This window comes from Streptomyces sp. NPDC004031 (genome assembly GCF_053604375.1).
On the sequence record NZ_JBSGHL010000023.1, the window covers coordinates 50708 to 108378 of the forward strand.

General features: G+C 74.0%; 45 protein-coding genes and 1 tRNA gene (2 of these 46 running past the window's edge). 14 read left to right on the plus strand and 32 right to left on the minus strand.

The features are described 5' to 3' along the window. From ACWERV_RS17260 to ACWERV_RS17290, 7 genes are all read right to left on the minus strand, one after another. Positions 1-425 carry the 5' portion of a hypothetical protein gene (locus ACWERV_RS17260; protein WP_452933618.1) on the minus strand. Its footprint begins 1 nt before the window's first position, so only the first 425 of its 426 coding nucleotides appear in the window; its start codon is at positions 423-425; only part of the stop codon is in view: it crosses the left edge, with 2 bases visible at positions 1-2. Beyond that, a complete protein-coding gene (locus tag ACWERV_RS17265) occupies positions 422-724 on the minus strand; it encodes a hypothetical protein (RefSeq protein ID WP_452933620.1) in 303 nt (100 codons plus the stop codon). The genes ACWERV_RS17260 and ACWERV_RS17265 overlap by 4 nt, the downstream gene beginning before the upstream one ends. After that, positions 721-1071, minus strand: a complete 351-nt coding sequence (locus tag ACWERV_RS17270) for a hypothetical protein (RefSeq protein WP_452933622.1) — start codon at positions 1069-1071, stop codon at positions 721-723. Before ACWERV_RS17270 ends, ACWERV_RS17265 begins: the two co-directional genes overlap by 4 nt. Next, positions 1068-1370, minus strand: a complete 303-nt coding sequence (locus ACWERV_RS17275; protein WP_452933624.1) for a hypothetical protein — start codon at positions 1368-1370, stop codon at positions 1068-1070. Before ACWERV_RS17275 ends, ACWERV_RS17270 begins: the two co-directional genes overlap by 4 nt. Continuing rightward, the gene (locus tag ACWERV_RS17280; RefSeq protein ID WP_452933626.1) at positions 1367-1654 is read right to left on the minus strand and encodes a hypothetical protein; all 288 of its coding nucleotides are present in this window, start codon (positions 1652-1654) and stop codon (positions 1367-1369) included. The genes ACWERV_RS17275 and ACWERV_RS17280 overlap by 4 nt, the downstream gene beginning before the upstream one ends. Continuing rightward, positions 1651-2103: a DUF6197 family protein gene (locus ACWERV_RS17285; RefSeq protein ID WP_452933697.1), complete on the minus strand. Its 453-nt coding sequence runs from the start codon at positions 2101-2103 to the stop codon at positions 1651-1653. The genes ACWERV_RS17280 and ACWERV_RS17285 overlap by 4 nt, the downstream gene beginning before the upstream one ends. Before the next feature lie 118 nt (positions 2104-2221). Then, the gene (locus tag ACWERV_RS17290) at positions 2222-2488 is read right to left on the minus strand and encodes a hypothetical protein (RefSeq protein WP_452933628.1); all 267 of its coding nucleotides are present in this window, start codon (positions 2486-2488) and stop codon (positions 2222-2224) included. 528 nt (positions 2489-3016) lie between these two features. Between ACWERV_RS17290 and ACWERV_RS17295 the strand changes: the two genes are divergently transcribed. Together ACWERV_RS17295 and ACWERV_RS17300 are read left to right on the plus strand one after the other, a co-directional pair. Further along, positions 3017-3433, plus strand: coding sequence for a hypothetical protein (locus tag ACWERV_RS17295; RefSeq protein ID WP_452933630.1), 417 nt, complete (start codon positions 3017-3019; stop codon positions 3431-3433). 161 nt (positions 3434-3594) lie between these two features. After that, positions 3595-3819 carry a hypothetical protein gene (locus ACWERV_RS17300; RefSeq protein WP_452933632.1) on the plus strand — a complete coding sequence of 75 codons (225 nt, stop codon included), beginning with the start codon at positions 3595-3597 and terminating at the stop codon, positions 3817-3819. Positions 3820-3831: 12 nt separating this feature from the next. Here the strand turns inward: ACWERV_RS17300 and ACWERV_RS17305 are convergent, their stop codons facing one another. Beyond that, positions 3832-4797: a tyrosine-type recombinase/integrase gene (locus ACWERV_RS17305; protein ID WP_452933634.1), complete on the minus strand. Its 966-nt coding sequence runs from the start codon at positions 4795-4797 to the stop codon at positions 3832-3834. Between the two features lie 169 nt (positions 4798-4966). Then, positions 4967-5039, minus strand: a tRNA-Arg gene (locus tag ACWERV_RS17310). A gap of 443 nt (positions 5040-5482) precedes the next feature. Here ACWERV_RS17310 and ACWERV_RS17315 point away from each other — a divergent pair. From ACWERV_RS17315 to ACWERV_RS17340, 6 genes are all read left to right on the plus strand, one after another. Further along, positions 5483-7108, plus strand: a complete 1626-nt coding sequence (locus ACWERV_RS17315; protein ID WP_452933636.1) for a dynamin family protein — start codon at positions 5483-5485, stop codon at positions 7106-7108. A 5-nt stretch (positions 7109-7113) separates the two neighbouring features. After that, positions 7114-9168: an ATP-binding protein gene (locus tag ACWERV_RS17320; protein ID WP_452933638.1), complete on the plus strand. Its 2055-nt coding sequence runs from the start codon at positions 7114-7116 to the stop codon at positions 9166-9168. 125 nt (positions 9169-9293) lie between these two features. Continuing rightward, a complete protein-coding gene (locus ACWERV_RS17325; protein ID WP_398181441.1) occupies positions 9294-9722 on the plus strand; it encodes a single-stranded DNA-binding protein in 429 nt (142 codons plus the stop codon). Positions 9723-9914: 192 nt separating this feature from the next. Then, positions 9915-11579 carry an energy-dependent translational throttle protein EttA gene (ettA, locus tag ACWERV_RS17330; protein ID WP_398181443.1) on the plus strand — a complete coding sequence of 555 codons (1665 nt, stop codon included), beginning with the start codon at positions 9915-9917 and terminating at the stop codon, positions 11577-11579. Then, on the plus strand, positions 11579-12022 hold the full coding sequence (locus ACWERV_RS17335; RefSeq protein WP_452933640.1) for an acyl-CoA thioesterase: 444 nt from the start codon (positions 11579-11581) through the stop codon (positions 12020-12022). The genes ettA and ACWERV_RS17335 overlap by 1 nt, the downstream gene beginning before the upstream one ends. After that, complete coding sequence (locus ACWERV_RS17340; protein ID WP_452933642.1) at positions 12019-12732, plus strand: hypothetical protein; 714 nt, start codon at positions 12019-12021, stop codon at positions 12730-12732. Before ACWERV_RS17335 ends, ACWERV_RS17340 begins: the two co-directional genes overlap by 4 nt. Positions 12733-12863: 131 nt before the next feature. Here the strand turns inward: ACWERV_RS17340 and ACWERV_RS17345 are convergent, their stop codons facing one another. The 4 genes from ACWERV_RS17345 to ACWERV_RS17360 form a co-directional block, all read right to left on the minus strand. After that, positions 12864-13955 carry an ABC transporter ATP-binding protein gene (locus ACWERV_RS17345; protein ID WP_452933644.1) on the minus strand — a complete coding sequence of 364 codons (1092 nt, stop codon included), beginning with the start codon at positions 13953-13955 and terminating at the stop codon, positions 12864-12866. Next, positions 13952-16714 (minus strand): FtsX-like permease family protein, encoded by a 2763-nt coding sequence (locus tag ACWERV_RS17350; protein ID WP_452933646.1) that lies wholly within the window; start codon positions 16712-16714, stop codon positions 13952-13954. The genes ACWERV_RS17345 and ACWERV_RS17350 overlap by 4 nt, the downstream gene beginning before the upstream one ends. 339 nt (positions 16715-17053) lie before the next feature. Continuing rightward, on the minus strand, positions 17054-20353 hold the full coding sequence (locus ACWERV_RS17355; protein WP_452933648.1) for an FtsX-like permease family protein: 3300 nt from the start codon (positions 20351-20353) through the stop codon (positions 17054-17056). A 321-nt stretch (positions 20354-20674) separates the two neighbouring features. Continuing rightward, the gene (locus ACWERV_RS17360; RefSeq protein WP_452933650.1) at positions 20675-21079 is read right to left on the minus strand and encodes a globin; all 405 of its coding nucleotides are present in this window, start codon (positions 21077-21079) and stop codon (positions 20675-20677) included. Between the two features lie 73 nt (positions 21080-21152). Between ACWERV_RS17360 and ACWERV_RS17365 the strand changes: the two genes are divergently transcribed. Next, entirely contained in the window at positions 21153-22070 is a 918-nt protein-coding gene (locus ACWERV_RS17365) for a methyltransferase domain-containing protein (RefSeq protein WP_398181462.1), read from the plus strand. A 7-nt stretch (positions 22071-22077) separates the two neighbouring features. On the opposite strand, the gene ACWERV_RS17370 is transcribed toward ACWERV_RS17365, so the two are convergent. The 15 genes from ACWERV_RS17370 to ACWERV_RS17440 form a co-directional block, all read right to left on the minus strand. Continuing rightward, a complete protein-coding gene (locus ACWERV_RS17370; RefSeq protein ID WP_452933652.1) occupies positions 22078-23058 on the minus strand; it encodes an FHA domain-containing protein in 981 nt (326 codons plus the stop codon). 90 nt (positions 23059-23148) lie between these two features. Next, the gene (locus ACWERV_RS17375) at positions 23149-24495 is read right to left on the minus strand and encodes a vWA domain-containing protein (protein WP_452933654.1); all 1347 of its coding nucleotides are present in this window, start codon (positions 24493-24495) and stop codon (positions 23149-23151) included. Positions 24496-24553: 58 nt separating this feature from the next. Continuing rightward, positions 24554-25966: a PP2C family serine/threonine-protein phosphatase gene (locus tag ACWERV_RS17380; RefSeq protein WP_452933656.1), complete on the minus strand. Its 1413-nt coding sequence runs from the start codon at positions 25964-25966 to the stop codon at positions 24554-24556. Positions 25967-25970: 4 nt separating this feature from the next. After that, a complete protein-coding gene (locus tag ACWERV_RS17385; RefSeq protein ID WP_452933658.1) occupies positions 25971-28529 on the minus strand; it encodes a tetratricopeptide repeat protein in 2559 nt (852 codons plus the stop codon). 250 nt (positions 28530-28779) lie between these two features. Then, entirely contained in the window at positions 28780-30069 is a 1290-nt protein-coding gene (locus tag ACWERV_RS17390; protein WP_452933660.1) for a hypothetical protein, read from the minus strand. A gap of 28 nt (positions 30070-30097) precedes the next feature. Continuing rightward, the gene (locus tag ACWERV_RS17395; protein WP_452933662.1) at positions 30098-31093 is read right to left on the minus strand and encodes a glutamate ABC transporter substrate-binding protein; all 996 of its coding nucleotides are present in this window, start codon (positions 31091-31093) and stop codon (positions 30098-30100) included. 67 nt (positions 31094-31160) lie between these two features. After that, positions 31161-32609: a hypothetical protein gene (locus ACWERV_RS17400; protein WP_452933663.1), complete on the minus strand. Its 1449-nt coding sequence runs from the start codon at positions 32607-32609 to the stop codon at positions 31161-31163. A gap of 284 nt (positions 32610-32893) precedes the next feature. Then, on the minus strand, positions 32894-33904 hold the full coding sequence (locus ACWERV_RS17405; RefSeq protein ID WP_398182134.1) for an N-acetylglucosamine kinase: 1011 nt from the start codon (positions 33902-33904) through the stop codon (positions 32894-32896). A 2-nt stretch (positions 33905-33906) separates the two neighbouring features. Further along, complete coding sequence (locus tag ACWERV_RS17410) at positions 33907-35175, minus strand: 6-phospho-beta-glucosidase (protein ID WP_452933665.1); 1269 nt, start codon at positions 35173-35175, stop codon at positions 33907-33909. Then, positions 35172-36077 carry a carbohydrate ABC transporter permease gene (locus ACWERV_RS17415; RefSeq protein WP_452933667.1) on the minus strand — a complete coding sequence of 302 codons (906 nt, stop codon included), beginning with the start codon at positions 36075-36077 and terminating at the stop codon, positions 35172-35174. Before ACWERV_RS17415 ends, ACWERV_RS17410 begins: the two co-directional genes overlap by 4 nt. 90 nt (positions 36078-36167) lie before the next feature. Beyond that, the gene (locus ACWERV_RS17420; RefSeq protein WP_452933669.1) at positions 36168-37121 is read right to left on the minus strand and encodes a carbohydrate ABC transporter permease; all 954 of its coding nucleotides are present in this window, start codon (positions 37119-37121) and stop codon (positions 36168-36170) included. Beyond that, positions 37121-38452, minus strand: a complete 1332-nt coding sequence (locus ACWERV_RS17425) for an ABC transporter substrate-binding protein (RefSeq protein WP_452933671.1) — start codon at positions 38450-38452, stop codon at positions 37121-37123. The genes ACWERV_RS17420 and ACWERV_RS17425 overlap by 1 nt, the downstream gene beginning before the upstream one ends. A 125-nt stretch (positions 38453-38577) precedes the next feature. Next, complete coding sequence (locus ACWERV_RS17430; RefSeq protein WP_452933673.1) at positions 38578-39804, minus strand: ROK family transcriptional regulator; 1227 nt, start codon at positions 39802-39804, stop codon at positions 38578-38580. 332 nt (positions 39805-40136) lie between these two features. Then, on the minus strand, positions 40137-40820 hold the full coding sequence (locus tag ACWERV_RS17435) for a hypothetical protein (RefSeq protein ID WP_398181495.1): 684 nt from the start codon (positions 40818-40820) through the stop codon (positions 40137-40139). A gap of 121 nt (positions 40821-40941) precedes the next feature. Beyond that, positions 40942-41991 (minus strand): mechanosensitive ion channel family protein, encoded by a 1050-nt coding sequence (locus ACWERV_RS17440; RefSeq protein ID WP_452933675.1) that lies wholly within the window; start codon positions 41989-41991, stop codon positions 40942-40944. 281 nt (positions 41992-42272) lie between these two features. On the opposite strand from ACWERV_RS17440, the gene ACWERV_RS17445 reads away from it, so the two are divergent. Both ACWERV_RS17445 and pepN read left to right on the plus strand, forming a co-directional pair. Further along, a complete protein-coding gene (locus tag ACWERV_RS17445; RefSeq protein ID WP_031514630.1) occupies positions 42273-42809 on the plus strand; it encodes an HNH endonuclease in 537 nt (178 codons plus the stop codon). Positions 42810-43043: 234 nt separating this feature from the next. Further along, positions 43044-45620 carry an aminopeptidase N gene (gene pepN, locus ACWERV_RS17450; protein WP_452933677.1) on the plus strand — a complete coding sequence of 859 codons (2577 nt, stop codon included), beginning with the start codon at positions 43044-43046 and terminating at the stop codon, positions 45618-45620. A gap of 138 nt (positions 45621-45758) precedes the next feature. Here the strand turns inward: pepN and ACWERV_RS17455 are convergent, their stop codons facing one another. Next, positions 45759-47081, minus strand: a complete 1323-nt coding sequence (locus ACWERV_RS17455; RefSeq protein ID WP_452933679.1) for an MFS transporter — start codon at positions 47079-47081, stop codon at positions 45759-45761. 104 nt (positions 47082-47185) lie between these two features. Here ACWERV_RS17455 and ACWERV_RS17460 point away from each other — a divergent pair, with 104 nt between their 5' ends. Then, positions 47186-47743 carry a MarR family winged helix-turn-helix transcriptional regulator gene (locus ACWERV_RS17460; protein ID WP_452933681.1) on the plus strand — a complete coding sequence of 186 codons (558 nt, stop codon included), beginning with the start codon at positions 47186-47188 and terminating at the stop codon, positions 47741-47743. Between the two features lie 494 nt (positions 47744-48237). On the opposite strand, the gene ACWERV_RS17465 is transcribed toward ACWERV_RS17460, so the two are convergent. Then, entirely contained in the window at positions 48238-48441 is a 204-nt protein-coding gene (locus ACWERV_RS17465) for a hypothetical protein (RefSeq protein ID WP_031514622.1), read from the minus strand. Between the two features lie 74 nt (positions 48442-48515). Further along, the gene (gene malQ / locus ACWERV_RS17470) at positions 48516-50642 is read right to left on the minus strand and encodes a 4-alpha-glucanotransferase (RefSeq protein WP_452933700.1); all 2127 of its coding nucleotides are present in this window, start codon (positions 50640-50642) and stop codon (positions 48516-48518) included. 167 nt (positions 50643-50809) lie between these two features. On the opposite strand from malQ, the gene ACWERV_RS17475 reads away from it, so the two are divergent. Both ACWERV_RS17475 and ACWERV_RS17480 read left to right on the plus strand, forming a co-directional pair. Next, a complete protein-coding gene (locus ACWERV_RS17475) occupies positions 50810-51622 on the plus strand; it encodes an ABC transporter ATP-binding protein (RefSeq protein WP_452933683.1) in 813 nt (270 codons plus the stop codon). A 481-nt stretch (positions 51623-52103) separates the two neighbouring features. Continuing rightward, a complete protein-coding gene (locus tag ACWERV_RS17480; RefSeq protein WP_452933685.1) occupies positions 52104-54605 on the plus strand; it encodes an ABC transporter permease in 2502 nt (833 codons plus the stop codon). 431 nt (positions 54606-55036) lie between these two features. Here ACWERV_RS17480 and ACWERV_RS17485 read toward each other — a convergent pair whose 3' ends face one another. Then, positions 55037-57671, minus strand: partial view of a S8 family serine peptidase gene (locus tag ACWERV_RS17485; RefSeq protein WP_452933687.1) — the 3' portion only. Its footprint extends 716 nt past the window's final position; 2635 of the gene's 3351 nt are visible here — the last part of the coding sequence; its start codon lies beyond the right edge, outside the window; the stop codon is at positions 55037-55039.

The following is a 57671-nucleotide window of genomic DNA, read 5'->3' on the forward strand; positions in this document are numbered from 1 at the left end:
CACGAGCGCTCACCGCCCGCGGCCAGGCCGGTGGCCACGGCCAGCGCGGTCTCCGCGCAGTCGTACGCCCACAGCCCGTCCGGGCCCACGACCGGCAGCGCCTGCCACCGGCCGCCCACGTACGCCCGCCGCCGACCACCGGCACGACGGCGCGCGAGGATCGCCCACCGGACACCCAGCGGCTCACGGCGCACCAGCACCCGCTCCGTGTCCGACACCGGCACCTGGTACTCGGTGACCAGCGCGGCGGCCGTGTCCAACTCGACGAGGCGTTCGCGGAGCACCTTGTTCTCCGCGGCCAGCTCGGCGACCGCCTTCTCCTGGAGACCGCGGAGGATCTGCCGGGCGCCGGTCGTGTCGCCGACCGCCTGGGTGAGGTACGTGAGGGCCGCGGTCTCCACGTCCGGCCGGTGCCACGCGCTCACCGCGTCACCACCGGGCTGGAGTAGCCGGTCAGCTGCACCGTCGCGCCCGAGAACGAACCGAGCGCCGACAGGTACGCGTTCGACGCCCCGTTGTTGAACCGCACGTCCTTGATCGGGATGTGCAGGGCGACACGCCACGCCTCGAAGTCGCCGAACCCGCCGTGCACGGACACGTTGATCGTGTCGGGGCGCCGCGGGCTCACCTCGATGTACGGGGCGGGGAGATCGGAGCGCGCCTCGATGAGGTCGGATGCCGCATAGAGCGTGTGCACCATGACGGTGCGAGTCGCGGTGCTCACAGGGCACCCCCGTGGGTGCCGTAGCCGTCCAGCAGCTCGTGCAGCCAGCGGTACTCGTGGCTGACCGCGAACGCCCGGACATTGGCCACCTGGACCCGCAGCCGGTCGACCTCGGCCAGCAGCGCGGGCACGTCTTGCCGGGCGGCCGCCGCGAACTCGGCCTCCGGCGTCACATCCCGGTGCGCGTTCTCCACGCTCGTGAACGGACCGAACCCGACAGCGAGCCGGTCGGTGCAGCCCTCGTCGCAGTCGCACCCGTCGTAGTCGACCGCCCACGGACCGGGCGCGATGCCCTCTACACGGGCGCGGATCTCGGCGAGCTGCTGCTCGCCCAGCGGGGCGCTCACGCGTCCTCACCCGCCTTCGCGCGCAGGCGGGCGATCTCCTCGCGGGCCTCCGCCAGCTCGTCCTGCGCCGTGCGCTGGTGCTCGGCGTAGGCGACCAGGTCGTCCCGCCACCGCTGGACGCCGAGCAGCATCGACTCGGCGACCTTCACCTGGTCGGCCAGGGGCGTGCTGTTCGGGAAGAGGAAGCTGACGGACGTGCTCTGCTCGGCGTCGGAGTAGAAGTACAGCGACCCGTTGATGGCGGCGGTGCCGCGGGAGGTCGCGTGCTTGTCGAGGAAGATCGTGATCTGGGCGCTCACAGCGCGCCCCCGGTCTCCACGGTGGCCGTGGTGGGCATCGGGGCGGAGCCCCAGTCCGGCTGCTGCACGTACCCCGCCGCCACGGACGCCGCGAAGTCGACCGGCGAGCACGAGTCCGGACCCGCGTGCGGCGGCACCCAACCCGGGTAATCCGCGGCCGTCGACACCGGCGCACCCTTCACCAGCGCCGCGAACCGCCGGTCCGCGTCACCATCCAGATCATGCCGATCCGGGTCATCCACCGGCAGACCCACACGCAGGGCCTCAAAGTCGTCGGCGGTCATGCCGTCACCTCGGTGGCGTCCGCAGCCGCGTACAGCACCGCGCTCACCGACTCGGTCGTCCGGCCCTCCACGTCACCCCACGCCGCCACGTGCAACTCGCACTCGAACGGCCGGTCCAGATGCACGACCGGGTCGTCCTCGCTGATCTCCAGCCGCCCGGCCAGCACGCTCACCGCGCGCTCCGACAGCTCCGTCTCCACGTGCCGACCGGACACCGCGAAGCGGATCGCCGCGACGATGCTCAGCGGGCGGGAGACGTGCGCCGTGGTCAGCACACGGTCGAACGGGTCGGGCAGGTAGTCGCCCTGCCAGTGCCCGTTCGCCGCGATCAGCCGCGCGGCCGCCCGGTAGACACCGGCCAGACTCGTCGGGTGCGGCACGGTCACGGTCGTCAGAACCGGCCTGCGCCCGTAGGCGGGGACGGACGTCGCGCTGACGTCCGGCATCATGGTGGTCAAGGCTCTCGCCTCTCCTTCGGTTGGTTGAGCAGGGGCGTGATGCCAGCGGGGTCGTCCGGTCGGGCAAAGAGCGGACGGCCCTGCATCACGCAGGGGGAAGTGCAGGAAGTCAGGCGGCCTCGGCGGCGGCCTTGCGACGCCGGCGCTTCGCCGCGGACGCCAGGCCCATGCGGGCGAAGTGCGCCTTCCGCAGGGACTCCGCGGCCTGCGCGATCACCTCGGGCGAGGCGCCCGGGTGCAGCTCCTCGGCCTGCTTCGTGAACTTCGCGGTGGCGGCCTTACGCGCCTTCGCGGTGCGCTCCGCGCGGTCAGCGGTGTTGGCCCACTGCGTGTGTGCGCCGAGCCGGGCGCGCAGCGTGCGGTCAGAGGGGTCCATCAGTCGTCTCCTTCTCGTTATCCCCATCCTCGTACGGGGATGAGATTGGCAAAAAAAGAGCCTTGCGCGGCAGGTCGAAGGCACTTGCGACGCTCGTCGCATCCTCCGCCTCGCACGTCGGGCGAGTCCCTTTCAGCAACTTGTGCACCTTGCTGTACGACAGCCCCGTGGCTGCCGCGAGGGACCGCACGGTGTACACCCTCTCGCCCGGCCTCGGGCACTCCATCAGTCGCCTGAGCAGCGCTTTGTCGTGCAACCGGTACCGATCGGGCATGTGGAGTCCTCCGTTCATCCCCATCCTCGAACGGGGATGAGCACAGCTTAAGCGTAGCGTTAGGGGGCGCGTCAAGCGGCGCGCGCGAATCCGGTCGTGCGTCCACACGCCGCCGCGTTTTCAGGACCTTTACGCAGGCCCGATGGTCATCCCCGTACTGGGATGTGGACAATGGACACCGCGAGCACGTGATCCCCTCCCCAGGGTGACGCCGACACACCCGGACCACGTGCCGCAGACCAGGAGACCGAGAGATGGCACCGCAGGGCAGCGAGACCCTGACGCAGCTCATCGCTGCGGCCGCCGGCGACCGCGGCAGAGGCATGACGTACGCCGAGCTGGCCAAGAAGTCGATCGACCCGGTGACGAAGTACCAGCCGTCGCCGAACCTCCTGAACAAGATCGGACGCGGGGAGTACGTCAAGCTCAACCCGCCCCTCGTCGGTGCCATCATCGCCGGGCTTGGCCTGCCCCCCGCGCGCGTCCATGCAGCCGCGCACCGGCAGTACATCGGCGAGTGGGAGGCCGTTGACCCAGGCCTCGGTGGCGGCGGCGAGGACGACGAGGTGATTCGTGTGGCCCAGCGTGGCGACGCAACGCCCGGCGGCGGTACGGGAGTTGAGGAGTTCGTGCGGCGGTCGCGTGAAGATGATGTGCGCGATGACTCCTGAGCAGGGCGAATCGAACGTGGCGTGAAGGTCTGTTCGAGTTTGAACTTCCCCCGATCGGGTGACGACATGATTGCACCCACACGCGTAGAGTGAGCCCACCTCGCGCGATCGAACGGGCGTGCGAATCAATGATGCTGCGCGCGCCCGGGAATGGGGGCCGGGTGATCGAGGTACGAGTAAGCGATGTGCGGCTGGGTGAGGGACGGGCCGTCGCACTTCGAGACACACTGTCCGTCGTCGATCTCGGGATCGACTTCACCCAGCCGCCCGAGGACATCGTTGCAGGCCTCGCGGCCCTGATTCGCGAGAGCATCCAGACGGGCCGCTGGACCCGGAACCGGCCACCGTACGGCGGAAACGGTGAGGGCAGCCCCGGGCCCAACTGACCAGCGGGGCGCCTACTTGAAGCGGTCGCCCGGGGAAATCTCCCCGTGGCGCCGCCGGGCCCGCTCCTCGCCCGCGCTCTTCCCGTACCGGTTGAGCATCTCCCGGCTGCTCCACCCCATGATCCGCATCAGCGCGTCGTCACCGCCACCCTCCACCTGCCACAGATGCGCGAACGTGTGCCGGAACCGGTGCGGGTTGATGGCGCCGATGCCGGCCTCTGCGCACCGCCGCTTGAGCATGTGCTCCATGCCCCACACCCCGAGCGCGTCCCTGCGCTTGTACGAGATCCACAGCGGGTCGGACGGCTCCAAGGCTCGCTTGAGGTACTTCGCCGCAGCCCGCTGGTAGCGGTCCATCGCGAGCGCCGTCGTCCGGCCGAACGGGAGCGGCCGCTCGCGGTCGCCCTTCCCGAGAACGTGCAACACGTTGATGTCGAGGTCGAGCTTCTCCTGTGTGCGGAGCATGATCTCCGACAGGCGGCCGCCCGTGTCGACGAACATCAACAGCAGCGCGCGGTCGCGCCGGTCGAGGAACGACGTGCCCTTGCAGGTGGCGAGCAGCTTCTTGATCGCGTCGTCGCCGACGATGGGCACCTCCCTCTCCGTGCCCTGCGGCGGCTTCATCTTCCGCATCGGGCTCCGGTCCATCTCCTCTTCCTCGACGAGCCAGTTGAAGAAGGTCCGGTTGCTGCGGAAATACTGCGCCGCGGTCACCGCGCTGGTCGTCTCGGTCATGTGCGTGATGAACGCCTCAACGTGCTCGCGGTGGATCCCGTCGTCGCCCTCCAGTCCGGTCGGCGCCGGCCGCATCGCGTCGCCCTCAGCGGACGGTTCGTAGCTGACGAGGAACGCGGCGAGCGCGCCGGCTGCACGGAGGTATACGCGCTCGGTGTTCGCCGAGACGTTGCGGGAGCGCAGCGAGCGCGCCCACGACGCGACGAGGGGGGACAGGTCGTACCCGGTCACGGTCATCTCCATCCTGGGACGGGTATGGCCGCCGCGTGCGGGGTGGTGGTGCACGTGGCGGGGGGTGATGCGACGACCGTACGCCGGATCGGCGGAGAGGGGGAGCACTTGGCCGGTATGCGCTGCGCTTACGCGGGCCTCACCTGCGGTGTGCAACGCTTCGCAGGTGAGGCCATGTTTGCGCCCCCGGCAGGACTCGAACCTGCGGCCAAGTGCTTAGAAGGCACCTGCTCTATCCGCTGAGCTACGGGGGCCGGACAGCGGCCGCGGCTGTCTACGCCCCTGGCTGGTTCCGTGACCTGTGCCGAGGTCAAGGATAGGGCGCCGCGTCCGTGCTGCTGTCTGCTTCACCCGCGTGGCACGTTGTGGAGGTTCGGTGAAGCGGTCCGATAATCGCAGGCAGGCGCGCGAGCCGCATCGCTTTTGACGGGTCGCAACGCTGCTGTTGTGCACTCGTTATGCCGGTGGCTCATTCTGGCTCCCACGCCCCACTGGGCACCGTCCACCAGGGCTTCCGCGCCGTTCGCCGCCCTTTCGTACGGCCATTGCCCGGCCTTTCCGCGGTTGCTGCCCTGTGTCCTGCCGGGTGTCGGCGCCGTCCCGGCTGCCGCCGCCGGTTGGGCGTTATCCCGGCTGAATGGGGCCAATTGCCCGAAATACGCTTCATAAACAGTCCAATATCGGGCATTCTGCCGATGTGGCGATCTTGGATGTACGGCCCGAGCTGCTCGACGCGTTGTCCGCGCTGCGTGATCGCGTCGGCACCGCCTGCTTCCCCTTCCCGCTGCCAGGAGCCGCCCGCGCCCGCCGCACCCGCCAGGAACTGCTGGCGCAACTGGACGACTACCTCACACCCCGGCTCACCGCCCCCGAGGCGCCACTGCTCGCCGTGGTCGGCGGCTCGACCGGGGCGGGCAAATCCACCCTTGTCAACTCACTTATCAGCCGACGTGTGAGCGAATCCGGCGTTCTGCGCCCGACCACCCGCACCCCCGTTCTCGTCTGCCACCCCGAAGACCGCGCCTGGTTCGCCGACCCCCGGGTGCTGCCCCGGCTGTCCCGCGTCTGGGCCGTGCGCCAGCGGGTCCGCGGGGACGACGACGCGCCCGACCGCAGCGAACCGGCCCGCGCCGAACTGCGCCTGGAGTGCGACGACTCCCTGCCGCGCGGGCTCGCCCTGCTCGACGCGCCCGACATCGACTCCCTCGTCACCCGCAACCGCGAACTGGCCGCCGAGCTCATCTGCGCCGCCGACATCTGGATCCTGGTCACCACCGCCTCCCGCTACGCCGACGCGCTGCCCTGGCACCTGCTGCGCACCGCGAGGGAGTACGACGTCACGCTGGCCACCGTCCTGGACCGGGTGCCGCACCAGATCGCCGACGACGTGAGCAGGCACTACGCGGCGCTGCTGGCCAAGGCGGGGCTCGGCGACGTACCCCGCTTCACCGTGCCCGAGCTGCCCGAATCCGCGGGCGGCGGCGGGCTGCTGCCGCTCACCGCGGTCGCCGGCCTGCGTGAATGGCTCACGCACTGCGCCCAGGACCCCGCCGCGCGGCAGCACGCCGCCCGCCGCACCGCCGAGGGCGTGCTCGACTCGCTGCGCAGCAGGCTGCCCGAGCTGGCCGCCGCCTCCGCCGCGCAGCACGCCGCCGCACTGCGGCTGGCCCGCGCCGCCGAGGAGTCGTACGAACTGGCCGCCCGGCACATCGACGCCGCCGTGGCCGCCGGTGCCCCGCTCGCCGGGGAGGCGCTCGCCCACTGGCGCGGCTATCCGGCCTGCGGGCCCGACGCCCTGCAGGGCGCCCTCGCCGAGGAAGTGGCCGCGCTGCTGCGTGCCGAGACCGACGCCGCCGACGAGCGCATCGCCGAGGCCTGGCAGAACGACCCGGCCGGGGCCGCGCTGCTCGACGACCCCGCCACACGCCCGGACCGCGACCAGGTGGCCGTCGCCGCACGGATCGACAAGGGCGTACGGCGCTGGCGCCGCGCCGTCATCGACCTTTCGTACGCGCACGTGCGGTCCGGACGGGACGGCGAGCGGCAGGCGGCCGACCCCGAGGACCTCGCCGCGCTGCTGTGCACCGCGCTGCTCGGCGGCCGTCGCGGGCGAGCGGCCGGCGAGCGGCTCGCGGAGACCGTCGGGGCCCAGGCGGCGCTGCGGATGCGCGACGCGGCCCGGGACCGGCTCGCCGACGCGGTCGCGGGTCTGCTGGACGCCGAGCGCGACCGCCGGCTGGCGCCCGTCGACGGCTACGACGTCACGGCGGGACAGCAGGCCGCACTGATCTCCGCGCTGTCCCTACTGCAGAAGGAAAGGTGACCCCGGTGCGCCCGACCACCACCGACCAGTCGTCCGCGGTGCCGGAGCCGGAGACCGGACGCGCGCTCCCCGGCACCCCGCTCCCCGGCACCCCGGGCCCCGGCTCGGCGGCCCCCGCGGGCACGGAGACCGGCGGCGGAGCGGCCGATCCGCTCGGCGCGCGGGTGGACGCCCTCGGCGAACTGCTCGGGCTGTCCCGCGCGCGGATCAGCCCCGACGCGCTCGCCGAGACCGGCGAGCTGCTGGAGCGCATCGGGGAGCGGCGCAGGCTCTCGCACGAGCACACCGTGGTGGCGCTCGCCGGGGCGACCGGAAGCGGCAAGTCGTCGCTCTTCAACGCCCTCGCCGGGCTGCCGCTGTCCGCGACCGGACTGCGCAGGCCGACCACCGCGCGGCCCGTCTCCTGCGCCTGGCACCCCGAGCGGGCCGCCGGGCTGCTGGACCGGCTGGGCATCGCACCCCAGGACCGCTACGCCCGGCGCCCCCGCATCCCCGCACCGGCCGACGCCCCCGACCGTGCCGCGGCGCCTGCGGGCGATGCGGAACCCGGAACGGACGCGCCCGCCGGGCCCGGCGCCGACGGTGCGGTGCCTGCCGTCGCCGTCGAACCCGAGGGCGGCGACGGCGGACACGGCGGGGCCGACGGCATCCCGGTCGGCGACGGAGGCTTCCCCGCCGGTTCCGGCGAGGTGGCCGCCCGCCCCGGCGGCGAACGGTCCCCGGGCCGGGGAGGCGACACCGTGGGGGGCGGCACGAGCCTGGGCGGCCTGATCCTGATCGACCTGCCCGACCACGACTCCGCGGCGCCCGGCCACCGCGCGCAGGTGGACCGGCTGCTGGGGCTGGTGGACGTCGTGGTGTGGGTGCTGGATCCGGAGAAGTACGCCGACGCCGCGCTGCACGAACGCTATCTGCGCCCTCTCTCCGGCCATGCCGATGTGACGGTGCTGGTGCTCAACCAGGTCGACCGGCTGCCGGGCGACTCCGCCGACCTCGTCCTCGACGACCTGCGCAGGCTGCTCGACGAGGACGGCCTCGCGGTGGGTGAGCACGGCGAGGCCGGCGCGGTGGTGCTGGCCACCTCCGCGCTCACCGGGCAGGGGGTGGCCGACCTGCGGGGCGTGCTGGCGCAGATGGTCGCCGAGCGCGCCGCCGCCGGCCGCCGGCTGGCGGCCGACCTGGACCGGACGGCGGACCGGCTGCGCCCGCTGTACGTGGCCGAAGGCGGCGCCGGGCTCACCGACCCGGCCCGGGAGGAATTCGTCGACCGGCTGGCGGACGCGGTGGGGGCAGCCGCGGCCGGTCAGTCGGCGGAACGGGACTGGGCTGCCGCCGCCCGTGCGGCGTGCGGGACACCGTGGGGGCGGCTGAGAGGAGAACGGACGACGGCGGACGCCGGATCCCGGGAGGCCCCGGCTTCACCCGACCGGCCGAAGGGACCGGTCGGCAGGGCCGGTGCGGCGCCGCTCACCGCCTCCCGCCCGCTGGTCGGCGAGGCGGTGCGGGGACTGGCCGCCGACGCCGCGCGGGGGCTTCCCGCGCCCTGGGGGCAGGCCGTACGCGACGCGGCGCGGCGCGGGGGCGAAGGACTGCCCGCGGCGCTGGACGCGGCGGCGGCCCGCGCCGAGCCGGGGCCGCCGGAGCACCCCGGGTGGTGGTCGGTCGCGCGCGGGGTGCAGTGGCTGCTGATGGCGCTCGCGGTCGCCGGGGCGGTGTGCCTGATCACCCTCTCCGTCGGCTCGCTGGAACTGGCGTGGTGGCCGCCCGTGGTGATGGTCGCGACCGGCGGGGCGGGCGGGCCGCTGGTCTCCGCGGTCTGCCGGATCGCGGCCCGCGGTCCCGCCCGGCGGCACGGCCAGGCCGCCGAGCGGCGGCTGCGGGACGCGGCCGCCGACTGCGGGCGGGCCCGGGTGCTGGAACCGGTCGCCGCCGAGCTGATGCGCTACCGCGAGGTGCGTGAGCAGTTCGCCGTCGTGGCCGCCGCCTCGCCCGTCTCCCCGCGCGTCGCGCACGCACGTGATTCCCAGGCCGTGGTGTCCCACACCCGCTCGTCCGAGTGACCTGGTTGTCCACAGAAGAGAGTTATCCACAGGCTTAGGACGATCTCTCCTCGACTGTCCTGGATTCAGGGCACGATGTTCTCAGCGCGTTCCACCCGGGACGCCGGAGGAGAGAGGCCCCTGTGATGAACGAGACCCTGGTGACCGTCGTCGGAAACGTGGCGACGGAGCCCGAGATGCACACGACGGCAACGGGCGTGGGCGTGACGCGCTTCCGGCTGGCCTCGACCAGCCGGCGGTGGGACGCGACGCGCGGGGCATGGGCGGACGGGCCGACGAGCTTCTACACGGTGCGCGCGTGGCGGACGCTCGCCGGGCACGTCAAGGAGTCGGTCGGGCTCGGCGAACCGCTCCTGGTCCAGGGCCGCTTGAAGATTCGTGACGACGAGCGGGACGGTCGCCGCTACGTCGACGCCGAGATCGAGGCGGTGGCCGTGGGCCACGACCTGTCACGGGGCGTCGCGCGGTTCAGCCGGACGCTGCTGCCGCCCACGGCCCGGCCCGAGCCCGTGGCACCCCCGCCGGCCGCCCCGGAACCGGTGCCGGTGAGCTGAGCACCGGCGCATGGGAGGGTCGCAGGGCGTCCGGGGCCCGCGCCCTCCGTGCCGCCGCCGGTCCCGGCGCGCCCGCACCCGGCGCCGGTACCCGTTCGCCCCGTGGGGTGGACGTACGGCAAGATGGGGTGTATCTGCCCTCACGCGGCGGAGCCGCACATTGGCCCTTCTCGATCTGCCGGACGGTTTCTCTTGGCTGAGTACATCTACACGATGCGCAAGGCGCGCAAGGCGCACGGCGACAAGGTCATCCTCGATGACGTGACGCTGAGCTTCCTGCCGGGCGCGAAGATCGGTGTGGTCGGTCCGAACGGCGCCGGAAAGTCCACCGTTCTCAAGATCATGGCGGGCCTGGAGCAGCCGTCGAACGGCGACGCGTTCCTGTCGCCCGGGTTCAGCGTCGGCATGCTGCTCCAGGAGCCGCCGCTGGACGAGACCAAGACCGTGCTGGAGAACGTCCAGGACGGTGTGGCCGAGGTCAAGGCGCAGCTGGACCGCTTCAACGAGATCGCCGAGCTGATGGCGACGGACTACTCCGACGCGCTGCTCGACGAGATGGGCAAGCTCCAGGAGAAGCTCGACCACGCCGACGCCTGGGACCTGGACGCGCAGCTCGAGCAGGCCATGGACGCGCTCGGCTGCCCGCCCGGGGACTGGGCGGTGACCAACCTGTCCGGTGGCGAGAAGCGCCGGGTGGCGCTGTGCAAGCTGCTGCTGGAGGCCCCCGACCTGCTGCTGCTGGACGAGCCCACCAACCACCTGGACGCCGAGTCCGTGCAGTGGCTGGAGCAGCACCTGGCCAAGTACGCGGGCACGGTCGTGGCCGTCACCCACGACCGGTACTTCCTGGACAACGTGGCCCAGTGGATCCTGGAGCTGGACCGCGGACGCGCCATCCCCTACGAGGGCAACTACTCCACCTACCTGGAGAACAAGGCCTCCCGGCTCAAGGTCGAGGGCCAGAAGGACGCCAAGCGGCAGAAGCGCCTCAAGGAAGAGCTGGAGTGGGTGCGCTCCAACGCCAAGGGGCGGCAGGCCAAGTCCAAGGCGCGCCTGGCGCGTTACGAGGAGATGGCGGCCGAGGCCGACAAGGTGCGCAAGCTGGACTTCGAGGAGATCCAGATCCCGCCGGGCCCGCGGCTGGGCGGCGTCGTGGTCGAGGTCGAGCACCTGTCGAAGGCCTTCGGTGACAAGGTGCTGATCGACGACCTGTCGTTCACGCTGCCGCGCAACGGCATCGTGGGCGTCATCGGCCCCAACGGCGCGGGCAAGACCACGCTGTTCAAGATGATCCAGGGGCTGGAGGAGGCCGACTCCGGCAGCATCAAGGTCGGCGACACGGTGCGGATCTCCTACGTCGACCAGGGGCGGTCCAACATCGACCCCAAGAAGACGCTGTGGGAGGTCGTGTCCGACGGCCTGGACTACATCAACGTCGGCCAGGTCGAGATGCCGTCGCGGGCCTACGTGTCGGCGTTCGGCTTCAAGGGCCCGGACCAGCAGAAGCCGTCCGGGGTGCTCTCCGGCGGTGAGCGCAACCGGCTGAACCTGGCGCTGACTCTCAAGCAGGGCGGCAACTTGCTGCTGCTGGACGAGCCGACCAACGACCTCGACGTCGAGACGCTGTCGTCGCTGGAGAACGCGCTGCTGGAATTCCCCGGTGCGGCCGTGGTCGTCTCCCACGACCGGTGGTTCCTGGACCGGGTGGCGACGCACATCCTGGCCTACGAGGGCAACTCGAAGTGGTTCTGGTTCGAGGGCAACTTCGAGTCGTACGAGAAGAACAAGGTGGAGCGGCTGGGAGCGGACGCCGCACGGCCGCACCGCGCCACCTACAAGAAGCTGACACGCGGCTGATGGCTCGGCACATCTTCCGCTGCCCCCTGCGCTGGGGGGACATGGACGCCTACGGGCACGTCAACAACGTCGTCTTCCTGCGGTATCTGGAAGAGGCGCGGATCGACTTCATGTTCCGCCTGGCGCCGGGGGAGGGGAGCGCGTCCTTCACGGGAGGCTCCGTGGTGGCGCGGCACGAGATCGACTACCTCCGGCCGCTGGTGCACCGGCACGAGCCGGTGGTCGTCGAGACGTGGGTGACGCACATATCGGCGGCGTCCATGACCGTCGCGTACGAGGTCAAGGACGAGGAGACGGTCTACGCGCGGGCCACAACGGTCGTGGTGCCGTACAACCTGGCCGCGGGGCGTCCGCGGCGGATCACGCCGGAGGAGCGGGCCTTCCTGGAGAAGTACCGCGACGACGACCGTGACGCGGACGGCGACGGGGCCGTCGCCGTATGACCGAGGTCCGGCTGGTGCTCGGCCATGACGGCGGCTCCGCCGGGGCGGACGGCGAGCGGGAGGCGGCGGACCTGGCCGCTTTCCTCGGGCGGCTGGTCCGCTGGGACAAGGCTGCGGTGGTCCGGCTGCGGTCCGCCGAGGGCGAGCCGGCGCTGGGCGTCTTCGGGCACCCGCCGTTCGGCGGCGTGCTGGCCGTGCGCAGTGCCGCGCTGCGCGGGGCCGGGCCGGTGGGCGCTGCGGTGGACGCCACGGTGTCCGCCGGGCAGCTGCTGGAGGAGGTGACGGCGGCGGAGGCGGGTTTCGGGCTGCCGCCGTCCGTCACCGGGCCCGCCTGGGCGGGGGTGCTGCCGCCCCGCACCGGCTGGCAGCGGGTCGCCGAGCTGGACGCCGGGCAGGTGCGCCGGGCCGCCGCCGGGGCGGTCGCGGAATTCCGGGCCCGCAGCGAGGGGCTGCCCCGGGAGGAGCGGACGCGGGCGGTGCTGGACGCGCTCGCGGAGGAGCTGTGGACCCGCCCGTGGCAGGGCACCACGCTGCGGGTGGTGCACGCCGCCCACGCGCTGGGCTTCCTGCGCGGCGGCGAGAGCGCGACCGGCGGAGCCCCCCTGGCGCTGCTGGCGGCCGGCCCGTGGGCGCGGCTGCGCACCGAGTACGGCTCGGTGGCGGTCCGCCGTGAGACCCCGGGCGCCGGGCTGAGCTTCACTCCGGCGTAGCGCTTCCGGCGGTGTGCGGGACGCTGCGGTGCCGCGGCGCGGGTGAGGGCCCTCCGCACCCAGGCCCTACGCCTCGGCTCCCGTGGCCCCGGGCTGGGTTCCACCCCGGCGTGGGGTCCCGCGGGGCGGGGTCACTCCTCGGCGGCGGGGTGGTCGTCGGGGCGGACGGTGATGTGGTCGGGCTGGAGCTCCAGCAGGACGCGGCGGCGGATGGCCAGGGCCTCGGTGTAGTCGTGGGGGAGCTGGAGGCGTCCGGCGCGGTCGACGGTGGCGTACTCGCGGGCGACGACCGACTCGCGGCCGTGCTCGTCGATCTCCGTGCGGCGCACGACCTCCGAGGCGGTGCGGCCGTCGCGGATGGCGACCGTGCGGTGGACGGCGTCGGCGACGGACTGGTCGTGGGTGACGACCACGACGGTGGTGCCGAGCTGCTCGTTGGCGGTGCGGAAGGACGCGAAGACCTGCTCGGCGGTCGTGGAGTCCAGCTCGCCGGTGGGCTCGTCGGCGAGCACGACGTCCGGGTCGTTGGCGAGGGCGACGGCGATGGCGGCGCGCTGCTGCTCGCCGCCGGACATCTGCGCGGGGTGCCGGTCCTGGCAGTGCGAGACGCCCAGCAGGCCGAGCAGATCGGCGGCCCGGGTGGCGCGGCGGCGGCGTCCGCGCAGGCCGGAGCCGCCGCCGGAGAGCTGCATGGGCAGCATGACGTTCTGCGCGGCGGTCAGGTAGGGCAGCAGGTTGCGCGAGGTCTGCTGCCAGATGAAGCCGACGACCTCCCGCCGGTAGCGCAGCCGGGACTTGGCGTCCATGGCGAGCAGGTCGTAGCCGCCGACCGAGGCCGCGCCCGCGGTGGGGACGTCGAGGCCTGCGAGGATGTTGAGCAGCGTCGACTTCCCGCTGCCCGAGGCCCCGACCAGGGCCATCAGCTCGCCCTTGGCGACCAGCAGGTCCAGGCCCTGGAGGGCCTGCACCTCCACGCCGTCCGCGGTGAAGATCCGTACCAGCCGGTCGCAGCTGATCAGCGCGTCCTTGCCGTACGCGGGGCGGTCACGGCGCTCGGCGGCCAGCCGTTCGAGCTCGGCGAGGCTCGCAGGCGCGGGCGCAGGCGCGGGCGCGGTTGCGGGTGCGGGCGGCGCACCGCCGTCCGGGGCCGGGGCGGTGGGGGGTTTGTGTTCGGGGCGGCGGGCGGCGTCCGCCGCGTCGGTCGTCACGTCGTCGGCGCTCATATGGTCCGGTCACCCGCTCTCAGCTCGGTGCTCTCGTGTCGTCGTGTGCTGGCCCACGCCTGGGCCAGCAGGACCGCGCAGGCCAGCAGGAGCAGCCCCGCGGAGGGTACGGCCAGCGACCAGGGGTCTGCGCGGAGGGTCACCGCGAGGGCGGGCGGCGGCACCACCGCGGCGTTGCCCGCCGTACTGCCGAAGGCCAGGGTGCCCAGGTCGATGCCGGGCCGGAGCAGCGGTATCGCGGCGAGGCCCACCAGCGCACCGCCGGCGGCGGCGAGCAGCACCTGCGGCAGCATCTCCAGCAGCACCAGCCACCGGGACTGCCGGCGGGTCAGCCCCATCGTGCGCAGCCGGGCCAGCAGCGCGGTGCGCCCGGGTGCCGCGGCCATCAGGGACAGCAGCAGCGCCAGCGCGCTGTAGCCGGCCCCGGCCGCGACGGCGGAAAGGTAGAGGGTGCGGGCGCCGTGCTGCAGCGGGGTGTCGGCCAGCGCGGCGCGCTGCTCGGAGCGCAGCAGCACCGCGGCGGCGTTGGGCCCGGTGTGCGCGGCGACGTCGCGCAGTGCGGCGGTGTCGATGTGCTGCCCCGGCGCCTGGGCGGCCAGCAGCATCGTCGGCCCGCCGTACTGCGGGAGCGCGCCGAGCTGCGGGTGCTGGGCGTGCAGCTGTGCCGCGGAGATGATGACGAACTCGCCGTCGGTGGCGGCCGGGGTCGAGGAGAGCGTCGCCACCGGGCGGATGTCGCAGAGGCCCACGTCGGTGGGGACGTGCGTGGTGCGGTCGCCGAGCAGATCGGCGATCTTCGGCGAGACGACGGCGGGCAGCGGCCCGTGCGCGCCCGCCGCGGTGCCCGGCCCGAACGCGTCCGGCGGGAGGTCCGGCAGGCCCGCGGAACGGGTGATACGGGCGTACGCGGCCGGGTCGTCGACCACGAGCAGCTCGTAGTTCTGCGGGATGTCCTGGTCGGCGGCGTGCGGCTCGACCCGTACGGCGGCCACGTCGCCCACGCCCGGCACCTTGCGGACCTTGGCCGGGAGCGCGGCGTCCAGCGGGAAGAGCGAGTCGACCCGGGCGTCGGCCCCCACGGCGACGGCCGCCGCGCGGTCCCGGCCGTGGGCGATCCCGGCGAGCACGGAGCCGCCGAAGGACGCGACCGTCAGCGCGACCAGCATGGCCACCAGCGGCAGCTGCCCCCCGCTGGGCGCACGCCCGGCCCGCGCGAGCCCCAGGTGGGTGACCGCCCCGCGCAGCCGGGCGGCGGGCCGGGCGAGCCGGCGCAGCGGCAGCGGGTAGATCCGCAGCAGCACCAGCGCCGCCGCCACCGCGACCAGCACGGGTGCGGCCGCCAGGTACGGGTCCGAGCCGTCCGCCGAGCCGCGGCGGCGCAGCGTCGCCACCGCTCCGGCCACCAGCAGCGCGACGGTCAGCTCCAGCACGAGCCGCCGCCGCGAGGGGCGGTGCGCCACGAGGTCGTCGCGCTCGGCCGGGCGCGGGCGGCGGACCGCCGAGGTGGCCCGCAGCGGCAGTGCGAGCACCCCGGCAGCCGTCACGAGCGCGCCGAGCGCGAGCGCGGCCCCGTACCGTCCGGTCGGCAGGAGCAGCAGGGCCAGGGCGGTGCCGAGGATTCCGGCGGGCAGCGCGGCCGCGGTCGTCTCGGCGGTCAGCCGGGCGAAGATGCCGCGCAGCGAGCCGCCCCGGGAGCGCAGCAGGGCGATCTCGCGCCGTCTGCGGTCGGCGGCGAGCCCCGCGGCCATCAGGAGGACGGCCAGCGCGGTGGTGCCGACGCCGACGGCCGCGATGAGCACCAGGGGGTGGGCGGCGCCGCGGTCGGCGTCGAAGGCGGTCAGCACCCCGCTGATCCCGGCGACCGCGTGCAGCGACGACGAGCCCGTGGCGGCCGCCAGGTCCGTGGCGAGCGGGCCGTTGCCGAAGGAGGCCAGTTCGTCGCGGAGCGCGGGCACGTCGTGCGCGGTGAGGTGCGCGGTGTCGAGCGGGTGGTGCCAGTAGAGGGAGGCGCCCGTGCCGAGCAGCGGGATGGAGTGTGCGGCGGTGCCGTCGATGAGGACGGTGAAGTGCCAGTACGTCTTCGGCGGGTCGATCATCGGGTGCGGCGGGAAGCTGACGAGCGGCGCGAGCAGATCGTCGTCCATCGTCCAGAAGCCGGACGTCGGGTCGCGCGGGGCGACGATGCCGCTGATGCGCACGGACAGCGGGGTCGCGCCGAACTTCATCAGGTGAATGGTCTGGCCGACCTTCAGATGCAGGACCCGCGCGGTCTTCTCGGTGACCGCGCCCTCCAGCGAGAGCCCCGACTCGCCCTTGCTCGGCGCGGGCAGCCGCCCGGCCACGACCCTGGAGTGCCCGGCGAGCCCGGCCTGGGCGACCAGGTCGGCGCCCGGGGCGTGCTCGGAGGTGCGCGGCAGTTCGGGGTCGGGGACCTCCGCCTCCGCGCCGGTGCGCACGCCCTGCACCACGCCGCCCGGCTGCAACCGCAACGGGGGGCGCAGCAGCGAGCGGAAGGCCTTCTCGACGGCGTCCAGCGAGGCGGGCGCCAGCGGATCGGCGCCGGGGTCCCCGGACGTGCCGTAGTCCTCGGCGAGCGAGATGCCGTGGTTGCGCGGCGCGGCGTCCGCGACGGCGTGCCGCAGCGCGGTGTCCTCGTAGCGGTCGACGGCCCGCGGCAGCGCGGCGGCCAGGAAGGACGTGACCAGGACGAGCGCGGCCAGCGCCAGCGCCCCGCCGGGCGCGGCACGCAGCCGCAGCACCAGCCACGACCCGCCCGACGGCAGCTCCCCGCCCCCGGCGGCGGCACCGGGGGAGTCCGGTGAGCCCTGCGGCCCGGACGAGGCGGGCGGCGCGGACGAACCGTGCGGCTCGGGCGCACCCGAAGCCCCGGACGCGCCCTGCTCCTCCGACGCGTCCCGCGGCTCGACGGATTCCGAAGGCTCCGACGCGCCCCGCCGCTCGACCGGACCCGCAGGCTCCGACGCGCCCTGGGGCTCGGGCGGCCCCGCAGGCCCCGACGCGCCACGCCGTTCCGGCGAGCCCGTGGGCTCCCGAGGGTCCTCGGGGTCGGGGAAGGGGGGAGGAGTGGGTGGCATGGGTCAGTCCTCCACCTGGTGTCGCAGGGCTGTCGCCGGGTCGGCGCGGCGTACCGCGGTGGCGGCCAGGACGACGACCGGGGCGGCCAGCAGCATGGCGAGCAGCTCGGCGAGCCGGCCCACCGGGAGTTCCACGATCAGCGGGGGCACGGGGCGCGCGGCCTGGCCGGTGAGCACGATCAGCGGGGTGATCAGCCGGGTCAGCAGCGCGCCCAGCACCACGCCCACGACGAGCGACACCAGCACCAGCAGCGCCTGTTCGGCGGCCAGCATGCGGGCCAGTTGGCGCCGCGGCGCGCCGAGTGCCCGCAGGACCGCGAATTCGCCGCGCCGTTCCCGCGCCGCCCCCGCCGCGCCGACGGCGAAGCCGACCGCGGCCAGTACGGCGGCGGCGATCACCGCGGCGGGCAGCGCGGACTGCGGACCGGCGCCGAGCGGATCGGACCGCAGCCCGGCGGCGGATTCGGTGCGGTCCAGGACGGTGTCGACGTCGTCGCGGGAGCGCAGCGCGGCCGCGACGTGCGAGGTGGCGCCGGGGCGGGTGGCCAGCCACCATTCGGTGGGCTGCACGGGCAGCGCGTCCTTCGCGGACAGCACGGCGTTGACGGCGCGCAGGTCGAGCAGCAGTCCGCTGGTGGCGCCGGTCTGGTCGGTGCCGGGCAGCGCGCGTACGGCGGCGGTGATCCTGACGGGCGTGGTCACGTTGCCGATCTGCACCTGGACGGTGTCGCCGGCCTTCGCGCCGACCGCCTTGAGGTAGGTGTCGGTGGCGATCCCCGACAGCGGTGGCGGTACGGGCGCGGGGGCGCGGACGCGGACGGTCGCGGCCGTCTGGAGGTAGGTGTTCCCGGCGAAGGAGCCGGTGCGGTAGGGGAGGGTCAGCAGGGCGGGGCCGCCCGTGCGCGGGGCGTCGGAGCTGGGGGCCGCGACGTCGGGGAGGGAGGCGATCGAGTCGTCGTCGAAGGCGGCCTCGGCCTTCCACGAGGTGCCCGCCAGGGTGGTCAGGGGCGCCTGTGTGCCGTCGGCGAGGGTGGTGCGGGCCGAGGCCAGGGTGAGGACGCGGTTCTCGGCCGCCTCCGGCACTGAGAAGGACACCTCGAAGCGCTCCAGCCGCAGCGGCCCCGCCGGGGCGCCCTTGCCCGCGGCGAGGCCGAGGTCGAGCGTGAGGGTGTGCGGGTGGCCGTCGGGCGGCAGGTCGCCGAGCGTGAAGTCGTACGGGACGCCCTCGGCGTCCACGAGCACCGCGCTGACGCGGTCGGGCTGGTCGGCGTCGGCGCCGCCCGCGGGGCCGCCGGAACCGCTGGTGGAGGCGAGGGTGGCCTGGAAGGCGACCTGCCGGACGGTGGCGCCGAGGGCCAGTCCCTGGGTCTGCGGGGTGGAGCGCAGCGGGGCGAGCAGCGCGGGCAGCGGGCGGCCGCCGGCGAGGTCGGAGCGCAGCCGTACGGTCTGTGCGGCCTTGCCGGTGTCCATCAGCAGCGCGCTGGTGGTCTTGCCGTCGGGCAGGATCAGGGTCTCGCGGGCGGCGGGCGTGGCGGCGGTGAGGCCGGGTACGCCGGAGAAGATGCCGGCCTGGCCGAACGGCGGCGTGGTCATGCCGGTCACCCGCAGGTCGGCGCCGACGGCGTAGTCGGCCTGGTCGCGCTGCGAGCGGTCCCAGCTGGCGCCCTGTCCGATCGCGAACATGCCCATCGCCACGGCCAGCACCAGCAGCAGCGCCACCCCGGCGCCGCGCTGCGGGCGGCGGGAGAGCTGCCAGCCGGCCAGCGCGAGCGACAGGCTGCGGCCGCGCGCGGCGCGCCGTTCGCCGAGCCGGGCGAGCAGCGGCAGCAGCCGCAGCACCAGCACGGTGCCGGCCAGCAGGCACAGCGCGGGGGCGGCGACCAGTACGGGGTCGATGCCGAGGCCGCCGGAGCGGTCGGCGCTCAGGGCCCCGCCGCCGGAGGCGCGGCGCTGGAGCTGCCAGTAGGCGACGCCCGCGACGGCGAGCAGCGCCACGTCCGCGCCCGCCTGGAGGATTCCCGGCACCCCGCCGCGGCGCCCGGCCCGCGCCCCGGGCGCGGTCCGCAGCGCGGGCAGGACGACGGCGAAGGCGCAGGCCAGCGCGGCGGCCCCGGCGACCAGCCAGGCGCTCGCCGGGTCGGTGCCGCCGAGGGTCACCCCGGTGCGGGACATCGCGCCCGTCCCGGCCAGCAGCCGGGTGAGGGGGCCCGCGAGCAGCGGGGCGGCCACCGCGGCGGGCACCGCGAGCAGCAGCGCCTCCCCGGCGGCGAGCCGGGCGACCCGGCCGCGTGAGCCGCCGCGGGCGCGCAGCAGCGCGGTCTCGCCCGCTCGCTCCTGGGCGAGCAGTTGGGCGACCAGCAGCAGCGAGAAGGCGGCGAGGATGACCAGCTGGAGGGCGCCGATGAGGAGGGTGGAGCGGGTGACGAGCAGGCTGCGGCGCAGCCCGTCGAGCAGGCCGGGCAGCGCGCTGGTGGTCTGGGCGCCGCCGGTGGCCCGGTCGGCGCCGAGCGCGGCGGTGGTGTCCTCGACGGAGGTCTCCAGCGCGTCGATGCGGCTCGTTCCGACGCTGCCGAAGTCCGCGGTGGCCTGCCAGGACATCTCGTCGGCGGCGACCCGCCCGGAGGCGAAGGTGCCCGGGTCGGCGAGCAGCGGGCCGTAGGTGGTGAAGGCGAGGGTGTGGATGCCGCGCCCGGCGAGCGGGTCGAGCTGCCAGTAGGGCGAGCCGGGGTCGGCGGGGCGGTAGACGCCGGTGACGGTGATGTGCAGCGGGGGGCCGCCGAGCCGGTCGGCGAGGGTGAGCTGCCGTCCCGCGGCCAGGTGCAGGGCGCGGGCGACCGCCTCCGGCACGGCGACCTCGACGCCGGTGGAGCCCTTGGCGGCGGGGGTCGGCCAGGCGCCGCCGACGAGGGCGAGCTTCGCGTGGTCGAAGGTGGCCAGCAGCGTCAGGTCGGGGTCGGTGCTCTTCGGGGTCCCGGCCGGGCGCAGGGCCGTGGGCAGCGCGTAGGGGCCGGAACGGGTGCTGGTCGCGACGTCCGTGGGGAGCCCGTCGAAGGCGCCGCGCAGCCGCTCGCGCACGGCGCGGTCGAGGGCTGCCGCGTCCTTGCCGGTCAGCGAGGCCTTGGCGTTGTAGGTGGAGCGGTCGGCGGCCTGGTGCTGGAGGGTGCGGCGGACGGCCGCGTCGCCTATCGCGCCTGTGTACGCGGCGAGCGCGGCCAGCACGCACGTGGTCAGCAGGACGGTCAGCAGGGCGGCGGACAGCAGCAACCGGTGCGCGCGGACGCGCAGCAGTACGAATCCGGTCACGCGAAAGCCCCCCGTCCTGTTGCTGACGGGATGTTCTCAATTGATGAGGGTCCGGCGAAACATGTCGCGGATTGTCGGAATGCGATCGTGACCGTCCGCTGAACGGGCGCGGAACCGCCGGCGCGGGCATCGCCGGACCCGTCCGCCGCCCTCGCCGGACCCGCCCCGAGCCCGGTCGCATCCAAACGGAACCCCCGGCGTACCGCGTCCGGACCGCCCTGAGCGGCCGGAAACCGCCCCTCCGCGGGGCGGCCCGGAGCGCCGGATCGGCCGCCGGTCAGCGACGGATGAGGCGGGGGTCGGCCACGAGCCGGGCGCGGGTCAGCCTGGGCTGTTCACCATCGAGGCCGCCGCGTACACCAGGTAGTCCCACAGCTGCTTCTCGTGCTCGGGCGCCAGCCCCAGATCGTCGACGGCCGCCCGCATGTGCCGCAGCCAGGCGTCGTGCGCGGCGCGGTCGACGCGGAAGGGGGAGTGGCGCATCCGCAGTCGCGGGTGGCCGCGCTCGTCGCTGTAGGTGCGCGGGCCGCCCCAGTACTGCATGAGGAACAGCCGCAGCCGCTCCTCGGCCGGGCCCAGGTCCTGTTCCGGGTACATCGCCCGCAGCTCGGGGTCGTCCGCGACGCCCTGGTAGAAGCGGTGGACCAGACGGCGGAAGGTGTCCTCGCCGCCGACCTGCTCGAAGAACGTCTGCTGCGCTGCGCTGCCCTGCGGGATGTCGGTCACACCACCATTTTCTCAGACCGCCCGGACCAGGACCCGGGTCGTAGGACCTGCGCCGGGGGAGCACGATGGAGGCATGGCCGGGTCGGGGCAGGACCAGCGGACGCGGGCCGCGGCGGCCGCGCTGCGGCACCGGATGGTGCGCCGCATCGTCGCCGGCGGCGGGCTCGCCGACCCCGCGTGGCGGGCCGCCTTCGACGAGGTGCCGCGCCATCTGTTCGTGCCCGAGTACCACCGCGGCGTCGGCGAGGACGCGCGCTTCGCCGCCGACGACCCCGACCCGCGGCGCCGGCTGAGCTGGCTGAGCGGCGCGTACGCGGACCAGCCGATCGCCACCCACGTCGCCCGCGGCGGCGAACTGGTCTCCTCCAGCAGCCAGCCGTCGCTGATGGCGCTGATGTGCGAGGCGCTGGACGTCCGCGAGGGCCACCGGGTGCTGGAGATCGGCGCGGGCACCGGCTACAACGCGGCGCTGATCGCGCACCGCCTCGGCGGTACGGGCGCGGTCACGACCGTGGACCTGGAGGAGGCGATCACCTCCGCGGCCCGCGCGCACCTGGCCGCGTACGGCACCCCCGAGGCGCTCGCCGTCACGGTGGTCACCGGGGACGGGACGTTCGGGTACGAGCCGGGCGCGCCCTACGACCGGGTCATGGCGACGTGCGAGCTGCCGTCCGTACCGCCCGCGTGGGTCGCGCAGTGCCGTACCGGCGGGCGCATCCTCGCGCCGCTCGCGTCGGGTCTGGTGCTGCTCACCGTGCTTGGGCCGGAGCGGGCCGAGGGGCGCTTCCTGCCGACGCCCGCCTACTTCGTACCGCTGCGCGGCGCGGGCGCGGGCATCGCGCCGGACGCGGTGGGCGGCGAGCCGTCGCTGCTGGACCGGCGGCCGTCCCGCACCCGCTTCGGGCTGAGCGTCGAGGGGAGCCGTCAGTGGATCTGGCTGGACGACCCGGACGGCCCCGACACCTGGCCCGTCCCGGCGGCCTCCTCCTAGAGCGCGGTCAGATCCGCCGGACGGTGATCGTCGTCCACGCGCCGACGTGCACCCGGTCGCCCTCGTTCAGCGGGATCGGGGTGTACGCGGGGATGGGGTCCTCCGCGAGGTTGACGGTCGTGCCGTTGGTCGAGTCCTGGTCGACCACCGACCACGAGCCGTCCGGCTGCTGGACCAGCACCGCGTGCTTGTGGGAGACGCCCGGGTCCTCCGGGGAGCGGGAGAGGTCGATGTCCGGGGCCTCGCCCGTGCTGTGCCGCTGCCGCCCGATCGTGACCTGGTGGCCGGTCAGCGGCAGTTGCACCTCGGGGGAGTACGCGGGGAAGTACAGGCCGCCGGCCTCCGGGCCGCTGCGGGCCATCATCGAGGTGAAGTACTCCCGGTCCGCGGCGATCACCGCCATCCACGCGGTGCCCGCGCCGCCCTGCGCGGGCACCACCGTTTTCGCGGCGGCAGCAGGGGCGGACTGCGCGGGCGCGACGGTGGGCGAGCTGGGCGGATCCAGCAGGAAGTCGCCGGAGCCGGACGTCACCGTGACGGACTCCGAAGGCAGCGGCTCCGCGGGCCGGTTGACCCGGGAGGGCTGCGACATCGCCGACTCGTAGCGCTGGTACGGCGGTTGCTCCGGGGCGGGCGGCCCCGGGCTCACGGGCGGCGGCGGGGTGGTGAGGACCGGACCGGCGGCCGCGTGGGGCGGGACGAAGGTCGTCGCGGAGTGCGTCTGGAAGTTGTAGCGGCACTCCTCGCAGAACAGCGCCTGCCCCTCGCGCGGGGTCCCGCACGCCGGGCAGAGCTGGACGGCGCCGCCCGCCCCGGCCACGTCGGGGCCGAAGGCGGGCTGCGGCGAGACCGGCGGCGTCGACGAGGACGACGCCGATGACGACGGGGGGCGCGAGCCGTACGACGCGGACGGCGGCGGGGCCATCCGCATGCCGCAGGAATCGCACCAGTCGTTGTCGGCGGACTCGTGGCCGTTGGGACAAAGCATCGTGCCGACTCCCCCTCCGCCTTCCGCGGCGGATCCACAGGTTGTGCGCGTCAGCGGCCCCCGGGGCGCCGTACCCCGGCGCCCCGTGCGCTATTTCTTCACCCGAACCGTCTTCGTCGACCGTGTGTCCAGGGTCATTTCGTCGGCCTCGGCGACGCGGGCCTTCAGCCGCACAGTACCGCTCGCGGCGTCCACGACGTCGACCACCTTCGCCAGCAGTTTGGCCGTGTCCTCGTTGCCGGAGGCGCTGGCCAGCTGCACCGCCCGGCCGAGCTTGGCCGTCGCGCCGTCCATGTCGCCCGCCTTGCGCGCCTCCAGGCCCTGCTGGATGACCTGCGCCAGCTCGGCCTGGCCGGTGTAGTGGGCGACCTGCGGGTTGATCCGGGTGGACATCGCCATGTCGTCGGTCCACACCGCGCGCACCAGGCCCTGGGCCAGCACCTGCGTGGTGCCGTCGGGCTGCGGGAGCACCAGCGACACCCGCGCGGCCAGCATCTCCTGGCCGAGCTGGGCGCCGGGCACCCGCACGCACACGTGGTAGTCGCGCGACTCGTCGCCCCACGAACCGGTCGGGTAGTCGCCCGCGCGCGGACCGGCCTCGGTGCGGCGCGCCGTCAGGTCCTCCACGGTGGGGGCGACCTGCTTGACGAAGGCGATCTCGGAGCCCAGCGGCGACCACAGCCGCAGCGCGACGTCCGCGACCTCCTTGCCCATCGCGTTCTCCATCATCGCCTGGAAGTCGGCGGCCAGGCCCGCCGGGTCGGCGACGATGTCGACGGAGCCGAGCAGCGCGGAGGCGATGCCGGTCAGCTCCTTGACCTCCCAGTCCGTTCCGACGCCGCGCGCGTCGCACGTGAAGCGGCCGGCGCACGCGTCGAGCGCGGACTGCAGCTCCTCGGGCTTCTCGTGCTCGTTGCGGCCGTCGGTCAGCAGGATGCCGTGCCGTATCGCCGAGTCGCCGGTGGACAGCAGCTTGTCGGCGAGCCGCAGCCAGGTGCCGATCGCGGTGCCGCCGCCCGCGCTGAGCCGCCGCAGCGCCTGCTTGGCCTGCTCGCGGGTGCCGGGACCGGCCACCGCAAGGCCGCCGTTGGCCGGGTAGACCTCGCGGGCCACGTGCGTGCCCGCGACGACGGCGAAGGCGGTGCCGTCGCGCAGGGTGTCGATCGCGGCGGCCGTCGCGTCGCGCGCGTTGCGCATCTTCGTCGGCGGGTACTCCATCGAGCCCGAGCAGTCGACCATGATCACCACGCCGGCGTTCGCCGTGGCCGGGCCGCCGGCCGGGGCCGATCCGGGCAGCGGGTGGCCGCCGGTCGTGCCGCCGCCGGTCGAGGTGACCGTCACCACGGCGTTGACCTCGCGACCGCCGTCCGGCAGGAACTCGTTCTGGTAGACGTCGACGGTGAACTGCGGCACGTTCGGTTTCGAAAGAATGGCCATCGTTTCCTCGTAACTCCTCAAAGCCCGTACACAGCCCCGCCCATCCCGTGGCGGGTGACTATGCGGATGGGAATCCTGCCCGCGGCGCGGCGGCCGGGAACGGCAGCACCGCGACCGTTACGTTGTCGTGGCCGCCCCCGTCGAGCGCCACGCCCACCAGGGCGCGGGCGCTGTGCAGCGGGCGGCTGCGCGCGTCCGCCGGGACGGCCTGCGCCATCTCCGCGGCCGACTCGGCGTAGTTCCACAGCCCGTCGGTGCACACGACGATCACCCCGGGGCCCTCCGGCTGGAAGGCCGCCACATGCGGATCGACCTCGACGGCGTCCGCGCCGAGCCAGCCGGTGATGGCGTGCGCGCGGTGGTCGGCGTAGGCCTCGGCCTCCGACATCAGGCCCGCCGAGACCATCCGGGCCGCCCACGAGTCGTCCTCGGTGAGCCGGGCGGGCGGCAGCGTGCGGTCGTCCGGGATCCAGTAAGCGCGGCTGTCGCCGATCCAGCCCACCGTGAACACCGGCCCGGTCACCACCGCGCTCACGCACGTGCAGGCGGGCGCGTTCTGGCGGGGCGGGGCGCCCGGCGGCTCCTCCTCGTCGGCGAGCGCGGTCACCGCCTCGAAGGCCGTCATCAGCGCCGTGCGCATCGCGTCCTCGGCCGGGCTGCCCTGCTCCAGCGCGCCGAGCAGCGCGTCCCGCCCGGCGGCGGAGGCGGCCGCCGAGGCGTCGTCGGGGCGGTGCGCGGTCGAGACGCCGTCGCACACCACGGCGGCCACGGCCTGGGAGCCGTCCGGCAGCGCGGTGGTGGCCAGGGCGAAGGCGTCCTCGTTGCGGTGGTGCCGCAGACCGCGGTCGCTGACCGCCGCGACACCCTCCAACTCCTGCTCCTGGTGGTCGCGCTGGCGCGGCTGGGCGTGGCCGCAGTGCTCGCAGTAGCCGTCGTCGTCGACCCCGCCGAGCCCGCAGGCCACGCACACCGGCCCGTCGGGGGCGGGCGGTTCCTCGCGCGGGTCGGAGATCCGCGCGGCGGGCACCGGGACGCCCAGCGCGAGGGTGTCATCGGCGTCTTCCGCCGATGCCGATGCCGATGCCGATGCCGATGCCGACGCCGGGGCGGCGCCCGCGGGCTTCGGCGGGGCCAGCACGAAGGAGTCGGTGGCCGGGTCGGAGGCGACCGCGGAGGGCGCGGACGACGCGGACGCCGGGGCCGCCGACGACACCGGCGCGACCGCGGGAGCCTGGCCCACCGGGGCCGCCGGGGACGCTGGAGAGGCCGCGACCGGCAGGCCCGCGGGCGCCGGTGCGGGCGGCGCGGGCGCGGCGGGCGGCGGCACGGGCGCGGGCGGCGGGGGCGGCGCGCTCAGGTCGAGACCGCAGCGGCCGCAGAAGCGGTCGTCGGAGTCCAGCGGGTCCGCGCAGTTGGGGCAGACCTCCGGTGCGGGCGTCTGGGCCCGCGCCGATTCGGGGAGTGGCGGCATCTGGTTACACCCACGTCCTGGGGCGGAAACGGTTGGCCCGCTCCACCAGTTCGATCCTCGTACTGCCCTGCCGGGCGAGCCTGGCAAGGACCCGGTACGAGCGCTCCAGGCCGAACCGCAGCCCCCGCTCGGTCAGTTCGGCGCCCAGCAGCCCGGCGGAGCCGGACACCGACGACGGTACGCCCGCGGGCGCTTCCGGGTGGTCGCCGACACGGCCGGCCAGCACCCAGTCCAGCGCGCTGCCGAGCACCTCGGTGGCCAGCTGCTCACGGCGGTCGGAGTCCAGTCCCTGCCGCTGCAGGGCGTCGACCTGCGATCCTGCCGCGTGCAGGTCCGGCAGCAGCGGCTCGTTGGGGGAACGGTCGCGCAAGCGTGCCCGTACCGCCGCGACCCGTGCCGCCGTGTAGTGGATGGACGCCTCGGGCACGGATTCGAGCGCGGCCACCGCGCCCGCCCGGTCGCCGGAGGCGAGCAGCACCCGCGCCAGGCCGAAGGCGGCGCTGACGTAGGAGTGGTCGGTCGTCCACACCAGGCGGTAGTACTCGGCGGCGTTGTCGAGCTGGCGCAGCACCTCCGCGCACACCCCGAGCGCGAGCTTGGGCGCGGACTCGCCGGGGAAGGCGTCGTAGACCGCGTCGAAGCTCAGCGCGGCCGTCTCCTGGTCGCTGGTGCACAGCGCGGTCAGGCCGCGGTGCCACACCACCCGCCAGTCGGCGTTGTCGTCCGGGTCGGCGAGGGTGCCGAGCACCTGCCGGGCGCCGCGCGCGTCGCCCAGTTCCAGCCGGGCCCGCACCTCGCGCAGCCGCCGCTCGACCGAGTCGACCGGCGCCGCCTGGAGGGCGGCGACCAGTTCGGCGGGCGCGGCGGCGGAAAGGCCCGCGAGGAAGCCCGCGTTGGGGTCCGACGGGTCCACCAGCGGTACGGGCAGGGCGAGTACGGCCGCGGTGGTGTCGAGCCGGGCCACGACCGGCAGCGGCGCCGCCGTCCAGGCCAGGGCCTGCCCGGTGCCGGCGACCGCCGGGCGGCCCGGCTGGCCGGGCAGCGCGGGGGCGCCGCCACCGCCCGCCCCGGCGGCCTTGTCCCTGCGTCTGGAGGCCTTCTCCAGCGCGCGGTCGGCGCCGAGCGCGGAGGTGTCGCCGGTCACCGCCCGCACCAGTTCGGTGTCGACGACGCGCAGTTCGGGGCCGAAGAGGGTGGACAGGGCGGGCCGCTGCACCCCGCTCTCCATCGCGACGATCTCCCGCAGGACGCCGAGCAGTTGCTCGGACATCTCCTCGGCGGTCGCGAAGCGCTTGTCCGGGTCGGGGTCGGTGGCCCGCACCAGCAGCCGGTAGAAGGACTCGTAGCGGGAGAAGACGTCGATGTTGGCCGGGTCGGGCAGGCTGTCGACGAAGACGTTGGTGTAGCCCTGGAAGTCGAAGGTCAGCACCGCGAGGGTGCGGGCGACGGTGTAGAGGTCGGAGGCGACCGACGGGCCGACCTCGCCGACCTCGGGCGCCTGGTAGCCGACCGTGCCGTAGATGGCCGACTCGTTGTCGTCCATCCGGCGGACCGCGCCCATGTCGATGAGCTCCAGCCGGTCCTCGGTCTGGATCGCGTTGTCGACCTTGAAGTCGCAGTAGAGCAGGTTGCGGCTGTGCAGGTGGCCGAGCGCCTCCAGCGCCTCGATCGCGAACGCGATGGCCTGCGTGACGGGCAGCGGCTCGCGCCGCCCGTCGGGTGTGCGGCGCTCGTTGGCGATCTCCTTGAGCGACTTGCCGCCCACGTAGGCCATCACGATGTAGCCGTCGAGGGTGCCGGTGCGCTGGTCGAGGTGCTCGACGAAGTTGTAGATGCGGACGATGTTGGGGTGCTCGATCTCGGCCAGGAAGCGCCGTTCGGACACCGCCGCGGCCAGCGCGTCCTCGTCGCCGGTGTCCAGCAGGCCCTTGAGGACGACCCAGCGGTCCGACACCGCGCGGTCGACGGCGAGGTAGATCCACCCCAGGCCGCCGTGCGCGAGGCAGCCCACCACGTGGTACTGCCCGTGCACGATGTCGCCGGGGCGCAGCTTGGGCGTGAAGGAGTACGGGTGGCCGCACTTGGTGCAGTAGCCCTCGGTACGGCCCGGCCGGTCGCCGCGGCTGCGGCCCACCGGAGCGCCGCAGTCGCCCTTGCTGCAGAAGCGCTTGCGCTCGGGCACCTCGGGGTTGTCCAGCACCGCGGCCGCCGGGTCGGGCCGCGGTACGGGCGGGACCGCGACCAGGCCCGCGCCGAGCTTGCCGCGAGTCGGTCCGGAGGGGCCGGAGCGGCTGCTGCGCACCGAAACCGAGCGGCCCGTCGCCGCCCCGGCCAGCGTCTGCGACAGCCGCCCGGACACCGAGCGGCGGGAGGCGCGCGAGGAGGACTTCGAGGAGCGCGAGGAGGTGGAGCCGGAGGTGCGCCCGGAGTCCGCGCCCGGGGCGTGCGCCGGGGGCGGCGGGAGCGCGGGGCCGCCGGACGCGGCGGAGGCGGCGGGCGGCGCGGCGGGCGCGGCGACCGGCGCGAGGCCGCAGGTGTCGCAGTACAGCTCGCCGCCGCCCATGTCCTCCAAGGTCCCGCCGCAGCCCGGCCGTTGGCACTTGGTCACTGTTTCCCCCTCAGCCTTTCCCCTGGTGTGCCGGCATCGCCGGAGCCGCTCCCGGTGCGCGCCGGACCCGGTGCTCCCGCGCCGCCGTCGGCCGCCCTGTCCGTAACGGCTACGACGGCCGTACGGTACGCCCCGGTTGCGAACCGCGCGGGAACTCCCGCCGACGTCCGGGCCCCGGCGGGGACCGCGGCCGGCCGCGGGGACGTCACCGGCGGTCCTGCGGCGGGCCCTGCGGCCGTTGGGCGCCCACCTCGGCGACGGCGTCCTGGTAGCGCCGCACGGTCCGCTCGGCCGCGGCCAGGTCGCACGGCGCGCTCCACAGCAGCCGCCGCGCCTGGTCGTACCGCTCGATGAGCAGCGGGTCCTCGGCCAGGCCCAGCCGTGCGACCTTCGCCCGGTAGGCGTCCAGCCGGCCGCGCAGCTCGGCGCGTACGGCCAGCGGCGCGGTCACCGCGGTCAGCGACTCGCGGGCCCGCAGCAGCTCGTCGTCGGCGTGCTGCTCCAGGCTGTCCAGCAGCGGTGAGAGGCGGTGCCACTGCGCGGTGCGGGCGAAGTCGGCGGCGGCCGCGAGCTGTTCGTGCAGCGCGGACGCCGGGCCGCTCACCGCCGGGACGTCGGAGGCGAGGATCTTCGAGAGCACCTCGACGCGCGCGCTGCGCGCCTCGGTCAGCGTGCGGTCGGCGCGCGAGAGGACGTCGCGCAGCCGGGCGAGCCGGTGCTCGGCGTCGTCGCGGACGTGCAGCACCGCCTCGACCTCGCGGCGGATGTCGTCGAGCCGCCGCCCGGCCTCCTCGTAGCGCGCGGTGTCCGGGCGGCCGGGCGGGGGCGCCGCGGACCAGAAGGACAGCGGGTCGGACACCGCCTGCGCGCGCAGCGCGGTGAGGTCGGCGACGAGCGCCTCCAGGTCGTCGCCCGCCGGGTGCGCGCCGGGGCGCACGCCCACCGAATGGGCGAGCGAGCGGACCCGCTGGGTCTCGGCGGCCAGTAAATCGATCCTGGCGGGCAGCGCGGACCACACGGAGTCGGCCGCGGCCACGGTCTCCATCGCCTGGTCGTACCAGGCGTTCATCCGCCCGACGACCTCCTCCAGGCTGAGCCGCTCGGTGAGCCGGGCCGGGCCGGTGAGGGAGCGCGCGTGGTCGGGCAGGTCGGCGCCGGTCACCGTCACCCCGTCGCCGCGCAGCAGGTCGGTCAGCTCGCGCAGCTCGGTCTGCGTCGGCCAGCGGCGCCGGGCGCGCAGGTCGCGGGCGGCCCGCAGGGCGTCGGTGTACGCGTCGAAGTGCGCCCACAGCGCGGTGATCGCCGCGTCGGTCGCCGCCCAGCGCTCCTTGGTGACGCCGGTCAGCTCGGCGCCCTCCAGCAGCCGGCGGCCCGAGTGGTCCTGGAGCGACAGCAGCGAGGACTCGACGGCCTCGTGCTCGGCGGCCAGCCGCGCGAGCGCGCGGTCGACGTCCTCCCGTCCCATCACCGGTCCGGAACGTCCCGCGACCGCCATCTGGCCCTTCCTCTCCGGCTGCCCGGGTCTACTTGTACAGCGGCGACGGCGGTGCCATGTTCGGCAGTTCGGACACCAGCCACTTGTGGTACGCGGCGGCCCAGCGGCCGTCCGCGATGTAGGCGGCGAGCACCTTGTTGACCCGCCGTACCAGGTCGTCGTCGCCCAGCTTCATGGCCACACCGTACGGCTCGACGGTGACGGGCCCGCCCTTGAGGCTCACGGTCGGGTCCTGGGCGGCCTGGCCGGCGGCGAGCGCGTTGTCGGTGAAGACCGCGTCGGCCTGGTGCAGTTGGAGCAGCACGAGGCAGTCCAGCTGGTTGGCGGGGGTGAGCACCGCCTTGGCCCCGTGCCGCGGGTCCGGCTGGGCCAGCGAGGCGGGGGAGGTGGCCATCTTCTTGTCGAGCACGTCCTCGCCGGTGGAGCCGGACGCGGTGCAGACCGTCTTGCCCTTCAGCGAGTCGTTGTAGCCGGTGATGTCCGGCTCGGCGCTGAGGATCTGCTGGCCGGCGGAGAAGTAGGGGGCGGAGAAGGCGACATCCTCCGCCCGCTCGCAGCTGATCGTCATGGTGCGGACGACCATGTCGACGTCGCCCTTCTGGATCTTCTCGATGCGCTTGTTGGTGGGCACGGTCAGGTACTGGACCGCGTTCTCGTTGCCGAGGATGTCCTTCGCGATGGCCTTGACGAGGTCGATGTCGAAACCGGCGAACTGGCCCGTGGCGGGGTCGCGGAAGCCCCACAGGTAGCTGTTCTGGTCGACGCCGACCCGCAGCCTGCCGCGCTTCTTGATCGCCTCCACGGTGGGGCCGTCGAGGCTGCCGCTCGCCGGGCTCAGGCTGGGGACCCGGGAGTCGGTGCAGTCCGCGGCGGACGCGTAGTCCGCCCGGACCGCCGGGCCGGAGCTGCGGGCCTGCACGGGCGCCGTGTCGTCCCGCAGCGGGACCAGGGTGCCGGCGACGGCGAGCGTGCACGCCAGTGCCATGCCCGCGACACCGCCCCAGCCGTGCCGATGTGCTCGCACCGTCAACCTCACCGCTGTCCCTCCCGTCCTTCGCGTCCGCCGCGCGGCCATCGCCCTCCCGGCCCCCTCACCGGTACTCCGACAGCCGCCGGCCGATGCCGAGCAGCGCGCCCGCCGCGCCCAGGACCGCGAGGACCCCGGCGCCGACCGGCAGCAGCGTCAGCGCGTCGCGCCCGCTGGTGGCCGCCTGGTGGAATTCGTCCTGCTCGTGGGCGACCGCCCGGCCCAGGGCACGGTCGGCGTCGTCGAAGTGGTCGGCGGTCGACGGCGACACCTTGTTGCCCTTGGCGTCCTTGCCGATGACGTCGGCGACGGCGGTGGCGTAGTCGCCGCTGTCGTCCTTGGTCCGTTCCGTTCCGTGCAGCGTGCGCCACTGCTGCACGCTGTCGATCGCCGCGTTGACCGCCTTGCGCCCGTCCGCGTCGTTGGCGAGCCGCAGCGCCTCGGGCAGGTCGCCGGGCACGTGCTTGGCGGGGTCGCCGGTCGTGAGGTCGGTCATGTCCTTGGTGTAGCTCTTCTCGTACGCGTCGCCCGAGCCGCGCGCCACCAGGGTCAGGTTCTCGTCGCCGCGGGCCTGGAGGACCAGGATCCGGGCGTTGTTGAGCACCTGGACGGAACGGGCGCCGTGCGCCGAGGAGTTCTCCAGCTGGGTGCGCGCGACCGTGTGCCCGGCCGCGAGCCACAGCAGCAGCACCGCGGTGGCCGCCGTCGCCGCCAGCATGCCCTGGTTGAACACCCGGTTGGTGCGCCGGTAGTGGCGGCGCTGCGCCCAGGCCAGCGCGCCGAGCGCCAGCACGCCGAGCGCCCACGAGACGTACGGCAGCGACTTGGCCTGCGTGTAGTCGTGCGCGAGGCGGCCGTTCTCGATCGTGTAGAGGCTGTTGGCCGCGTCCAGCAGGCCGCCGTGCTGGCGCATCTGCTGGTTGGCGTACCGCAGATAGGCGCCGCCGATCGGCAGGCCCAGCCGGTTGTCGGCCAGGGCGGTCGCCACCAGCGAGGTGTAGGTGGGCAGTTGCTTGTTGAGACTGGCTATCTGCGCCTGCGCCTCGGGGGACTGCCGGCTGTTGGCGGCGGCGTCGGTGATGAGCTTGGAGGCGGTGTCGATGTCCTTCTGGTACTGCTCCGCCACCTCTTCCGGCTGCGGACCGCTGACCAGGAACCCGGCGGTCACGGTCGCGTCGGCGTCGGCGAGCGAGCGGTAGATCTCGGCGGCGGTGGCGCTCAGCGGCGCGCTGTGCGAGACGACGTTGTCGGCGGCCTGCGCACGGTCGTTGACCTGCCAGGCCGTGGCCACACCGAAGGCGACGACCAGCACCGCGAGCGCCGCGCCGATGATGCGCAGCCGGCCCGGCTCGGTCGTGGCGGCGTCCCTGGCCCGGGTGCTGACCTCCGCCCAGCCGTGCCGCCGCGGGGGCGGCGCAGACGGCGCGGCGGGCGCCCCGCCCCCGCGCGGCGCGGGCACCTGGACGCCCCCGCGCGCGTCGGGAATCTGACTGCCCGTCGGCGTGTGCGTCACGTACCCTCCCCCGATTCCGGCGTGCCACGAGCCGGCACGTCTGCGCTGTAGGCGCCCAGTATGGCCGCAGCCGCCCGGATAGCTCCAGCGGCTGTGTGATCTTGCCCGGTCACTACCCGCCCCCGACCGATCACACGCGCGCCGTCCGGGTTCGGTTCCCGCCCGCGCGGTACGGCCCGCACCCCCCGCGCCCCGTGGCCGTGTTCGCCCCCACCGTACGCAGCCGCGCCCCGCGCCCGTACGGCACGTGTCAAGCCGTACGGGGGCGGGGCGCGGGGCGCGGGTCAGGCGTAGTGGGCGCGCAGCGCGGCGTGCGCCTCGGGCGGCGCGGCCAGCTGGTCCAGGCCGAGCAGGGCCGCGCCCAGTACGGGCGGCGCGGTCACCACCCGGGTGCGGGCCTTGGGGGCGCGCGCGGTGAGCCGTTCGGCGAGGGCGTCCATCAGGTACGGGTTGCGCGCGCTCATCACGCCGCCGCCCAGCACCACGTCGGCCTCCTCGTCGAGCAGCCCCAGCCGGCCGAGGGCCACCACCGCGAGCGCGGTGATCTCGTCGGCCTGCCGGGCCAGGATGGACCGGGCCACCGGGTCGCCCGCGTCGGAGGTCGCGAAGAGCACGGGCGTCAGCTCGTACTTGCGCTCCGCCTCCAGCGTGCCCAGGTGCAGCGCCTCTATGAGCGCGTACATCGAGCCGAGGCCGAAGTGCGCGGGCAGGGTGCGGGCCAGTTCGGTGGGTTCGCCGCGGCCGTCCTCGGCGCGTGCGGCGTACCACAGCGCCTCGTCGGCGAGGCCCGAACCGCCGCCCCAGTCACCGGAGATCTTGCCTATGGCGGGGAAGCGGGCGGTGCGCCCGTCGGGCAGCATGCCGACGCAGTTGATGCCCGCGCCGCACACCACCGCCACCCCGCGCGGCTCGTCGACACCGGCCCGCAGGATCGCGAAGGTGTCGTTGGCCACCCGGGTGGTGAGCGCCCAGCCGCGCGCGTGCACGGCCGCCTCCAGCTGCTGTTCCTCGACCGGCAGGTCGGCGTTGGCCAGGCACGCCGAGGTGTACGCGGCGAGCGGCCGCCCGTCGTCGGCGCCGTCCGGTCCGAGGGTGAATCCGGCGTCGGCCGCCGCCCGCCGTACGATCGCGGCCAGTTCGCCCACCGCGGGCTCCACGCCGACCACGGGGGGCTGGAAGCCGCCGCCGCGGGCGGCGCCGAGCACCCGTCCGTCGGCGGCGACGAGCGCCACGTCGGTCTTGCTGTTGCCCGCGTCGACGGCGAGGACCCCGCCGGGGACGAGCGGCGGCCCCATGGTCAGGCCCACGCGAAGTGCTCCCGGTTGTGCGCGACGAGACGGTCGGTCAGCTGCTCGGCCAGGTCGTACTGGCCGACCAGCGGGTGGGCGAGCAGCGCGGTGAAGACGCGGTCGCGGCCGCCGCGCAGGGCGGCGTCGAGAGCCAGGTCCTCGTACGCCGTCACGTTCGCCACCAGCCCGGCGAAGAGCGGCTCCAGCGGCGGGACGGGCAGCGGCTGCGCGCCCTGCGGGCCCACCGTGGCCGGGACCTCGATGACGGCGTCGTCGGCGAGGAAGGGCAGGGTGCCGTTGTTGTAGGTGTTGACCACCTGCACGTCCCCCTCGGCCGTGGGCCGCAGCAGGGAGGCGGCCAGTGCCACCGCGGCCTCGGAGTAGAAGGCGCCGCCGCGCTTGGCGAGCAGCTCGGGCTTCTCGTCCAGCGCCGGGTCGCCGTACATCTCCAGCAGCTCCTTCTCCATCGCGGCGACCTGCGAGGCCCGCGACGGGGTGGTCCGCAGCTCGCGCACCACCTCGTCGTGCGCGTAGTAGTAGCGCAGGTAGTACGAGGGGACGACGCCGAGGCGGTCCAGGACCGGGCGCGGCAGGTGCAGGTCGGCGGCGATGTCGTCGCCGTGCTCGGACAGCAGCTTCGGCAGCACGTCCTCGCCGCCGGGGCCGCCGATGCGCACCGCGCGCTCCCACGTCAGGTGGTTGAGGCCGACGTGGTCGAGGTGCACCTGCTCGGGCGCCACGCCGAGGCGGGCGGCGAAGCGGCGCTGGAAGCCGATGGCCACGTTGCACAGCCCGACCGCGCGGTGGCCGGCCTGGAGCAGGGCCCGGGTGACGATGCCGACCGGGTTGGTGAAGTCGATGATCCACGCCTCGGGTGCGAGCCGGCGCACCTGCTCGGCGATGTCCAGCACCACCGGCACCGTGCGCATCGCCTTGGCGAGGCCGCCCGCGCCGGTCGTCTCCTGGCCGACGCAGCCGCACTCCAGCGGCCAGGTCTCGTCCTGGTTGCGCGCGGCCTGCCCGCCGACCCGCAGCTGGAGCAGCACCGCGTCGGCGCCCTCGACGCCGGCCGCGAGGTCGGAGGTGGTGACGATGCGGCCCGGGTGCCCCTGCTTGGCGAAGATCCGCCGGGCCAGCCCGCCGACCAGTTCCAGGCGGTGCGCGTCCGGGTCGATCAGCGCCAGCTCCTCGACGGGCAGGGTGTCGCGCAGCCGCGCGAACCCGTCGATCAGCTCGGGGGTGTACGTGGACCCGCCGCCCACGACTGCCAGTTTCATCCCTTGACTCCCGTCAGGGTCACGCCTTCGATGAAGGCCTTTTGCGCGAAGAAGAAGACCACGATCACCGGCGCCATCACCAGAACGGTCGCGGCCATGGTCAGGTTCCAGTTGGTGTGGTGCGCCCCCTTGAAGGACTCCAGCCCGTAACTGAGCGTCCAGGCAGCCGGATTGGAGCTGGCGTAGATCTGCGGACCGAAGTAGTCGTTCCAGCAGTAGAAGAACTGGAAGAGCGCGACGGCGGCGATCGCCGGCCGGATCATCGGGATGATCACCCGGATGAGGGTGCGCAGTTCACCGCAGCCGTCGACCCTGGCGGCCTCGGTGTACTCCTTCGGGATGGTCAGCAGGAACTGCCGCAGCAGGAAGATCGTGAAGGCGTCGCCGAAGGCCATCGGGATGATGAGCGGCCACAGCGTGCCGTCCAGGCCCAGCTGCTTGGTCCAGAACAGGTACATCGGGATGACGATCACCTGTGGCGGCAGCATCATCGTGGAGATGACCAGCACCATCACCAGGTTGCGCCCGCGGAAGCGGAACTTGGCGAGCGCGTACGCCACCGGCAGCGACGACACGACCGTCAGCGTGGTGCCGACGACGGCGTAGATCAGGGTGTTGCGCCACCAGGTCAGGAAGCCCGGCGTGTGCCACACGGTGCTGAAGTTGGACCACTGCCAGGTGTGCGGCCACAGGTCCCGGGTGAGGGCCTGGTTGTCCGTCATCACCGCGGTGAGGAAGACGAAGACGAAGGGCAGCACGAAGAACGCGGCGGCGGCGATGCCGAGGGCGTGCACCGCGATCCAGTTCAGCCGCGCCTTGCGGCGCGCGGTGCGCCGGGCCCGCGCGTCCGCCGGTCGGCTCGGGGCCTGGGCGGCGGGGGCGGTGAGCGTTGCGTGGGTCATGGCTCAGTCCTCCTTTTCTGGTCGGCCTTCCTTCTCGCGCCCTGCGCGGACGGCCGCGTGCCTCGGCCGGCCACTCCGGCCGCTCGATCGTCAGTCCTCATGCGCCGTCAGGAATCCGTTGCGCCGCCGCATCAGCAGCGCGGTGAAGGCCATCGAGAGCACGAAGAGGACGAGCGCGATGACGCACGCGGAGCCGTAGTCGAAGCGCTGGAAGCCGCGCTCGTAGACCAGCTGGGGCAGGGTCAGCGTCGACTTGTCGGGGTAGCCGGGCTCGAACTGCTGGCCCGAGTTGCCGATGATGCCGGACGCGACCTTCCCCGCCACCAGCGGCTGCGTGTAGTACTGCATGGTCTGGATGACCCCGGTGACCACCGCGAACATCACGATCGGCGAGATGTTGGGCAGCGTCACGTAGCGGAAGCGCGACCACGCGCCTGCGCCGTCCAGCTCGGCGGCCTCGTACTGCTCCTTGGGCACGTCGAGCAGCGCGGCCATGAAGATGACCATCAGGTCGCCGATGCCCCACACCGCGAGGATCGTCAGCGCAGGCTTGGACCAGTGCGGGTCGGTGAACCAGCCCGGGGTGGCGACGCCGAGGTCGCCGAGGATGTGGTTGACCGGGCCCGTACCGGGGTTGAGGAGGAAGACGAACGCCATGGTCGCGGCGACCGGCGGGGCCAGGTAGGGCAGGTAGAACGCGGTGCGGAAGAAGCCCGCGCCGGTCTTGATCTTGGTGATCAGCAGGCCGACGCCGAGGCCGAAGACGACCCGCAGCGTGACCATCACGACCACCAGCCACAGCGTGTTGCGCAGCGCCGGCCAGAAGAACGGGTAGTCGCGGAAGACGTACGTCCAGTTCTTCGTGCCGCTCCACGTCGGCGGGTTGACGCCGTTGTAGTGCATGAAGGAGAAGTAGACGGTGGAGACCAGCGGGTAGGCGAAGAAGACGCTGAACCCGATGATCCACGGGGACAGGAAGGCGAGGTTGCGCAGCGCCGCCTTGCGGCGCCGGGCCTTCAGCAGGGGGTGGACGGCGGCGCTCATCACTGGGCCTGCGCGATGTCCTTGTCGACCTGCGTGTCGACACCCCGCAGACCGGCGGTGAGGTCCTTGGCCTTGCCCGACTCGTAGGAGTAGCCGAAGTCCTGCAGCGTCACCTGGTAGGCGCCGCCGTTGACGCTCGGCGGGGTGGTGGTGCTGTTCGGGTTCTGCGCGATGTCGAGGAAGGTCTTGAAGCCCGGGTCCTGGTCCAGCTTCGGGGACTTCAGGGCGGCGAGCGTGGACGGCACGTTGTGGATGGCGTTGGCGAAGGACACGACCGCGTCGGTGTCGGTGGTCATGAACTTCACCAGCTCCCAGGCGGCGTTCTTCTTCGCGCTGGTGTTGGCGACACCGATGACGGTGCCGCTCAGGTAGCCCTTGCCGTACGTGTCGGCCTGGTCGTCGGGCACCGGGAAGGGCGCGACCGCGAGGTCGTTCATGCCGGCGTCCTTGGCCATGCCGAGCCGCCACTCGCCGTCGATGCCCATCGCGACCTGACCGGTGTGCAGCGGGTTCTTGGCGCCGAACTCGTCACCGAAACCGGAGCGGTACTTCTCCAGCTTGGAGAAGCCGCCGAGCGCCTTGACCATCTCCTGCTGCCAGGTGAACATCGCGGCGAATCCGGGGTCCTTGGCGATCTGCGACTTGCCGTCCGCGTCGAAGTACTTCACGCCCCACTGCGCGGCAAAGTGGCCCGGGGTGGACTCGTAGCCGTGGAAGTCCGGCATGAAACCGAGCTGGGTGTAGCTGTCGCCGGAGGCCTTGGTGAGCTTGACGGCGTCGTCCTTGAACTCGCTGAGGGTCTTCGGCGGCGCCGTGATGCCGGCCGCGGCGAATTCCTTCTTGTTGTAGTAGAGGCCGTACGCGTCGCCGAGCAGCGGCAGGGTGCAGCGCTTGCCCTGGAACTGGGTGTACTCCAGCATCGGCTTGGGGAAGGTCGTCTCGGGGTCGATCGCCGACTTCTTCAGGAAGGGCGCGAGATCGGCGAAGGTGCCCGAGGAGCAGAACTGCCCGACGTTGTCGGTGGTGAAGGACGACACGACGTCCGGGGCCTTGTCGCCGCCGGCCCGCAGCGCCTGGTTGATCTTGTCGTCGGTGATGTTGCCCTGCACCTTGACGTGGATGTTGGGGTGCGTCTTCTCGAAGCGGGCGACGTTGTCGTTGATGGCTTTCAGCTCGTTGGGGGCCGTCCACCCGTGCCAGAAGGTGATCGTGACGTCCTTGCCGGCGTCGTCGTCGGCCGAGGTGGTGCTCTGGCCGGTGCACGCGCTCGCGAGCAGGGCAATCGCGGCGCTCGCCGCCACGGCGGCCGCGGCCTTGCGGATACGGGTCACTGCTCTCTACCTCCGGGGGTTCTGCGGCCGGTCGGGGCCGGTCGAGGGTGTGCGGTGCCGCCGGGACGGCGGGGTGCCGTTCCGCTGCGGATGGTGCGGGTGGACGGGTCGGGGTGTACGGGGGCTCAGCGTGAGGTGTCGAACACCTCGTCGCGGGTCGTGGCGAGGGCGCTTTCCAGCGCGCCGGTCAGGACGGGGTGCATCTCCACGGTGCCCAGCACCAGCCGGGGCCGGGGCACCGCGAGTTCGGCCAGCTCGGACTGGATGAGGGCGCGCAGCGGCTCGCCGCCCGCGACGGCGACGTTCCCGGCCAGCACGATCAGCTCCGGGTCGACGACGGCCACCAGCGAGGCGAGGCCGACCGCCATCCCGGTGGCGCAGCGCGCCAGCAGCTCGGCGTACGGGCCGTCGGCGGCCTGCTCGCACTCCTCGTGCACGGCCGCGGCCTTGCCGAGCACCATTGCGGCGGCGTCCGGGAGCGGGGCGTCGGGGATCTCCAGGCCCAGCTCGCGGGCGTTGCGCAGCACCGCGTTGCAGCCGGCCAGCTCCTGGAAGCCGCCGTTGTTGGCCCGGGTGACGTTGCGGACCAGCGGGGTGCCGGGCACGGGCAGGAAGCCGACCTCGCCCGCGCCGCCGGTCCAGCCGCGGTGCAGCCGGCCGTTGATCATGAGGGCGGCGCCGATGCCCTCCTCGTTCCACAGCAGGACGAAGTCGTCGTGGCCGCGGGCGGCGCCGACACGCTGCTCGGCGACGGCGGCGAGGTTCACGTCGTTGTCGTAGTCGAGCGGCATCGGCAGGGCTGCGGCCAGCTCGTCCAGCAGCGCGGGGGAGTGCCAGCCGGGCAGGTGGCTGGCGTAGCGCAGCCGCCCGGTGCTGGGGTCGAAGGCGCCCGGGGTGCCGATGACCGCGCGGTGCACGTCGGGGCGGCTGAGCCCGGCGGCCTTCACGGCGCCGTCCAGTGCCGCGACGACCTGCTCGACGGCGCCCCCGGACCGGCGGCGCGGGGTGGGCAGCCGGAAGGAGCCCACGGTGCGGCCGGTGATGTCGGCGACCGCGGCCCGGATACGCTCGGTCGTCACGTCCAGGCCCGCGACGTAGGCGGCTGCCGGGTTGACCGAGTAGAGCTGCGCGTTCGGCCCGGGGTGGCCCGCGGTGGTGCCGGTGGCGAGCACCAGTCCGGCCGCTTCCAGACGGGCCAGCAGCTGCGAGGCCGTCGGCTTGGACAGGCCGGTGAGTTTGCCGATCCGGGTGCGGGAGAGGGTGCCGTGCTCCAGCAGGAGGTCGAGCGCGGCGCGGTCGTTCATGGCGCGCAACACGCGCGGGGTGCCAGGGGTGCCAGCCATGCGCGCCATCCTCCCTCAGTTCACTGTTAGGAAACCTTCCTATCGGTGGACGTCAAGGTAGGCCCGGCGTCGGCGGAGCGTCAAGGGATGCGCGGGGGAGTCGGCCAAGTCGTTACCGGCGCGGCCGCCGCCTCCGCGGCCGGGGTACGGGCCCCCCGGCGGCGAGCGGACGCGGGTCCGGAGAACGGGCTCTCCGGCGGCTGAGCGTGTACGGGTCACGGGTCCGGAGAACGGGCTTCTCCGGCGGCTGAGCGGTCACGGCCACGGATCCGGAGAACGGGCTCTCCGGCGGCCGGGCGCGTACGGGTCACGGGTCCGGAGAACGGGCTCTCCGGCCGGGATCAGGAGCCGTAGAGCTCCGTCATCTCCGTGATCGTGCTGCCGTCCAGGACGACGTCGTAGTAGTTCTGGCCGTAGCAGAATTCCTTGGACTTCTGGGCCTGGCCGCCGTCCCAGGTGTCACCGTTCGGGTCGGCGCACGATTTCACGTGCGCGATTCCCGTTTCCGGGCCTTCCGTGGCCCCGCGCTTCTCGGGCCCCTTCTCCCCGAGGATCGTGATCTTCGCGCTGAGCGAGAGCGCGTAGGTCTTGAGCGCGCCCACCGGGTGGTAGGCCGCGCCCTCGTTCATCGTCGGATCGCACGAGGCCTTCGCTTCGCGCGCGATGACGTTGTTCATCGCGCCCTCCACGTTGTTGACCCAGATGTAGGAATGGCCCGGCGCCAGGGTCGGGCAGGAATTGTGGTCCTCGCCCGCCGCTGTCGCCTTAGGTGCCTTGGGTGTGGCGGCATTGCCGGCCCCCGCGGTCGGGCTGCCGGTGTCGTCGGCCACCGGGTCGTCGGGTCCGCAGGCGGCGAGAGTGAACGCCGCGGACGCGATGACCAGGGCGGCCAGAATTTTCCGAGTGGAAATAGGAACCCCCGATTCCGGCCCGCGTGCCGGTGCGGCACGCGGGTGACTTGGTTCAAGCCGGAGCAGGGTAGCGAAGGCGTCGGCGATCTTGTCAAATCCCGAACGGCCGGTCATTTCGGACGCGCGCGAGGTGGGATTTCCGCCGCCCGCCGGACGCCGGTGCCGCGGAAAAGGCGGGCTCGGTCCTCACCGGCGGTCGAGGACCGGTTCGCGCCCGCGTCCGGAGCGGGCCGGCTCAGTCCTCGCCGGACGCCGGCGACGGCACGGCCGTGGGGCGCTGGCCCGCGGGCGGCGGGGCGCTCTCGTCGGCGCCGGGCGGCATCGGGGCGCCCTCGGCGGCGTCGGCCGCGGGGTCGGTCACGGTTGCGGCGGGGGCGCCGCCGGACAGCGGGATGCCCTCACGGTCGAAGGCCTGCTTGATCCGCCAGCGCAGCTCGCGGGCGACCGGCGCGGCCTTGCCCGGCATGGTCTTGGCCTGGAGCTGTATCACCGAGAACTCCGGGCCCACCGACTCCAGGCCCAGCATCTTCACCGGCTCCCACAGGTACTCGTCCCAGGGGTCCTCCTTGCCCATGACGTCCGCGGTCTCGGTGATCACCGTGCGTGCCCGCGTGAGGTCGGCCCCCGCGCCCACCTGGACGTCCACCGCGGCCGTCGCCCAGCCCTGGCTGAGGTTGCCGATCCGCTTGACCTCGCCGTTGCGGACGTACCAGATCTCGCCGTTGTCGCCGCGCAGCTTGGTCACCCGCAGGCCCACCTCGACGACCGTGCCGCTCGCCACGCCCGCGTCAATGACGTCGCCGACGCCGTACTGGTCCTCCAGGATCATGAACACGCCGGACAGGAAGTCCGTCACCAGGTTGCGCGCGCCGAAACCGATCGCGACACCGGCGACCCCCGCGCTGGCCAGCAGCGGGGCCAGATCGATCCGCAGCACCGACAGCACGGTGAGCGCCGCGGTGCCCAGGATCAGGAAGGACGCCACGCTGCGCAGCACCGAGCCGATGGCCTCGCTGCGCTGCCGCCGCCGCTCGGCGTTGACCAGCAGCCCGCCCAGCGCGGTCGCCGCCGCGGCCTCGGCGCCGCGGTTCATCCGCTCGATGAGCTTGCTTATCGTGCGCCGGACGATGGTGCGCAGCGCTATCGCGATGACCAGGATCAGCACGATCCGCAGGCCCGCGCTCAGCCATCCGGCCCAGTTGTCGTCGACCCAGCTCCCGGCCTGCGAGGCGGTCTGGGAGACGGAGTCGAGGGGGGCGGCGGGTGGGGGCGTCGCGGTGGACACGGGCGGAGACCTCCGGAGTGTTTCGAAGCATCCACAGTAACGAAGGACCGATGCCGTTCCGTTGTCCCGTCCGAGGGGCGGAAAGGCGTCCGGCGGGGGAGAAAATGGGGGAAGAAGGGGGGATAACCAGGGGAGCGGCGCCTGTCGGGGAGGTTCGGTGTGGTCCAAAACACTTCCGCTCCGTTACCCGGGCATGGTGGCGCCTCGCCCCGCCTTCCGGAGAGACTGAGACAGATCGTCCCGGCGCGAGCCACGCGCCGCCGGCGTTAAAGGAGGCATACGTGCCGCATGTCCTGGTCCTGAACGCGTCGTACGAGCCGCTCGGCGTCGTACCGCTCCGCCGTGCGCTTGTCCTCGTGCTCAACAACAAGGCCGTGTGCCTTGAGGAATCCGGCGCCTACCTGCACAGCGAGACACAGGCTCTGCCAGCGCCCAGTGTCGTCAAACTGACCAAATTCGTCCGCGTCCCTTTCCGCGGCACCGTTCCGCTCACCCGCAGGGCCCTCTTCGCCCGCGACGGCGGCCGCTGCGCCTACTGCGGCGGGGCCGCCACCAGTGTCGACCATGTGATCCCGCGCAGCCGCGGCGGCCAGCACGCCTGGGAGAACGTGGTGGCCGCCTGCCGCCGCTGCAACCACGTCAAGGCCGACCGCCACGTCGCCGAGCTCGGCTGGCGGCTGCGCCATCAACCCGCACCGCCCACCGGACTGGCCTGGCGCATCATCGGCACCGGCCACCGGGACCCGCGGTGGCTGCCATATCTGCAACCCTTCGGCGCGGATGACGCCCTGGCCCGGATCGACGGCATATCGGCCTGAGATCCGGGCCTTCGTGTGTCACGGGGTGCCCACCGCCACCCGGTGGGCCACCCCGTGACGCCGCACGCGCACCACGTCACGGAGGGTGATCGTACCGTCCTGCCGTGATGTCCTGTTCTGCGCGACGCCATGTCCGCTGACGGCGGCACCGGAGTTGTCCACAGCGGTTCCGCGGGGTGAACGGGTCGCGTGCGAGGATGGCTGTCTCACCTGACGAGAAGGAGTTGGGCCACCGTGCCTGGTACGAACCTCACGCGCGAGGAGGCGCAGCAGCGGGCGGGTCTGCTGACTGTGGACGGCTACGAGATCGAACTGGACCTGACGGGGGCCCAGGAGGGGGGGACGTTCCGGTCACGGAGCAAGGTGGTCTTCGACGTCGCGGGCGACGGTGGCACGAGCTTCATCGACCTGGTGGCGCCGGAGGTGCACGAGGTGGTGCTCAACGGAGCGCCGCTCGACCCGGCGGAGGTGTTCAAGGACTCGCGGATCGCCCTGGAGTGGCTGCCCGGCGGGCGCAACGAACTGGTGGTCGTCGCGGACTGCGCCTACACCAACACCGGTGAGGGCCTGCACCGCTTCGTCGACCCGGTGGACAAGCAGGCGTATCTCTACACCCAGTTCGAGGTGCCCGACTCGCGCCGGGTCTTCGCCGTCTTCGAGCAGCCCGACCTGAAGGGCACCTTCACCTTCACGGTCAAGGCCCCCCAGGGCTGGACGGTGGTGTCGAACTCGCCGACGCCCGAGCCGTCGTCCGACGGAGTCTGGTCTTTCGAGCCGACCCCGCGGATCTCGTCGTACATCACGGCGCTGATCGTCGGCCCCTACACCTCGGTGCACAGCAGCTGGGAGGGCGACGGCCGCAGCGTCCCGCTGGGCGTCTACTGCCGCCCCTCGCTCGCCGAGCACCTCGACGCCGAAGCCATCTTCGAGGTCACCCGGATCGGCTTCGACTGGTTCCAGGAGAAGTTCGACTTCGGATACCCGTTCGCCAAGTACGACCAGCTGTTCGTGCCCGAGTTCAACGCGGGCGCCATGGAGAACGCCGGGGCGGTGACGATCCGCGACCAGTACGTCTTCCGCTCCAAGGTCACCGACGCCGCCTACGAGGTGCGCGCCGAGACCATCCTGCACGAGCTGGCGCACATGTGGTTCGGCGACCTGGTCACCATGGAGTGGTGGAACGACCTGTGGCTGAACGAGTCGTTCGCCACCTACACCTCCATCGCCTGCCTCGCGCACGCCGACGGCTCCGCCTGGCCGCACGCCTGGACGACCTTCGCCAACACCATGAAGACCTGGGCCTACCGGCAGGACCAGCTGCCCTCGACCCACCCGATCATGGCGGAGATCAACGACCTCCAGGACGTGCAGGTCAACTTCGACGGCATCACCTACGCCAAGGGCGCCTCGGTGCTCAAGCAGCTCGTGGCGTACGTGGGGATGGACGAGTTCTTCACCGGCGTCCAGGCCTACTTCAAGCGGCACGCCTGGGGCAACACCCGCCTCGCCGACCTGCTCGGCGCGCTGGAGGAGACCTCGGGCCGCGACCTGAAGGCCTGGTCGAAGGCCTGGCTGGAGACGGCGGGCATCAACGTGCTGCGCCCGGAGATCGCCGTCGACGCCGAGGGCGTCGTGACGTCCTTCGCCGTCCGCCAGGAGGCGCCCGCACTGCCCGCCGGGGCCAAGGGCGAGCCCGTGCTGCGCCCGCACCGCATCGCCGTCGGCGCGTACGACCTCCAGGACGGCACGCTGGTCCGCACCCGGCGCATCGAGCTGGACGTGGACGGCGAGCTGACCGAGGTGCCCGACCTCGTCGGCGCCCGCCGCCCCGACGTGGTGCTGCTCAACGACGACGACCTGTCCTACGCCAAGATCCGGCTCGACGAGCAGTCCCTCGCCGTCGTCCGCGACCACGTCGGCGACTTCACCGAGTCGCTGCCCCGCGCGCTGATCTGGGCCTCCGCCTGGGACATGACGCGCGACGGCGAGGTCGCCACCCGCGACTACCTGGAGCTGGTGCTGCACGGCATCGGCAAGGAGACCGACATCGGCGTGGTGCAGTCGCTGCACCGCCAGGTCAAGCTCGCCCTCGACCTGTACGCCGACCCGGCCTGGCGCGAGACGGGACTGGCCACCTGGACGGCCGCCGCGCAGCAGCACCTCGCCGACGCCGCGCCCGGCAGCGACCACCAGCTCGCCTGGGCCCGCACCTTCGCCGCGACCGCCCGCACCGACGAGCAGCTCGACGTGCTCGCCGGGCTGCTCGACGGCTCGGCCGGCTACGAGGGCCTCGCCATCGACACCGACCTGCGCTGGACGCTGCTGCTGCGGCTCGCCGCGACCGGTCGCGCCGACGAGCAGGCCATCGCCGCCGAACTCGCCCTCGACCCGACGTCCGCGGGCGAGCAGCACGCCGGTGCCGCCCGCGCCGCCCTCCCGACCGCGCAGGCCAAGGCCGCGGTCTGGTCGGCGGTCGTCGAGTCCGACACGCTGCCCAACGCCATGCAGGAGGCCGTCATCGCCGGCTTCGCGCAGGCCGACCAGCGCGAACTGACGGCGCCCTACGTGGAGAAGTACTTCGCCGCGATCAAGAAGGTGTGGGCCGAGCGCAGCAACGAGATGGGCCAGCAGATCGTCGTCGGCCTCTACCCGGCGCACCAGGTCTCGCAGGCGACGCTGGACACGACCGACGCCTGGCTCGCCACCGCCGACCCGGCCCCGGCCCTGCGCCGCCTGGTCATCGAGAGCCGCGCGGGCGTCGAGCGCGCCCTGCGGGCCCAGGAGGTGGACGCGGTGTCCACCACGGACTGACCCCGGCCGGCCCCGGGGTACGTCACCCCGGGGCCGGAGGCTGCGCGCCGTGGATCCGCTACGGGCGGGGCGCCGGGTACGTCACCGGCGGCCGTCCGTCCCGGGCGGGTCGCGCGGGCCCGCCCGGACGCCGGACCCTCACCGGCCGGCCGCCGGCTGTGCGGGAGCGCGGGCCGCGGTCGGGGCGGGCCAGGTGCGGGAGGGCGGCGGAAGGCGCACGGCCGCGTCCGGCAGGCTGCGTTCCAGCCGGAGCAGCAGGGCCGCGGCGCCCAGGGCGGTACCGGTCAGCAGCAGCCACGGCAGCCGCGGGTCGGCGGCGGCCAGCGCGGTGAACAGCGACGGCGCCAGGATCATCGCGAGCGACCAGGACAGCTGGTACGCCGCCATGTAGCGCCCGCGCAACGCCTCGGGCGCCGCGGCCACGGCCAGCGAACTCGCCGCCGGGCTGTGCACGGTCTCGCCCGCGGTGTAGAGCGTGACCAGCGCCAGCAGCAGCCCCGCCGCCGCCCACCCGGCCGTGGGCCGCACGGTGGCCAGCAGCCCCAGCCCCGCGAAGGACGCGGCGAAGAGCACCGCGCCCAGCGCCGCCGCCCGGGTACGCCGGGCCCCGCCCCGCCGGGTGCGCCGGGCGACATGCACCCCGCCCACGGCACACAGCACCGTGTTGAGGGTGAAGGCCGCGCCGGTCAGCGCCTCCGGCCCGTGCAGCGGGCCCGCGATGAAGAGCGGGAAGAGCACGCCGAGGGCCGAGTAGCCCAGTGCGGTGAGGAAGTTGGCGCCGGTGAGGGCCAGGAAGGGGCGGTCGGCGGCGACCACCCGGTAGCCCGCCCCCGCCGTCGCCCGCGGGGCCTGCGCCGGTCGCCGCCCGGCGGGGGCGTGGACGCGGCGCATCAGCAGGAAGGCGACGCCGAAGCTCGCCGCGTTCAGCCACGCCGCGAGCGTGAAACCGCGGTCCCCGGCGAGCGAGACCACCAGCGAGGCGAGCAGCGCGCCCGCCCCCAGCCCGCCGTTGCGCAGCGCCCGGGACGCGGCTTGCAGGCGGTCCCGGTCCGCGGCCGCCGCCACCTCGCCGATCCAGGACTGCTGCACCGCGGGGAAGGCCCGGTCCCCGAGCGCGGTGCCGAGCGCGACGGCCGCGAAGGCGGGCAGCGCGGCGGCGAAGGGGTAGAGCGCGAAGCCGGTGCCCCGCACCCCGTAGAGCACGAGCTGCACCCGCCGGGCGCCGAACCGGTCCACCGCCGCGCCGGCCAGCGGCAGCCCCGCCATGCCGACCAGTCCCACCACGCTCAGCACCGCGCCGACGGTGGCGAAGGACAGCCCCGTGAGGTGGTGGAAGAACACCAGGCTGAAGGGCACGTACATGCCGGAGCCGACCGCGTCGACAGCCATCGCGGTGAGCATGGCCCGTTCGCCGGGCAGGCGGTCCTGCGCGGGGCGGCGGCGCAGCAGGGGGAGGGGCATGGGTGGCTCCGTGAGTAGATTGGCAGTCATTAGCTTAGCTCTAAGCTAGTTAACGTCAAGCTACTTTCTTGCCGTCGAGCGGCCGTACGCCCGATACTGGCGGGATGCGACATGGTGCGGAGAGCGAGGGGGGCGCTGAGCGCGCCGAGGGCTCTGCGGGTGCTGAGGCGGGTGACGCCGTTGACGCGATCACCGCGCAATGGGCCGTCGAACGGCCCGAGCTCGACACACTCGCCATGGCCGTCTACGGACGCGTCTACCGCATCGCGCGGGTGATGGGCGACCGGATGGAGACGGAGTACCAGCGGTACGGCATCGGGCGGGGGGAGTTCGACGTCCTCGGGACGCTGCGGCGGGCGGGCACGCCCTACACGCTGTCGCCGCGCGAGCTGTCCGCGACGCTCATGCTCACCACCGGGGGGATGACGGGTCGCCTCGACAAGCTGGAGCGCGCGGGGCTGCTGGTCCGTTCGCCCGACCCGCACGACCGCCGCGGGCTCCGGGTGACCCTCACCGACAGGGGCGTCGAGGTGGTCGACCGCGCGCTCGTCGCGGGGCTCGCCGTCCAGCACGATGCGCTTGCCGCGCTGGCTCCGGAGGAAGGGGCTCAGCTTGCCGCGCTGCTGCGGCGCCTGCTCGCGGCGTCTGCCGCGGGCGCGTGAGGGGCTGCCCCTTGCGGTGGGTGCTGCGGCTTTCCGCGGGTGGGGGCTGAGCGCGCAGTTCTCCCCCAGAGCTGCGCCTGGGAGGTACCCCCACGCGCCCCTAAGGGGTTGCCGCTTGCGGTGGCACGCCGGGCGCGCCGCCGTCGTAGCTTGTCGCGTAGTTCTCCCTTAGAGCTGCGCCTGGGAGGTACCCCCACGCGCCCCCTAAAACGCTCGCCCCGCGCGGCAGCGGCAGCCCTTCCGGAGGGGCTTGCGCGTGCCGCGCAGGGCGACAAACCAGGGGCGCGGGGAACTGCGCGGCCAATCACAGGAACGGGACGATCCCGCGACGGCGGAAAGTGGCAGCCCAGCGGGAAGGGGCGCGTGGGGGTACCTCCCAGGGGCAGCTCTGGGGGAGAACTGCGCGCTCAGCCACGACGGCGCGGCGGGCGCGCGGGACGCCGCAAGGGGCGGCCCCTTGCGGCGTGAACCGTCAGGCACCCCGCAGGGAGTGGCTACTTGCGGGACTTGTCCGTCACGATGACGAGGCCCGCGATGACCGCGAAAGCCACGATCGGGATGGCGACGTAGAGGCCGAGGGTCTGGGCGACGCTCAGGCCCGAGCCCGGGTCGTCGCCGTCGTCGTGCGCCACCGCGAACGCAGGCGACGACAGCAGCATCAGCACCGTGGCGGTCGCAGTGACGACGCCGGCGCGCATGACCTTCTTGGTGAGCTTCTTGTCCACGTGGCCAATGTAGTGACCACCTCCGCGGGCCGCGCGCCCGGGGGTGCCTAAGAGGGGGCCGCGAGGGCGCGGCGGATCTCCTCGGTGAGGGCGTGCAGGCGGCGGGAGGCCGCGAGCTGTTCGAGGGCGAGGGGGTTGCCCTCGGCGTCGGCGACGGGAAGCCGCCAGTTGGGGTACTGGTTCCATGTGCCCGGCAGGTTCTGCGGGCGGCGGTCGCCGACGCCGTCGCCCAGCCAGACGCCGACCATCCGTGCGGGGGTGGCCACCAGGAAGCGGTGGACGGCCTTCACCACGGCCTCCTCGTCCGACGCGCCCTCGGGGAGCAGGCCGAGCCGCCCGAGCAGGGCGATCCATTCGGCGACCTCCGCGGCGTCGTCCGCCTCTTCCTCCTCCAGGGGCCGGGTGAGCAGGCCCAGGCGGTGCCGCAGGCCGACGTGCTCGCCGGTGAGCCGGGCGGCGGTGCTCGGCAGGTCGTGGGTCGTGGCGGTGGCCAGGCAGGCCTCCCGCCAGGCGTCCGGCGGCAGGGGGAGGGGCCGCCGGTCCGCCTCCGGTGCGGCCCCGGGGCCGGGATCCTCCGTCGCCGGGTCCGGGTCCGGGTCCGGGTCCGTCCGCGGCGCGGCCCCCGTCCCGTAGTCCCGTTCGAACCAGAGCACCGAGGTGCCGAGGATGCCGCGGTCGGCCAGCTCTTCCCGGACGCCGGGTTCGACCGTGCCGAGGTCCTCGCCGATGACGACGGCGCCCGCCTCGTACGCCTCCAGGGCCAGCAGGCCGAGCAGGGCGTCCGCGTCGTAGCGGACATATGTGCCCTCGGTCGGGGGGCGGCCCTCGGGCACCCACCAGAGGCGGAAGAGGCCCATGACGTGGTCGATGCGCAGGCCGCCCGCGTGGCGCAGCATGCGGGCGACGAGGTCGCGGTAGGGCGCGTAGCCGGTGGCGGCGAGGGCGTCGGGGCGCCAGGGCGGCAGGCCCCAGTCCTGGCCGCGGGCGTTGAAGGCGTCCGGCGGGGCGCCCGTGGACATGCCCGTGGCCAGCACGTCCTGCATCGCCCAGGCGTCGGACCCGGCCGGGTTGACGCCCACGGCCAGGTCGTGGACGACGCCGACGGCCATCCCCGCGTCGCGGGCCGCCCGCTGGGCCGCCGCGAGCTGGCTGTCGGTCAGCCAGCCGAGCCAGCAGTGGAAGTCGACCCGCTCCTGGTGCTCGCTGCGGGCCCGTGCCACCTGTGCCGAGCGCGGGTCGCGCAGGCCCGCGGGCCAGGTCCGCCAGTCGGGGCCGTGCAGCTCGGCGAGCATCGACCAGGTGGCGTGGTCGTCGAGCGCCTGGCCCTGCGCGGCGAGGAAGTCGGCGTAGGCGGCGCGCCGCCCGGGGCTGAGCGGCACCTCCCGCAGCAGCTCCAGGGCCTGCGACTTCAGCTCCCAGACGGCGTCCCGGTCGATGAGGCTGTCCTTGAGCAGCACGGTGTCGCGCAGCGTCGCGGCCTTGGCCAGCAGTCGCGCCGCGGCGGCGCGCGCGTCGGGCGGCAGGTAGGCGTACTCCGGGATCTCCTCGATCCGCAGATAGACCGGATCGGGGAAGCGCCGGGAGGACGGGCGGTACGGCGACGGGTCGGTGGGACGTCCCGGTACGGCCGCGTGCAGCGGGTTGATCTGCACGAACCCCGCGCCCAGCGCCCGCCCGGACCACGCGGCCAGCTCCGCCAGGTCACCCAGGTCGCCCATGCCCCACGAGCGGCGCGACAGCACCGAGTAGAGCTGCGCCATGAAGCCGAACGTCCGCCCGCGCGGACCCGGCAGCCGGGTCGGCGCCACGACCAGGTCACCGCGCGCGGACCGCCCGTCCGGCGCGACCGCGCGCAACCCGTAGCGCCCCGGGCGGCCCGGCAGCCGGCTCAGCGCCTCGCCCGCCGCGGTCTCGACGGTGACCTCGGTGCCCTCCGGCAGCCCCGTCAGCGTCTCCCCGGCGCGCAGCACCGTGCAGGGCGGCAGCAGCCGCCGCGCGGCCCGCGCCTCGTACCCGGCGAGGGCGGCGCGTACCGCGTCGGGCGTGGACGCGTCCACGCCGAGGGCGGCGAGCACGGCCACGACCGTGTCCTCGGCGACCCCGACCTGCTGCCCGGGTGCCGGGCTGTACGTCACATCCACACCGTGCAGCGCGGCAAGCCGTGCCCGGTCCATCGAGCCTCCGTCGTCCACGTCCGGATTTTTCCGGCCGATCACCTCAGCCCTACCCCTTCCGGGGTGTGCCACACCCGTCGCGGAGGGTCATGGTGGGGTTCTCCCCACCCTCCGGAGGGCAGCGGGCGTCATGGTTCACCCGGTCGCCACTCCGTAGCGTCGAGGACATGGCTGCACACGGCACCGTCTCCGCACCCGACGCCCTTCCCCGCGCAGGCGCCCCCGGCGCCTACGCCGTCGAACTCCGCTCGGTCACCCGCACCTACGGGCGCGGCGACACCGCCGCGCACGCGCTGCGCGGCATCGACCTCGCCCTGCCGCGCGGCAGCTTCACCGCCGTGATGGGGCCGTCCGGCTCCGGCAAGAGCACGTTCCTGCAATGCGCGGCGGGCCTCGACCGGCCCAACGGGGGAGAAGTGCTGCTCGGCGGCGAACCCATCACCGGCCTCGGCGAGAACCAGCTCACCAAGCTGCGCCGCCGCCGCATCGGCTTCGTCTTCCAGGCCTTCAACCTGCTGCCGTCGCTGACGGTCCAGCAGAACGTGCTGCTGCCGCTGCGGCTGGCCGGGGCCCGCCCCGACCGCCGCCGCGCACAGACGCTGCTCGCGGAGGTCGGCCTCGACGGATACGGGAGGCGGCGCCCCGGGCAGCTGTCCGGCGGCCAGCAGCAGCGCGTCGCGATCGCGCGGGCGCTCGTCACCGACCCCGAGGTGATCTTCGCGGACGAGCCGACCGGGGCGCTCGACACGGTTACGGCCAAGGAGGTGCTGGGGCTACTGCGCAGGGCGGTCGACGCGCTCGGGGCGACGGTGGTCATGGTCACGCACGACCCCGTCGCCGCGTCGCACGCCGACCGCGTCCTCTTCCTCGCGGACGGCCGCTTCGCCGGGGAGCTGCGCTCCCCCTCTCCCACGGAGGTCGCCGACCGCATGGTCGCCCTCACGGCCTCCGCCGCCTCGGCCGCCCGGAGCGCGGCATGACGCCGTACCAGCACCCCCGTCGCGCCTTTCCCATGCGCATGCCGCGCCGGGCCCCCGTCTCCGGGCTGCGCGTGCCGCGCGGGGCACTTGTCTTTCGGGGTGCGCGTGCGACGCAGGGGATCCGTTTTTGGGGCTGCGCGTGCCGCGCGGGGGACCCGTTTTTCAGGGGCGCGGGGAACTGCGCGCTCAGGCCCCACCGGGGCGCGGGTAGTCGACCGGCCGAAAGGGGCAGTTCGGTCCGCTCCGGACCAGCGGCCGGTGGTGGGTTGCTCGCGCAGTTCCCCGCGCCCCTGGGGGTGCCCGGCGGGGCATCGCGCACTCGGTGCGTGGTTGGGTCGGGGGCCGCCACGGGGCACCTCCTCGGAATGCGCGTACGACCTCACCCGCAAAGCCGACGCAGTCGATGCGCATTCCTGCGGGGGCACCCCGCACCGTCCCCCTCCAGGGAGCGTCGGCGGCCGTCCCGCTGGTGGGGGCGGAAATGAACGGGCTCGCGCGGGCGTCCGTGCGGTTCAGGCCTGCCTCGTTCGCGGGGACGTTCATCGCGTTGTTCTTCGCCGCGGTCGTCGTCACCGCCTGCGGAACACTGCTCCAGACGGGGCTCACCGCGCATGTCCCGCCCGAGCGGTACGCGCGGGTGCCGGTTGTCGTCGCGCCGCATCCGGAGGCGCGGATCCATGTCGGGCACGGTGACGACGCCGAGACGGAGAAGGAGCCGCTCACCGACACGCCGCGGCTGGACGCCGGGCTCGCCGCCCGGGTCGCCGCGGAGCCGGGGGTGGCCGAGGCTGTCGCGGACACGTCGTTTCCGGTGCAGGACGCCGGGCAGTCCGGGCTGACGGGGCGCAACTGGTCGGCCAGGGTCATCGACGGCGCCGATGTCGTGCAGGGGCGCGCGCCCGGAGCGGGTGAGGTGGTCCTCGACCCGGCGACCGCGCGTGCGGCGCACACCGGCCCCGGGCACAGCGTCACCCTGGCGACGCCGGGCGGTACCACGGCCTTCCGGGTCGTCGGGCTCACCGCGCCCGGGGGCGCGCCCACCGCGTGGTTCGCGGACGCCACCGCGGACCGGCTGTCCGGCCATCCCGGGCTCGCCGACGCCGTCGCGGTGCTGGGCAAGCCCGGTGTGAGCACGGAGCGGCTCGCCGACCGGGCGCGGCACGCGGTCGGCGGTGCCGCCGAGGTGCGGACGGGGAACGGGCGCGGCGCCGCGGAGCAGCCGCAGCTCGCCGAGGCGCGGGAGATGCTCACCGCGCTCGGCGGGTCGTTCGGCGGGATCGCGACCGCCACCGCCGTCTTCGTCGTGATGGGCACCGTCTCGCTGGCGATCGGCCAGCGCGGGCGGGAGATCGCGCTGCTGCGCGCGGTCGGCGCCACCCCGCGGCAGATCCGCCGCACCGTGGCCACCGAGGCGCTGCTGGTCGCGCCGGTCGCCGGTGCGGCGGGCATCCTGCCGGGCATCGCGCTGGCCCGCTGGTGGCTCGACCAGCTCGTGCACAAGGACGCCGTGCCGCACGGCGTGACCCTCTCGGTCGGCTGGATCCCGATGGTCTCGGCCGTCGGCGCCGGGCTGCTCGCCGCGCTCCTCGCGGGGCGGCTCGCGGCCCGCCGCCCGGCGAAGGCGCGGCCCAGCGCCGCGCTGGGCGAGGCGGCCGTGGAACGGCGGCGGCCCGGCGTGATCCGTACGGTGCTGGGGGTGGCGGCCGTCGCGGGCGGGGTCACGCTCGCGATCGTCGCCGCGCACACCACCGGCGACGACGCGGCGAACGTCGCCCTCGGTGTCGTCTTCTGCTTCATGGTCGGCGTCGCGCTGCTCGGACCGGTCGTGGCGTGGCTGGCGTCCGCGCTCCTCGGGCTCCCCCTGCGCGCCGGTGGTGCGCCCGGCGAGCTGGCGGCCGCCAACACCCGCGCCAACGCGCGCCGGCTCGCCTCCGCGATCACGCCCCTCGTACTCGTCACCGCCTTCACCGGAACGCTCGTGTGGATGCAGAGTTCGGTCGCGCACGAGTCGTCCCGGCAGATCAGGGAGGGTGTCGTGGCCGACCAGGTGCTCTCCGGTGGCCCGGGGCTGCCCGCCGACACCGCCGCGCGCGCCGCGCGTACGCCCGGCGTGGACACGGTGGTCGGGGCGCTCCGCAGCGGGGCGCTCTACCGCGCGAGCGGCTCCCTCAACTCCACCAGCGTGCTGGGCGTCGACGGCGACCCCGCCGCGCTGCCCCGCGTCCTCGACCTCGGCGTCCGCGAGGGCTCCCTCGCGGACCTCACCGGCGACGGGCGCACCGTCGCCGTCGACACGCTGCTCGCCGGTTCGGCCGGCGCGCACGTCGGCCACCGCATCTCGCTGTGGCTCGGCGACGGTACGGAGCTGCGGCCCACCGTCGTCGCCGTCTACAGCCGCGGCCTGGGCCTCGGCTCGCTCCTGCTGCCGCGCTCCGTGGTCGCCCCGCACGCGTCCGCCGCGCTCGACACGGAGGTGCTCGTGCACGACGCCCCGGGGGCGGACCACGGCACCGTCCGGCGTGCCCTCGCGGGGCTCGGCGTGCCCGGACTCACCGTCACCGACCGCGCGGGTTACCGCGCGAAGGCCGACCGCGACCTCGAACTCAACGGCTGGGCCAACCGGGTCATGGCCGGGGTCCTCGGCGGCTTCGCCGCGGTCGCCGCGGCCAACACGCTCGTCATGACCGTGCTCGACCGCCGCCGCGAGGTCGCCCTCCTCCGGCTCGCCGGTACGACCCGCCGCCAGGTCCTCCGCATGCTGCGGGCCGAAGCGCTCGTCGTGGCCGTCGCCGGGCTCGGCATCGGCGGGGCGATCGCCTGGATCACCCTCGTCCCCATCGCCCGCGGCCTCACCGGGGCCGCGCCGTACATCCCCCTCACCCAGCCCCTCGCCCTCACCGCCGCCGCCCTCACCCTGACCCTGGCCTCCACCACCCTCCCGGCCCGCGCCCTGCTACGCACCCAGCCCTCCGCAGGCGCCTGACCCGCCGTCCCCTTCGCCCCGGGTTGCCTGTTGCGGTGGTCGTCGCGACCTTCCCTGCGTGGGGGGCTTGTCGCTCCGTTCTCCCCCAGAGCTTCGCCTGGGAGGTGCCCCCACGCGCCCCTGAAAACGCTCACCCTCACCGGCAGGCAGCCGCTGAACCGGCCTGGAGGGGGACGGTGCGGGGTGCCCCCGCAGGAATGCGCTGGGAGTAGCTCACCAACCAGGTAGGAGGGTGAAGGCGCATTCCGAGGAGGTGCCCCGTGGCGGCACCCGACCCAGCGACGGCGGCGCCGCGAAAGGGGCGCGGGGAACGGCGCGAGCAACCCCCACCCACCGCAAGGTCGCACACCGCACCGCAACGAGCCACCCCGCAGCGCCCACCAAAAAGGGGGCGCCCCCCAAAAGGAGGGCGCCCCCAGAAAAGCGGGACGCTACGGCAGCGTCGACGTGATCAGGACAGACCCCGTGCCCGCGGGCGTACCGCCCGCCGTCAGCAGGCTGACCTGCCCGAAGAGCTGGCGCCCGGCGGGCGCGACCGCCGAGGCCACCACGTCGGCGGTGACCACCGCCGACGCACCGTGCGGCAGCGACAGCGTCTGCGGCGCACCCGACCCCACCGTGACCTGCCCGAGCGCAGCGGAGTAGTAGACGTCCTCGTACGCGTACGTCGTCGAGCCGGACGGCACCGAGTAGCCGTCCACCTCGAAGGTGTACTCACCCGGCGCGGGGTTCGCGAGGCTCACGGACTCCTCCGCGTCCCCGTCCGCGCTCTGCGCGACGAGCACGCCGTCGCGGTAGACGAACAGGTCGAGGTCGGCCTGCTGGTCGGACGGCGAGCCGATGGAGACGTCGAGCCGGGAGACGCCCGCCGGCACGGTCAGGTTCGTCGTGCGGGTCTCGCCCTGGGCGATCGTGGGCGTGTCGGTGGCGGCGGAGCCGAGCGGCCCGCCGGTGACCGTACCGCCGCTGATCGGCGCGAAGCCGTTCGTGACGGTCCAGCTCACGGGCGTCGGCTCGCCGACCTTCGCGCTGGGCAGCGTCTGCACCGCCGGGTCGAAGGCGGCGCCGAGCACGGCGACCTTGAGCGTGTAGGGGTTGTCGAGCTGCGGCGAGGTCCTGCGGGCCTCGACCTCGATCTCCCAGACGCCCGGCAGCGGCTGCGCGTACGACCGCAGGTCGGGGCGGCAGGTGTTGGCCGGGTTGTCGTAGTTGGGATAGCAGTCGGGGGTCTGCGTGGAGTCCAGCGGTACACCGTACGGGTGCATGGTGATGAAGCGGGTCTGGCTGCCCGCCTTGAGGCCGCCCATGGAGACCTCCAGCGAGGTGGCCCCGGCCGGGACGGTCAGGAAGTACGAGCGGGTGCTGTCGCGCTGGATGGTCCCGGAGCGGGTGAGCGTGTAGGACGGGCCGGTGACCGGCGTGGAGACGATGACGGTGGCGGCGATCTGCGTGTCCGTGCCGGGCGTCAGCGGGTCGTCGACGTTCAGCAGCGCGCTGTGCACGCCCGCGGCGCGCGGCCGCGCGGTGACCTTGACCGTCACCGGCTTGTTGAGCGGCAGCGACACGACGGGGCTCGCGACCGAGAAGGTGCCGTCGTCGTACGCCCAGCGCAGCGTGTGCAGCAGCGCGTAGGACGGGCCGCCGGTGCGGGTCACGGTGACGGTGTAGGTGCGGCTCTGACCGGTGGTCAGGCCGCCTTCGCGGTCGTAGATGCCGGTGCCGTGGCCGGGCGTCTGGAGGTAGCTGGACAGCGTGGTGTCGACGGGCGCCGTGACGGTGTACGTGTCGGTGGTGCCGCCGCGCTTGAGCAGGTTCCAGGCGGGTGTGACGGCGATGAGGCCGGCGCCCTGGTCGGCGGTCTGGAAGCCGGGGATCGTCTTCGCGGTGCTGATGAGCGCGGTGCGCAGCTGCGCCGGGGTGACGTTCAGGTGCCGGGCCTTGGCGGCGGAGAGCAGCAGGGCGGCGGCGCCGGCGGCCTGCGGGGAGGCCATCGAGGTGCCCTGGAGCATGGCGTAGCCGGGCGGCAGGCTGTAGCCGGCCTCGGCGACGGGCGCGCCGGCCTCCCACGTCGGGATGGCGTTGATGGCGGCGCCGGGGGCGGTGATGACGGGTGCGAGGCCGCCGTCCTCGCGCGGGCCGCGCGCGGAGAAGGGCATCATCGCGTAGGGCACGGTGGTCTGCGAGCCGTAGTTGGCGGCCCATGTCTCGCGGGAGATGGACGCGCCGACGCTCAGCACGTGGTCGGCCAGGCCCGGGTCGCTGATGGTGTTGACGCCGGGGCCGTCGTTGCCCGCGGAGATGACCAGCTGCACGCCGTAGGTGTCGATGAGCTGCTTGTAGAGCAGGTCGCGGGCGCTGGCGCCGTCGTTGAGCGAGCCGAGGCCGCCGATGGACATGTTGACGACGTCGACGTGGTGGTTGATCACCAGGTCGGCCATGCCCTCGGTGAGCGCGATGCTGGTGCAGCTGCCGGTCCAGGTGCAGGCGCGCGAGGAGACGATCTGCGCGCCGGGCGCGGCGCCGTCCATCGCGCCGCCGAACAGCCCGTTGGCGGCGGTGATGCCCGCGACGTGGGTGCCGTGCTCGGCCTCCACGACGCCGATGTTGACGAAGTCGGCCTTCTTGCCCACCCACGTGCCGCCGTAGGGGTCCATCGGGACGTCCTTGCGGATCTCGATGGTGAAGGGGACGGACTCCGAGATGGCCGTGGCGGGGTTGTCCGTGCCGAAGCGGCCGATCTGGTAGCCGTCCTTGTACGGCTTCATCGCGGTCTCGTCGGTGAAGTCGCCGTCGTTGTCGAGGTCGACGCGCACCGTGCCGGCGGCCTGGTCGTACAGCACACCCCACACGTCGGTGGTGTCGCCGTCGCGGTTGAGGTCGCCGTTGGCGTCGCCGCCCTTGGTGGCGGCCTCGGCGAAGGTGCTGAAGAGGTAGCTGCCGGCGGGCGCGGTCCAGGCGCGGCCTGAGGCGGTGAAGGAGGGACCGGACACGGCGGTCACCATGGGCCGCCAGGTGGCGTCGCCGTCCAGGATCGGGTCGGTCGAGGTGACCCAGTCGACGATCTTG

Coding starts and splice junctions, on each gene's coding strand:
- ACWERV_RS17280 (WP_452933626.1), bottom strand. CDS start 1,654: ATGACCGCCGACGACTTTGAGGCCCTGCGTGTGGGTCTGCCGGTGGAT.
- ACWERV_RS17285 (WP_452933697.1), bottom strand. CDS start 2,103: ATGATGCCGGACGTCAGCGCGACGTCCGTCCCCGCCTACGGGCGCAGG.
- ACWERV_RS17290 (WP_452933628.1), bottom strand. CDS start 2,488: ATGGACCCCTCTGACCGCACGCTGCGCGCCCGGCTCGGCGCACACACG.
- ACWERV_RS17295 (WP_452933630.1), top strand. CDS start 3,017: ATGGCACCGCAGGGCAGCGAGACCCTGACGCAGCTCATCGCTGCGGCC.
- ACWERV_RS17305 (WP_452933634.1), bottom strand. CDS start 4,797: ATGGAGATGACCGTGACCGGGTACGACCTGTCCCCCCTCGTCGCGTCG.
- ACWERV_RS17325 (WP_398181441.1), top strand. CDS start 9,294: ATGAACGAGACCCTGGTGACCGTCGTCGGAAACGTGGCGACGGAGCCC.
- ACWERV_RS17335 (WP_452933640.1), top strand. CDS start 11,579: ATGGCTCGGCACATCTTCCGCTGCCCCCTGCGCTGGGGGGACATGGAC.
- ACWERV_RS17340 (WP_452933642.1), top strand. CDS start 12,019: ATGACCGAGGTCCGGCTGGTGCTCGGCCATGACGGCGGCTCCGCCGGG.
- ACWERV_RS17345 (WP_452933644.1), bottom strand. CDS start 13,955: ATGAGCGCCGACGACGTGACGACCGACGCGGCGGACGCCGCCCGCCGC.
- ACWERV_RS17365 (WP_398181462.1), top strand. CDS start 21,153: ATGGCCGGGTCGGGGCAGGACCAGCGGACGCGGGCCGCGGCGGCCGCG.
- ACWERV_RS17370 (WP_452933652.1), bottom strand. CDS start 23,058: ATGCTTTGTCCCAACGGCCACGAGTCCGCCGACAACGACTGGTGCGAT.
- ACWERV_RS17375 (WP_452933654.1), bottom strand. CDS start 24,495: ATGGCCATTCTTTCGAAACCGAACGTGCCGCAGTTCACCGTCGACGTC.
- ACWERV_RS17380 (WP_452933656.1), bottom strand. CDS start 25,966: ATGCCGCCACTCCCCGAATCGGCGCGGGCCCAGACGCCCGCACCGGAG.
- ACWERV_RS17385 (WP_452933658.1), bottom strand. CDS start 28,529: ATGGGCGGCGGCGAGCTGTACTGCGACACCTGCGGCCTCGCGCCGGTC.
- ACWERV_RS17390 (WP_452933660.1), bottom strand. CDS start 30,069: ATGGCGGTCGCGGGACGTTCCGGACCGGTGATGGGACGGGAGGACGTC.
- ACWERV_RS17405 (WP_398182134.1), bottom strand. CDS start 33,904: ATGGGGCCGCCGCTCGTCCCCGGCGGGGTCCTCGCCGTCGACGCGGGC.
- ACWERV_RS17410 (WP_452933665.1), bottom strand. CDS start 35,175: ATGAAACTGGCAGTCGTGGGCGGCGGGTCCACGTACACCCCCGAGCTG.
- ACWERV_RS17415 (WP_452933667.1), bottom strand. CDS start 36,077: ATGACCCACGCAACGCTCACCGCCCCCGCCGCCCAGGCCCCGAGCCGA.
- ACWERV_RS17420 (WP_452933669.1), bottom strand. CDS start 37,121: ATGAGCGCCGCCGTCCACCCCCTGCTGAAGGCCCGGCGCCGCAAGGCG.
- ACWERV_RS17430 (WP_452933673.1), bottom strand. CDS start 39,804: ATGGCGCGCATGGCTGGCACCCCTGGCACCCCGCGCGTGTTGCGCGCC.
- ACWERV_RS17435 (WP_398181495.1), bottom strand. CDS start 40,820: ATGACCGGCCGTTCGGGATTTGACAAGATCGCCGACGCCTTCGCTACC.
- ACWERV_RS17455 (WP_452933679.1), bottom strand. CDS start 47,081: ATGCCCCTCCCCCTGCTGCGCCGCCGCCCCGCGCAGGACCGCCTGCCC.
- ACWERV_RS17460 (WP_452933681.1), top strand. CDS start 47,186: ATGCGACATGGTGCGGAGAGCGAGGGGGGCGCTGAGCGCGCCGAGGGC.
- ACWERV_RS17465 (WP_031514622.1), bottom strand. CDS start 48,441: ATGCGCGCCGGCGTCGTCACTGCGACCGCCACGGTGCTGATGCTGCTG.
- malQ (WP_452933700.1), bottom strand. CDS start 50,642: ATGGACCGGGCACGGCTTGCCGCGCTGCACGGTGTGGATGTGACGTAC.
- ACWERV_RS17475 (WP_452933683.1), top strand. CDS start 50,810: ATGGCTGCACACGGCACCGTCTCCGCACCCGACGCCCTTCCCCGCGCA.
- ACWERV_RS17480 (WP_452933685.1), top strand. CDS start 52,104: ATGAACGGGCTCGCGCGGGCGTCCGTGCGGTTCAGGCCTGCCTCGTTC.